The organism is Streptomyces sp. NBC_01537 (assembly GCF_045040445.1).
Lineage (GTDB): Bacteria > Actinomycetota > Actinomycetes > Streptomycetales > Streptomycetaceae > Actinacidiphila.
Genome location: NZ_CP109392.1, coordinates 1472646 through 1528591, shown reverse-complemented (window position 1 = coordinate 1528591; position 55946 = coordinate 1472646). Strand labels below are relative to the sequence as shown.

General features: G+C 72.0%; 50 protein-coding genes and 3 pseudogenes (2 of these 53 cut by a window edge). 16 read left to right on the top strand and 37 right to left on the bottom strand.

Going from position 1 to position 55946, the window contains the following annotated elements:
• On the top strand, nucleotides 1-729 hold the 3' portion of the coding sequence (locus tag OG607_RS07155) for an acyl-CoA dehydrogenase family protein (RefSeq protein ID WP_405720143.1). Its footprint begins 300 nt before the window's first position; the window shows 729 of its 1029 coding nt (coding positions 301-1029); its start codon lies beyond the left edge, outside the window; its stop codon occupies nucleotides 727-729.
• On the opposite strand, the gene OG607_RS07150 is transcribed toward OG607_RS07155, so the two are convergent.
• The gene (locus OG607_RS07150) at nucleotides 650-955 is read right to left on the bottom strand and encodes a GNAT family N-acetyltransferase (protein WP_405720141.1); all 306 of its coding nucleotides are present in this window, start codon (nucleotides 953-955) and stop codon (nucleotides 650-652) included. The genes OG607_RS07155 and OG607_RS07150 overlap by 80 nt on opposite strands.
• Nucleotides 956-1056: 101 nt before the next feature.
• On the opposite strand from OG607_RS07150, the gene OG607_RS07145 reads away from it, so the two are divergent.
• On the top strand, nucleotides 1057-2211 hold the full coding sequence (locus tag OG607_RS07145; protein ID WP_405720139.1) for an acyl-CoA dehydrogenase family protein: 1155 nt from the start codon (nucleotides 1057-1059) through the stop codon (nucleotides 2209-2211).
• A 207-nt stretch (nucleotides 2212-2418) separates the two neighbouring features.
• Here the strand turns inward: OG607_RS07145 and OG607_RS07140 are convergent, their stop codons facing one another.
• The 4 genes from OG607_RS07140 to OG607_RS07125 all read right to left on the bottom strand — a co-directional run bounded on the left by OG607_RS07140 (nucleotide 2419) and on the right by OG607_RS07125 (nucleotide 8626).
• Entirely contained in the window at nucleotides 2419-5268 is a 2850-nt protein-coding gene (locus OG607_RS07140) for an NHLP bacteriocin export ABC transporter permease/ATPase subunit (protein ID WP_405720137.1), read from the bottom strand.
• 2 nt (nucleotides 5269-5270) lie between these two features.
• On the bottom strand, nucleotides 5271-7388 hold the full coding sequence (locus OG607_RS07135) for an NHLP family bacteriocin export ABC transporter peptidase/permease/ATPase subunit (protein WP_405736594.1): 2118 nt from the start codon (nucleotides 7386-7388) through the stop codon (nucleotides 5271-5273).
• Between the two features lie 140 nt (nucleotides 7389-7528).
• Nucleotides 7529-8305, bottom strand: a complete 777-nt coding sequence (locus OG607_RS07130; protein ID WP_405720135.1) for an HlyD family efflux transporter periplasmic adaptor subunit — start codon at nucleotides 8303-8305, stop codon at nucleotides 7529-7531.
• A gap of 105 nt (nucleotides 8306-8410) precedes the next feature.
• A complete protein-coding gene (locus OG607_RS07125; protein ID WP_405720133.1) occupies nucleotides 8411-8626 on the bottom strand; it encodes a type A2 lantipeptide in 216 nt (71 codons plus the stop codon).
• A gap of 572 nt (nucleotides 8627-9198) precedes the next feature.
• On the opposite strand from OG607_RS07125, the gene OG607_RS07120 reads away from it, so the two are divergent.
• The gene (locus tag OG607_RS07120) at nucleotides 9199-9978 is read left to right on the top strand and encodes an SDR family NAD(P)-dependent oxidoreductase (RefSeq protein ID WP_405720131.1); all 780 of its coding nucleotides are present in this window, start codon (nucleotides 9199-9201) and stop codon (nucleotides 9976-9978) included.
• A 28-nt stretch (nucleotides 9979-10006) separates the two neighbouring features.
• Here the strand turns inward: OG607_RS07120 and OG607_RS07115 are convergent, their stop codons facing one another.
• Complete coding sequence (locus OG607_RS07115) at nucleotides 10007-10747, bottom strand: GntR family transcriptional regulator (protein WP_405720129.1); 741 nt, start codon at nucleotides 10745-10747, stop codon at nucleotides 10007-10009.
• 108 nt (nucleotides 10748-10855) lie between these two features.
• Between OG607_RS07115 and OG607_RS07110 the strand changes: the two genes are divergently transcribed.
• Nucleotides 10856-11815, top strand: coding sequence for an alpha/beta fold hydrolase (locus OG607_RS07110; RefSeq protein ID WP_405720127.1), 960 nt, complete (start codon nucleotides 10856-10858; stop codon nucleotides 11813-11815).
• Here the strand turns inward: OG607_RS07110 and OG607_RS07105 are convergent.
• From OG607_RS07105 to OG607_RS07085, 5 genes are all read right to left on the bottom strand, one after another.
• Nucleotides 11812-12315: a carboxymuconolactone decarboxylase family protein gene (locus tag OG607_RS07105; RefSeq protein WP_405720125.1), complete on the bottom strand. Its 504-nt coding sequence runs from the start codon at nucleotides 12313-12315 to the stop codon at nucleotides 11812-11814. The genes OG607_RS07110 and OG607_RS07105 overlap by 4 nt on opposite strands.
• Nucleotides 12316-12329: 14 nt before the next feature.
• Nucleotides 12330-13646 carry a carboxylesterase/lipase family protein gene (locus tag OG607_RS07100; protein WP_405720123.1) on the bottom strand — a complete coding sequence of 439 codons (1317 nt, stop codon included), beginning with the start codon at nucleotides 13644-13646 and terminating at the stop codon, nucleotides 12330-12332.
• A gap of 1075 nt (nucleotides 13647-14721) precedes the next feature.
• Nucleotides 14722-15933, bottom strand: a complete 1212-nt coding sequence (locus tag OG607_RS07095) for an amidohydrolase family protein (RefSeq protein ID WP_405720121.1) — start codon at nucleotides 15931-15933, stop codon at nucleotides 14722-14724.
• On the bottom strand, nucleotides 15934-16782 hold the full coding sequence (locus OG607_RS07090) for a fumarylacetoacetate hydrolase family protein (RefSeq protein WP_405720119.1): 849 nt from the start codon (nucleotides 16780-16782) through the stop codon (nucleotides 15934-15936).
• Nucleotides 16783-16786: 4 nt separating this feature from the next.
• A complete protein-coding gene (locus OG607_RS07085; protein WP_405720117.1) occupies nucleotides 16787-17659 on the bottom strand; it encodes a fumarylacetoacetate hydrolase family protein in 873 nt (290 codons plus the stop codon).
• A gap of 106 nt (nucleotides 17660-17765) precedes the next feature.
• Between OG607_RS07085 and OG607_RS07080 the strand changes: the two genes are divergently transcribed.
• From OG607_RS07080 to OG607_RS07070, 3 genes are all read left to right on the top strand, one after another.
• On the top strand, nucleotides 17766-18506 hold the full coding sequence (locus tag OG607_RS07080) for an SDR family NAD(P)-dependent oxidoreductase (protein WP_405720115.1): 741 nt from the start codon (nucleotides 17766-17768) through the stop codon (nucleotides 18504-18506).
• A 30-nt stretch (nucleotides 18507-18536) separates the two neighbouring features.
• Nucleotides 18537-19313, top strand: coding sequence for an SDR family NAD(P)-dependent oxidoreductase (locus OG607_RS07075; RefSeq protein ID WP_405720113.1), 777 nt, complete (start codon nucleotides 18537-18539; stop codon nucleotides 19311-19313).
• Between the two features lie 76 nt (nucleotides 19314-19389).
• Nucleotides 19390-20307: a DUF6891 domain-containing protein gene (locus OG607_RS07070; RefSeq protein ID WP_405720111.1), complete on the top strand. Its 918-nt coding sequence runs from the start codon at nucleotides 19390-19392 to the stop codon at nucleotides 20305-20307.
• 87 nt (nucleotides 20308-20394) lie between these two features.
• Here the strand turns inward: OG607_RS07070 and OG607_RS07065 are convergent, their stop codons facing one another.
• From OG607_RS07065 to OG607_RS07025, 9 genes and pseudogenes are all read right to left on the bottom strand, one after another.
• A complete protein-coding gene (locus OG607_RS07065) occupies nucleotides 20395-22398 on the bottom strand; it encodes a hypothetical protein (RefSeq protein WP_405720109.1) in 2004 nt (667 codons plus the stop codon).
• Nucleotides 22399-22494: 96 nt separating this feature from the next.
• On the bottom strand, nucleotides 22495-22908 hold the full coding sequence (locus OG607_RS07060) for a VOC family protein (protein WP_405720107.1): 414 nt from the start codon (nucleotides 22906-22908) through the stop codon (nucleotides 22495-22497).
• A gap of 2 nt (nucleotides 22909-22910) precedes the next feature.
• Nucleotides 22911-23636: pseudogene (locus OG607_RS07055) on the bottom strand (ABC transporter ATP-binding protein); the annotation flags it as partial.
• An 83-nt stretch (nucleotides 23637-23719) separates the two neighbouring features.
• Nucleotides 23720-24544, bottom strand: coding sequence for an ABC transporter permease (locus tag OG607_RS07050; protein WP_405720105.1), 825 nt, complete (start codon nucleotides 24542-24544; stop codon nucleotides 23720-23722).
• 21 nt (nucleotides 24545-24565) lie between these two features.
• A complete protein-coding gene (locus OG607_RS07045) occupies nucleotides 24566-25363 on the bottom strand; it encodes an ABC transporter permease (protein ID WP_405720103.1) in 798 nt (265 codons plus the stop codon).
• An 11-nt stretch (nucleotides 25364-25374) separates the two neighbouring features.
• Nucleotides 25375-26394 (bottom strand): ABC transporter substrate-binding protein, encoded by a 1020-nt coding sequence (locus OG607_RS07040; RefSeq protein ID WP_405720101.1) that lies wholly within the window; start codon nucleotides 26392-26394, stop codon nucleotides 25375-25377.
• Nucleotides 26395-26426: 32 nt separating this feature from the next.
• On the bottom strand, nucleotides 26427-27776 hold the full coding sequence (locus tag OG607_RS07035; protein WP_405720099.1) for an FAD-binding oxidoreductase: 1350 nt from the start codon (nucleotides 27774-27776) through the stop codon (nucleotides 26427-26429).
• Between the two features lie 113 nt (nucleotides 27777-27889).
• Nucleotides 27890-28831: an amidohydrolase family protein gene (locus OG607_RS07030; RefSeq protein WP_405720097.1), complete on the bottom strand. Its 942-nt coding sequence runs from the start codon at nucleotides 28829-28831 to the stop codon at nucleotides 27890-27892.
• Nucleotides 28824-29648 carry an SDR family NAD(P)-dependent oxidoreductase gene (locus OG607_RS07025; RefSeq protein ID WP_405720095.1) on the bottom strand — a complete coding sequence of 275 codons (825 nt, stop codon included), beginning with the start codon at nucleotides 29646-29648 and terminating at the stop codon, nucleotides 28824-28826. The genes OG607_RS07030 and OG607_RS07025 overlap by 8 nt, the downstream gene beginning before the upstream one ends.
• Nucleotides 29649-29810: 162 nt before the next feature.
• Here OG607_RS07025 and OG607_RS07020 point away from each other — a divergent pair, with 162 nt between their 5' ends.
• The 3 genes from OG607_RS07020 to OG607_RS07010 are packed head-to-tail and all read left to right on the top strand — an operon-like array spanning nucleotide 29811 to nucleotide 33266.
• A complete protein-coding gene (locus tag OG607_RS07020; RefSeq protein WP_405720093.1) occupies nucleotides 29811-31145 on the top strand; it encodes a hypothetical protein in 1335 nt (444 codons plus the stop codon).
• Nucleotides 31142-31741: a carboxymuconolactone decarboxylase family protein gene (locus tag OG607_RS07015; protein ID WP_405720091.1), complete on the top strand. Its 600-nt coding sequence runs from the start codon at nucleotides 31142-31144 to the stop codon at nucleotides 31739-31741. Before OG607_RS07020 ends, OG607_RS07015 begins: the two co-directional genes overlap by 4 nt.
• A gap of 43 nt (nucleotides 31742-31784) precedes the next feature.
• Nucleotides 31785-33266 (top strand): serine/threonine-protein kinase, encoded by a 1482-nt coding sequence (locus OG607_RS07010; RefSeq protein ID WP_405720089.1) that lies wholly within the window; start codon nucleotides 31785-31787, stop codon nucleotides 33264-33266.
• 22 nt (nucleotides 33267-33288) lie between these two features.
• Here OG607_RS07010 and OG607_RS07005 read toward each other — a convergent pair whose 3' ends face one another.
• Nucleotides 33289-34074, bottom strand: coding sequence for an alpha/beta fold hydrolase (locus OG607_RS07005; RefSeq protein ID WP_405720087.1), 786 nt, complete (start codon nucleotides 34072-34074; stop codon nucleotides 33289-33291).
• A 121-nt stretch (nucleotides 34075-34195) separates the two neighbouring features.
• On the opposite strand from OG607_RS07005, the gene OG607_RS07000 reads away from it, so the two are divergent.
• A complete protein-coding gene (locus OG607_RS07000; protein ID WP_405720085.1) occupies nucleotides 34196-35566 on the top strand; it encodes a diacylglycerol/lipid kinase family protein in 1371 nt (456 codons plus the stop codon).
• A gap of 62 nt (nucleotides 35567-35628) precedes the next feature.
• On the opposite strand, the gene OG607_RS06995 is transcribed toward OG607_RS07000, so the two are convergent.
• From OG607_RS06995 to modA, 3 genes are read right to left on the bottom strand one after another with little or no spacing between them, the layout of a single operon-like run.
• On the bottom strand, nucleotides 35629-36672 hold the full coding sequence (locus tag OG607_RS06995) for an ABC transporter ATP-binding protein (RefSeq protein WP_405720083.1): 1044 nt from the start codon (nucleotides 36670-36672) through the stop codon (nucleotides 35629-35631).
• Nucleotides 36669-37499 (bottom strand): ABC transporter permease, encoded by an 831-nt coding sequence (locus OG607_RS06990; RefSeq protein WP_405720081.1) that lies wholly within the window; start codon nucleotides 37497-37499, stop codon nucleotides 36669-36671. Before OG607_RS06990 ends, OG607_RS06995 begins: the two co-directional genes overlap by 4 nt.
• The gene (gene modA / locus OG607_RS06985; RefSeq protein ID WP_405720079.1) at nucleotides 37496-38308 is read right to left on the bottom strand and encodes a molybdate ABC transporter substrate-binding protein; all 813 of its coding nucleotides are present in this window, start codon (nucleotides 38306-38308) and stop codon (nucleotides 37496-37498) included. The genes OG607_RS06990 and modA overlap by 4 nt, the downstream gene beginning before the upstream one ends.
• 158 nt (nucleotides 38309-38466) lie before the next feature.
• On the opposite strand from modA, the gene OG607_RS06980 reads away from it, so the two are divergent.
• Both OG607_RS06980 and OG607_RS06975 read left to right on the top strand, forming a co-directional pair.
• Nucleotides 38467-39114 (top strand): DUF2461 domain-containing protein, encoded by a 648-nt coding sequence (locus OG607_RS06980; RefSeq protein ID WP_405720077.1) that lies wholly within the window; start codon nucleotides 38467-38469, stop codon nucleotides 39112-39114.
• A 430-nt stretch (nucleotides 39115-39544) separates the two neighbouring features.
• On the top strand, nucleotides 39545-40342 hold the full coding sequence (locus OG607_RS06975) for a putative protein N(5)-glutamine methyltransferase (RefSeq protein ID WP_405720075.1): 798 nt from the start codon (nucleotides 39545-39547) through the stop codon (nucleotides 40340-40342).
• On the opposite strand, the gene OG607_RS06970 is transcribed toward OG607_RS06975, so the two are convergent.
• Genes OG607_RS06970 through OG607_RS06930 form a run of 9 tightly spaced genes read right to left on the bottom strand, consistent with a single transcriptional unit; the run spans nucleotide 40320 to nucleotide 48679 of the window.
• On the bottom strand, nucleotides 40320-41426 hold the full coding sequence (locus tag OG607_RS06970; RefSeq protein ID WP_405720073.1) for an MSMEG_0565 family glycosyltransferase: 1107 nt from the start codon (nucleotides 41424-41426) through the stop codon (nucleotides 40320-40322). The genes OG607_RS06975 and OG607_RS06970 overlap by 23 nt on opposite strands.
• Nucleotides 41423-42259, bottom strand: a complete 837-nt coding sequence (locus OG607_RS06965; protein ID WP_405720071.1) for a carbon-nitrogen hydrolase family protein — start codon at nucleotides 42257-42259, stop codon at nucleotides 41423-41425. The genes OG607_RS06970 and OG607_RS06965 overlap by 4 nt, the downstream gene beginning before the upstream one ends.
• Nucleotides 42256-43122 carry a carbon-nitrogen hydrolase family protein gene (locus tag OG607_RS06960; RefSeq protein ID WP_405720069.1) on the bottom strand — a complete coding sequence of 289 codons (867 nt, stop codon included), beginning with the start codon at nucleotides 43120-43122 and terminating at the stop codon, nucleotides 42256-42258. The genes OG607_RS06965 and OG607_RS06960 overlap by 4 nt, the downstream gene beginning before the upstream one ends.
• Entirely contained in the window at nucleotides 43119-44540 is a 1422-nt protein-coding gene (locus tag OG607_RS06955; RefSeq protein WP_405720067.1) for an MSMEG_0567/sll0787 family protein, read from the bottom strand. Before OG607_RS06955 ends, OG607_RS06960 begins: the two co-directional genes overlap by 4 nt.
• A gap of 5 nt (nucleotides 44541-44545) precedes the next feature.
• Nucleotides 44546-45664 (bottom strand): MSMEG_0568 family radical SAM protein, encoded by a 1119-nt coding sequence (locus OG607_RS06950; RefSeq protein ID WP_405720065.1) that lies wholly within the window; start codon nucleotides 45662-45664, stop codon nucleotides 44546-44548.
• 11 nt (nucleotides 45665-45675) lie between these two features.
• A complete protein-coding gene (locus tag OG607_RS06945; RefSeq protein WP_405720063.1) occupies nucleotides 45676-46206 on the bottom strand; it encodes an MSMEG_0572/Sll0783 family nitrogen starvation response protein in 531 nt (176 codons plus the stop codon).
• A gap of 21 nt (nucleotides 46207-46227) precedes the next feature.
• Nucleotides 46228-47043 (bottom strand): amidohydrolase family protein, encoded by an 816-nt coding sequence (locus tag OG607_RS06940; RefSeq protein WP_405720061.1) that lies wholly within the window; start codon nucleotides 47041-47043, stop codon nucleotides 46228-46230.
• A gap of 17 nt (nucleotides 47044-47060) precedes the next feature.
• Entirely contained in the window at nucleotides 47061-48377 is a 1317-nt protein-coding gene (locus tag OG607_RS06935) for an MSMEG_0569 family flavin-dependent oxidoreductase (RefSeq protein ID WP_405720059.1), read from the bottom strand.
• On the bottom strand, nucleotides 48374-48679 hold the full coding sequence (locus OG607_RS06930) for an MSMEG_0570 family nitrogen starvation response protein (protein ID WP_405720057.1): 306 nt from the start codon (nucleotides 48677-48679) through the stop codon (nucleotides 48374-48376). Before OG607_RS06930 ends, OG607_RS06935 begins: the two co-directional genes overlap by 4 nt.
• A 223-nt stretch (nucleotides 48680-48902) precedes the next feature.
• Between OG607_RS06930 and OG607_RS06925 the strand changes: the two genes are divergently transcribed.
• The 3 genes from OG607_RS06925 to OG607_RS06915 are packed head-to-tail and all read left to right on the top strand — an operon-like array spanning nucleotide 48903 to nucleotide 52819.
• Nucleotides 48903-51107 (top strand): CHAT domain-containing protein, encoded by a 2205-nt coding sequence (locus tag OG607_RS06925; protein WP_405720055.1) that lies wholly within the window; start codon nucleotides 48903-48905, stop codon nucleotides 51105-51107.
• On the top strand, nucleotides 51104-52264 hold the full coding sequence (locus OG607_RS06920) for a hypothetical protein (RefSeq protein WP_405720053.1): 1161 nt from the start codon (nucleotides 51104-51106) through the stop codon (nucleotides 52262-52264). The genes OG607_RS06925 and OG607_RS06920 overlap by 4 nt, the downstream gene beginning before the upstream one ends.
• 48 nt (nucleotides 52265-52312) lie before the next feature.
• A complete protein-coding gene (locus tag OG607_RS06915) occupies nucleotides 52313-52819 on the top strand; it encodes a DinB family protein (RefSeq protein ID WP_405720051.1) in 507 nt (168 codons plus the stop codon).
• Between the two features lie 173 nt (nucleotides 52820-52992).
• On the opposite strand, the gene OG607_RS06910 is transcribed toward OG607_RS06915, so the two are convergent.
• The 4 genes and pseudogenes from OG607_RS06910 to OG607_RS06895 form a co-directional block, all read right to left on the bottom strand.
• The gene (locus OG607_RS06910; protein ID WP_405737499.1) at nucleotides 52993-53847 is read right to left on the bottom strand and encodes a hypothetical protein; all 855 of its coding nucleotides are present in this window, start codon (nucleotides 53845-53847) and stop codon (nucleotides 52993-52995) included.
• 193 nt (nucleotides 53848-54040) lie between these two features.
• Nucleotides 54041-54376: pseudogene (locus OG607_RS06905) on the bottom strand (DUF5682 family protein); the annotation flags it as partial.
• A gap of 125 nt (nucleotides 54377-54501) precedes the next feature.
• Nucleotides 54502-55561: pseudogene (locus OG607_RS06900) on the bottom strand (AAA family ATPase).
• On the bottom strand, nucleotides 55558-55946 hold the 3' portion of the coding sequence (locus OG607_RS06895; protein ID WP_405720049.1) for a DUF4132 domain-containing protein. Its footprint extends 2950 nt past the window's final position; 389 of the gene's 3339 nt are visible here — the last part of the coding sequence; the start codon falls outside the window, past its right edge; it ends in the stop codon at nucleotides 55558-55560. Before OG607_RS06895 ends, OG607_RS06900 begins: the two are co-directional and overlap by 4 nt.

Sequence of the window (55946 nt, the reverse complement as noted above, 5' to 3'; positions counted from 1 at the left end):
GGCGGGGCCCTGGCCAAGGACTGGCTGCCGCGCATCGCCGCCGGCCAGGCCATGGTGACGCTCACGATGCCCTTGGGCGGACCGTACGCCCTGGACGCCGACGCCGCCGACGCGGTGTTCGTGGCGGAGGGGGGCCGGCTGGCCCTGGCCACCAGCCATGGCCCGTTCCGCGCCTCCCTGGACCCCGCCCGACGCCTGTTCCGGCCGAACACTGCCCTAGCCGGCGAGCCGCTCGCGCAGGCGGATGCCGCGTACGCCGCCGACCGGGCCGCCTTCCTGACGGCCGCCCAGTCCCTCGGCGTCGGCCTGGCCCTGCTGCGGCGCAGCGTCGAATACGCCAGGCAGCGCCGCCAGTTCGGCGCCGCCATCGGATCCTTCCAGGCCGTGAAGCACCGGCTCGCCGACACCTTCACCGCCCTGGAATTCGCCCGCCCGCTCCTCCACGGCGCGGCCGTCACCCAGTCCCCTGCGGACATCGCCGCGGCCAAGCTGGCCTGCGGCGAGGCCGCGTACGCCGCCGCGCGGACCGCGCTCCAGGTGCACGGCGCCATCGGCTACAGCGCCGAGTACGACCTGTCCCTGTGGATCACCAAGGCCCGGGCCCTGCGGACGGCCTGGGGAAGTCCGTCCGCCTGCCGCGCCGGTGTCCTCAGAAACCGAAGCGAGGGCGCTCGGACTCCGGTACCAGGTCCACGTACTCCGGGTGCTTGGCGATCCAGCCGCGGATGAACGGGCAGAAGGGAAGGACGGAGAGCTTGTGCTCGCGGGAGGCGTCGAGGGCGGCGCGCGCGAGGCGGCCGCCCAGCCCCCGGCCTTCGTGGCGCGGGTCGATCTCGGTGTGGATGAAGGCGATCTCGTCGCCGAAGAGGTGGTACTCGGCGAAACCGGCCACCTCGTCGCCGTCGAGGATCTCGAAGCGGGACCGCTCGGGGTTGTCCGCGACGCGGGGTTCCATGGGGGCTCTCCTCCTGCTCACCGTGGTTCGGGCGCCGGCGGCACCGGCGCACCGACCGTAACAGCGTTGACAGTGCGGGCATTCCGCGTCACGGTGCGTCCATGGAATCCGGGACTGACATCGTGGACCGGGTGCGGGGGGTGCTGCCGCTCTTACGCGAGCACGCGCTGCGCGCCGAGCGGGAGCGGCGGGTGACGTCCGAGGTCGTGTCGGCGCTCACCGACGCCGGGATCTACCGGATGAACGTGCCCCGGCGCTACGGCGGCTACCAGACCCCGCTGCGGACACAGGTGGACGCGCTGGGCGAGATCGCGTCGGCGTGCGGCTCGGCCGGCTTCATGGCCCTGCTCCAGGCCGGGTGCTCCTTCATCGCGGCGCTGTTCCCGGACGAGGCCCAGGACGAGATCTTCGCCAGTCCCGACGTCCGGGTCAGCGGCACACTGATCCCGGACGCGACGGCGGTCGCCCAGGAGGGCGGCGGATACCTGGTCAACGGCACCTCCGGGTTCGCCACCGGCTGCCAGGACGCCGACTGGCACCTGCTGACGGTGCGCGCCGGGACCGAGCCGCTGTGGACCGCGATACCGATGGCCGAGCTGGAGGTCCTGGACGACTGGCATGTGTCGGGCCTGGCGGGCAGCGGCAGCAACAGTGTCGTCGCCCGGGACGTGTTCGTGCCCGCGCATCGCGTGCTGCCGGTGGGGCCGCTGCTGGGCGGCAGCTTCCCGTCGAAGACCAACGCGGACGATCCCTTCTACGGCATGCCGGTGCTGCTGCTGTTCTGCGCCTGGGCGGCGCCGGAGGCGCTGGGCCTGGCGCGGGCAGCGCTGGCGGAGTTCACCGGCCGGATGACACGGCGGGGGATCACCTACACCTTCTACGAGCGGCAGAACGAGGCGGCGGTCACGCATCTCCAGGCGGCCGAAGCGGCGCTGAAGCTGAACTGCGCGGAGCTGCTGGCCGGTGAGATGGTCGCGCTGATCGAGTCCAAGGCCGCCACCGGCGATCCGTACACGCAGCTGGAACGCGCCAGGATCCGGGGACAGGGCGGCTATCTGACGCGGCTGTGCAAGGAGGCCGTCGACCTGATCGGCTCCGCCTCCGGCGCGTCCTCCCTGCGTGAGGAGGTGCCGATCCAGCGGATCATCCGCGATGTGCACGCCCTGAGCCTGCACTCGTTCATCAACCCATCCACCAACCTGGAGGTCTACGGCAGGGTCCTGTCCGGGCTCGACCCGGGCACGCCGTTCCTTTAGGGCCTGTCCGGCGGATCTCCTCGGCGTCGCGTGCCCTGGCACCAGCGCTCGCGGCGTTGTCGTCGGTCAACGACGTCCCCCAGCTAGACGCTGGGAGGTGCCCCCACCGCGTCGCTTCCCTCCTCCGCCTTGCGATCGCAGGCGCCAGACCCCGCTCCTTCTCCCACGGAGATCCGCCGGACAGGCCCTAGCCCGGAAAGGCTCGCGTCAGCTCATCTGACGGCGTACGAGCTCGTGCAGCCGTCCACCCGTGTCCGCGAGCAGATCCGCCGGGGGCCCCTGCTGGACGACGCGGCCCTCGTGCATGACGAACACGCGGTCGGCGTCCATCACCGTGGACAGCCGGTGGGCGATGACGACGCGGCTGGCGCGCAGGGCGCGCGTGCTGGCGATGACGACGCGCTGGGTCTCGTTGTCGAGGGCGCTGGTGGCCTCGTCGAAGAAGAGGATGCGGGGGCGCCGGATGAGGGCCTGGGCGATCATCAGGCGCTGGCGCTGGCCGCCGGAGATGGTGGAGCCGCCGGAGATCATGGTGTGCAGGCCCATGGGCATCCGCTTGATGTCCTCGGCGAGCCCGGCCATGGCGGCGGCTTCCCAGGCCTCGTCCTGGGTGAAGGTCTCGGTGCCGCAGATGCAGTCGAGGATGGAGCCGGTGAAGGGCTGGGCGTTCTGCAGGACGACGCCGCACTGGCGGCGGACGGCGGCCTGGTCGAGGGCGGCGAGGTCCTGGCCGTCGTAGAGGACGCTTCCGGAGACGGGCCGGTCGAAGCCGATGAGGAGCCGCAGCAGGGTGGACTTGCCGCAGCCGCTGGGTCCGACGATGGCCACGAACTCGCCCGGCCGGACCTCCAGGGAGACATCGTCGAGGACCAGCGGGCCGTCGTCCGTGTAGCGGAAGGAGAGCTTGCGGGCCTCGATGCCGCCGGAGAGCACGCCGGGCTGGGTGCTGGCCACGCGCACTTCGGGGGCCTCCTCCAGCACCGGCTTGATGTGCTCGTACATCGGCAGGGCGGCGACGGCCGAGACGAGGGCGCCGGTGAGCTGGGTGACGGAGGTCAGCAGCATGGTGACGGCGGTGCTGAAGGTGAGGAAGCCGCTGGCGGACAGCGAGCCACGGGCCGGGCCGGCCAGCAGCATGAACATGATGAGCGAGCAGAGCGGCAGGTAGACCGCGTTGAGCACACCCGTCAGGTTCTTGATCCGGCCGGTGCGCTGCTGGAGCTCGCGGCTGCGGGCGAACTCCCGTGCCCAGGCGGCGTACGCAAAGCTCTCGGCGGCCGCGACGCGCAGCTTGGGGAGTCCGCGCAGGGTCTGGAAGGCCTGGTTGTTGAGCTTGTTGCCGAGCTCGACGAGCCGGCGCTGCCAGCGCACCTGCCACAGGCCGAGCCCGAGGAAGACCGCGCCGATGACGACCAGCATGCCGATCGCCGCGAGTGCCAGCGGGACGCTGTAGAGCAGCAGCAGTACGAGATTCATGGCGCCGACCGTCACCGACTGGACGGCGACCGGGCCGATCCCGGCCAGCACGCGGCGGATCGCGCTGATGCCCATGGCGGCGCTGGCCAGTTCACCGGTGGAGCGGTCGGCGAAGAAGGCGGTGGGCAGGCGGAGCAGCCGGTCCCAGACGGCCGGCTGGAGAGTGGCCTCGATGCGGCCCTCCATGCGCAGGATGGTGAGGTTCTGCAGCAGCATGAAGGCGGCCGAGACGACGCTGGTGACGATGATGGCCAGCGAGAACTGGACGATGAGCCCGGTGTCGCCGGCGGGCACGTACGTGCCGAGCACCTGCCCGGTCGCGATCGGGACCAGTGAGCCGAGCAGGACGGTGACCAGGCCGCTGAGGATCAGGTTGCGCAGGTCCGGGCCCGTGCCGCGCATCGTGAAGCGCAGCAGCCGCAGCGGGCTCAACGGCTCGTCGGGAAGCGGCCGGTAGAACATGACGGCGCGCTCCGCGAACTCCCGCGCGTTGTCCGCACTGACGCGGATCCGGCTGCCGCTCACCGGGTTGATCGCCTCGTACCCGCCCTTTCGCCACAGCAGCGCGACCCGTACTCCGGTGGCCGCCCGGTGGCCGACCAGGGGGCCGGTGTTCTCCCGCCACCAGCGGCCGTCCAGCCGCACCGGCCGGACGCGGACCCGCGAGGTGACGGCGATGCGCTCGACCGCGTCCATCCGGTCGCTCGTGGCGCCGCTCTCGGAGGGGGACGCGAGGGTGATCCCGGAGGCCTGGGCGACCAGTCTGCACACGGCGTACGTGGTGTCGTCCGAAGCTCCCGCCGTACGCGAGGAGGGCTTGCGGGACTTGGCGATGGAGGCCAGCAGCGCCTGGTCGGCCTGCTCGCGCACCGCCTCCCCGGCCTTGATGCCGGCGGCGGTGCGGTCCTCGTGGGCGCGCTCCAGCCGCTCGATCCAGCGGTCCAGGGTGGACAGCAGGCGGTGCTGCTGGTTGACCATGCTCTGCCACATCGCGGCGTCGACCAGCAGATCGCCCGCCGCCTGCGCCGAGTACGCGGCCCCGTACTGCACACTGCCCGGCAGCACCGGCAGCCACAGGATGTCGTCGTCGGCCACCGCTTCCTCGGCGGCCGTGCCGGCCGTGCGCCCGTCGATCGGGGCCTCGTACAGCACGCGCTGGCCCCGGCCCACGCCGAGCGCGAAGGCGTGCTCCAGCAGGCTGAGGGCCTGGTCCTGGGTGTCGTAGGAGTACGCGTTCGCGTACTCGGGCCGGTACAGCTCCCGCAGCGGGACGCGGTGCACGACGCAGCCCTGCAGCGGGCGGCCGACGAGAGTGTGCTGCGGCCCCTCCACCGGGCCGAGGAGCAGAGCGCCCGGCTCGAGGCGGCCGAGGAAGTGCCAGTGCCCCTGCTGGGCGGCGTCGACCGCGAACAGGTCGAGGGCGCCGGCGACGACCAGCCACAGGACGTACGGGCCTTCGAGCGGCAGGTTGCGCAGGCCTGTGCAGTCCACCCGGGTGCCGAGGCCGCCGAGGGCGGCGAGCACGGGGTCGGCCGGGGCCTCGAAGGCGGTGCCGGTGCCCTGGTCGTAGGCGGGAATCACGGTCAGTGCTCCTTGACCAGGTCGGCGTAAGCGCCCCCGGCGGCGACCAGTTGCTCGTGCCGTCCGCGCTCCACCACCGAGCCGTGGTCCAGGACCACGATCTCGTCGCTGTCGCGGACCGTGGAGAGCCGGTGGGCGATGACGACGCACGCGCAGCCGCGCCGCCGCAGGTTGTCGATGATGATCTGCTCGGTCTCCGCGTCCAGCGCGCTGGTCACCTCGTCGAGCACCAGCACACTGGGCCGCCGGACCAGCGCCCGGGCGATCTCCAGCCGCTGCCGCTGGCCCCCGGAGAAATTGCGGCCGTCCTGCTCGACATGGCTGTGGATGCCGCCTGGGCGGCGGAGGATGACCTCGTACAGGGCGGCGTCCTGCAGCGCGCTCACGACCGCGTCGTCGGGGATCGACGGGTCCCACAGCGCCACGTTGTCGCGCACGGTGCCCTCGAAGAGGAAGACATCCTGGTCGACGAAGGAGACGGAGGCGGCCAGTGCGCTGCGGGAGATCTCGTCGAGCCGCGTCCCGTCGATCCGTATCGTGCCCTCCCAGGGGCTGTAGAGCCCTGAAATGAGCCGGGAGACGGTCGATTTGCCGCTGCCGGAGCCGCCGACGAGCGCGACCTGCTGCCCGGGGGCGACGGACAGCGAGAACTCCGAGAGCAGTGGCTTGTCCAGCGGGCTGTAGCCGAAGGTGATGTTCTCCAGCGTGACATGGCCCTTGAGTCGCCGGGTGCTCGCCTCGGGCTCGGGCCGCGAATAGAGCGTGTCCACCGGGAAGTTCTCGACGTCCTTGAGGCGCGCCACGTCCGCCGCGAAGTCCTGGATCCGGCCCGCGACCCCGTTGAGCCTGGTCACCGGCGCGGTGAAGCGGGTGACCAGCGCCTGGAAGGCCACCAGCAGACCGATCGAGATATGGCCCTCCACCGCCCGCAGCCCGCCGATCCACAGGATCAGCGCGCTGTTGAGGGCGGCCAGCGTGGGCGCGACCACCGACAGCCAGGCGCTCGGCACACCGAGCCGCTGCTGCTCCTCCAGCGTGCTCGCGTGCTGGCCCGCCCAGCGGCGGAAGTAGCCGTTCTCGCCGCCGGTGGCCTTCATGGTCTCGATCAGCTGCAGACCGGTGTACGCGGTGTTGGTGAGCCGGGCGTTGTCGGCCCGCAGCTTCTGCGTACGGGTGGCCCGCAGCCGTACGACCACCCGCATCGCGACCACGTTCAGCAGGGCGATCCCGATGCCGAGGACGGTCAGCTGGGGGTCGTACGTCCACAGCAGCACCGCGTAGAGGATGACGACGACCCCGTCCACCGCCGCCGCGGCCAGGTCCCGGGCCAGGGTCTCGGCTACGGCGTCGTTGGACTGCAGGCGCTGGACCAGGTCGGCGGGGCTGCGCTGGGTGAAGAAGGTGACCGGCAGCCTGAGCAGATGCTGAAGGAAGCGGGCGCTGCCGAGGGTGGAGGAGATGATGCGGCCGCGCAGCAGGTTGGCCTGCTGGAGGCCGGTCAGTACGGCGGTGAGCGCCACCATCGTGGCCATCGACGCGAACAGCACGCCGAGCAGCGAGGTCTGCTCGCCGATCAGGAACATGTCGATGTACGTACGGCTCAGCGCCGGCAGCGCCGCGCCGACCGCGACCAGCAGCAGGCTCGCGACCAGCGCCGCCAGCATCGTGCCGGTCGTACCGCGCAGCCGGGCGGGCAGCGCCCCCAGGACCCCGGGCTTGCGGCCGCCCCGCTTGAAGCCCGAGCCGGGTTCGAAGGTCAGGACGACGCCGGTGAAGCTGGTGTCGAAGTCCTCGGCGGGCACGAACCGGCGGCCCTTGTCCGGGTCGTTGATGTGCACGCCGCGCCGGCCGAGGCGCCGCCCCATGCCGTCGTAGACGACGTAGTGGTTGAACTCCCAGAACAGGACGGCGGGCGCCCGCACTTCGGCCAGGGCCGCCGTCTCCATCTGCATGCCCCGGGCCTGGAGGCCGTAACTGCGCGCGGCCTTGAGGAGGTTGCTGGCCCGTGAGCCGTCGCGGGAGACACCGCAGGCGATCCGCAGCTCCTCCAGGGGGACATGGCGGCCGTAGTGGCCGAGCACCATCGCCAGCGAGGCCGCGCCGCACTCCACGGCCTCCATCTGGAGCACGGTGGGGGTGCGTACGGTCCGGGGCCTGCGCGCCTTCGGCTTCGACCGCCGCTGCGGCTGCGGCTGCCGGTGTGGCTGTCGATGCGGCTGCGGGCGTGCGGCGCGGCGGCCTGAGGACGGTGCGGGCGCGGTCACGGGAGCAGCCAATCGATCGGGTGCTGGGCGGCCAGCTGGACGGCGCCGGTGGCCTGGGTCATGGAGCCGATCGCCTTCGCGGCGGCCGCCGCCCGGCTGTCCAGCCGCACCAGGACCGGGACCGGCCGCCCCTGCTGCGAGAAAGCCTCGGCGAGCTGGCTGTCGCCCAGGAAGGCGGCGATCTGCGCCTGCGTCTGGGCGGCGGGGCCCACGGACGTCACATGGCCGCGCAGACTGCCGTAGCGGCTACCTGCCACCGACTCGGCCGTCAGATCCACCGAGGTGCCCACCGGCACCGACGCGGCGCCGGCGGCCGGCAGGTACAGGACCGCCACCATCGGATCGTCGGCCCGGGCGACGCGCTCGACGGCTGCCACATCCGCGCCTGTGGTGACGACCGTGCCGATCGTGGCCACCAGCGTGGTCACCCGGCCGGCTGCCAGGGTGCGGACGACGGTGGTGGTTCCCTGCTGCGTACGCAGCTTGAGCAGGGGGGTGTCGGCTGCGAGCTGCTGGCCCTGTTCGGCGAGGACCTGGGTGACCTGGCCGGCGACGGGGCTCTGCAGGATGTAACTGCCCTGCCCGTGGGTGAGAATTCCGGGGGCGCTCAATTTCGAGGAAATCGAACCTGTGAACGCCCAAAAGGCCGCGCCGGCCATGACCGCAATGGTTATGGACAGCACGAGCCAGCCCTGCGGGCGTGCGAAGCGCACCGGCAGGTCGAGTTCTTCGGGGGATTGCAGCTTGGCGAGGGCCTTTTGGCGAAACTGCACGGAATTCTTCCCTCGACTGCATTCTGCGCTATTCGGACACAACGCCGCAAGGGCGGCCGTGGGCCCCGGAAACGGACGGTTCCGGGGCCCACGGCGCAATCCGTCTCAGAGACCGGAGACGAGACCGGTGGCCACCGAGGTGTTGATGCCGGTGGCACCCTCGACGGTGCCGACCAGGCCGGCGACAACGCCGCTGACCGGGGCGACCGAGTCGACGGTGCCGGTCACGGTGCCGACCAGCTGGCCGAGGATGCCACCGGAGACGTTGTCGAGGTCGGCGTCGGAGATCTCGCGGGTCTCAACCTGGGGGGTGACGTTCATGATGGGGCTTCCCTTCATAAGGACAGATATCGAGTGGCGAATCGCTCGGGGGGCGAGCTCTCCGCCACTGCGCAGGATCAAAGCATGTGCACAGTTCGGACGGCCAATTGGCCAACGCGCTGTTCGAATTCGATGCTGACTTTGCGGCTTCACCGGTGTGGGGTTGCGTCCACATGTTGCTGGCACTTTCTTCACATCCCTCGACCGGCTCCGCGGCGCGGAATTTGGGCACTCCGGGCCAAAGGCCCCGGCGGCGGCCGGCTCCGGGTTGTCGCACGGCCGTCCGGGTGTCGTGCGGATGCGCGATGTGCAGATTTACCGCAGGTAATGTTCGGCCGGCCGGATGGCGTGGATTCACTCGTCCGGGTGAATCTGCGCTGTCCGGGGTTTGAGATGCCCCGGAGGGGAGGGTTGGGGGTCTTTCCGTGATCGCCGCCTCGTACGGCCATTGTGTCGACAGATATCAACCATCAAGTGGTACATAACTCTTGACGCGGCGATAGTGTCGACACTAAGAAGGTTCACGCGAGGTCGCCCGGCGACCCGCACACCGGCTCGACGAGGAGAACGATGTGCTTGGTTCCGCAAGGCTGTCCGGCAAAGTCGCCCTCGTCACCGGCGCGGGGGCCGGTATCGGCCAGGGGTGCGCGCTGCTGTTCGCGGCGCAGGGCGCGGCCGTCGTCGGCTGCGATATCGACTCGGCCGCCGCAGAACGGACGCAGGAGCTGGCGCGGGAGCGCGGGCTGAGCGTCGCGATGGTGCATCCGTGCGACATGACGGATCCGGCGGGGGCCCAGCGGTTCGTGGCCGAGGCCATGGCGCTGCACGACCGGATCGATGTGCTGGTGACGGCGGGCGCGATACCGCCGCACATGGTCCCGGCGGCGGACATGGACTTCGACAAGCAGTGGACCCCGACGATCCGGGGAGAGATCGATGTCGCCTTCCTGCCGTGCCAGGCGGCGTGGCCGCACATGGCGGCCACCGGCGGCGGCTCGATCGTCAACTTCGCCTCGGTGAACGCCTTCCGGGGCAGCAAGAACTTCGGGATGATCGCGCACTGCGCCGGCAAGTCGGCCGTGCTCGGGCTGACCCGGCAGCTCGCGGTCGAGGGCGGCCCGCTGGGCATCCGGGCCAACACCATCTCGCCCGGCATGGTGCGCACCCCCGCGACCGAGTCCGCCGGGGCCCACCAGGGCGGTACCCGCGACGCCCTGCTGGCCCGCATCCCGCTGGGCCGCGTCGGCACGCCCGAGGACATCGCCTGGTGCGCGGTCTACCTGGCCTCCGACGAGGCGGCCTGGGTGACGGGCGGCAACTTCCCGGTCGACGGCGGCGTGATGGCCGGCTGAGCCGCCCGTGTCACGACACCCGCCCGCGTCACGACGCCGCGCGGCGCCTCCGGGCCGGCTTGGCGGTGCCCGGGGCATCGCGTTCCAACTGCTCCTCCACCGCGCGCAGGGCGCGCACCGTGGCACCCGCGATCAGCGCGGAGGCGAGATCCGCATCCCGCTCCTCGCAGGCCTGGATCAGCCGCTCCTGGTCGTCGATGCTGTACGCGAGCCGGCCGGGGCGGGTCAGGCTCAGGTGACGCAGCATCAGGGTGCGCAGGGCCAGGGAGTCCAGGATCTGCTTCAGGGTGGCGTTGCCGACGATCTCGGTCATCCGCTCCTGCAGGTGGACATGGCTCCAGAAGTACGCGTCCACGTCACCGTCGTCGGCCAGTTTCCGCATCCGTACGACCTGGGTGCGCAGCTCGGTCATCTCGTCGTCCGTGGCGTCCTTGACCAGCAGGGCGGCGAGCATCGACAGCAACTGGCGCCGCACCTGGTAGATGTCCCGGATGTCCTGCAGGGAAGGAGCGGCGACGCGCGGGCGGCGGCGGGCCTTCATCTCCACCAGGCCCTCCTGCTCCAGCAGCATCAGGGCCTCGCGCACCGGGGTGCGGCTGGTCTCGAACTCCCGGGACAGATCGACGCTGTTGAGGTCCTGGCCGGGCTGCAGCCGGCCCTCGATGATCCCGGCCCCGACCCACTCGGCGATCTGCGCGACCAGCGGCTCGCGCCGGTCCCGCAGCCGCAGCAGCCGTTCCAGTACCAGGTGCGTGTCCTGATCGGTCATGCGGCGATTCTCCATTCGTCAGTGTCGACACTATCTCAAGTTTCCCGTGCACTTCACAGCGGTTCCCGGGTGGGCTGTCGACAGGCAACGCTAAACACAGGAGGCGTAATGAGCGGAAAGCGTACGACACCAGGACGTGGCCGGGGACCCGGCCGACGGGCCCTCGTCGGCGGCGGCGCAGCCGCCCTGGCCGCGCTCGCGGCAGGCACCGGCGGCGGAATCGCGCATGCGCAGGCAGCGCACGAACAGGGCTCATGGGAGCCCGTACCCGTGCCCGCGCAGGCAGCGGTGACCGAGTACCGGATCCCGGTCGCCGGGGGCGGCAGCCTGTGGTGCTGGGACACCGGGGGCAAGGGCCGGCCCGTCATCCTGCTGCACCCCGGTTCCGGGAGCGGCGAGAGCTGGCCCTACCAGCAGCCCGTGCTCGCCGAAGCCGGCTTCCGCGTCATCGGCTACTCCCGGCGCGGCGCCTACGGCTCCGTGGCCGGTACCAGAGCGGCGGCCGACACCGTCTCCGGCGACCTGAACACCCTGGCCGATTACCTCGGCCTCGACCGCTTCCACGTCTCCGGCTCGGCGGCCGGCGGCCCCGTCGCCGTCGACTACGCCCTGTCCCACCCCGACCGGCTGCTCAGCCTCACCGTCTCCGGCAGCGTCGTCGGCATCAGCGACCCGGAGTACGCCGCCCTCACCGCGGCCCTGCGCCCCGACCCCTTCGGCGACATGCCCGTCGACTTCCAGGAACTGGGCCCCTCCTACCGCGCCGGCGACCCCGACGGCGTCGCCGCCTGGCTCGCCATCCACGAACGGGCCAGAACCGCCGACTCCTTCCCCCAGTCCCTTGCCAACACCATCACCTGGGCCGCCCTGGAGACCATCGACCTCCCCGTCCAGCTCATCACCGGCGACGCCGACCTCTACAGCCCGCCCTCCGTGATGCGGCTCAACGCCGGGCACCTCCGGGACGGCGAGACGCACGTGATCCGCGAAGCGGGCCACAACCCGCACTGGGAGCAGCCGCACGCCTGGAACGGCGTCCTGCTGCGCTTCCTGCGCAGGCACCGCTAGACATCGAGGGCCACCAGGAAGCGCGAGACCATGTTGTACGCGGCAATGGTGGCCGTCAGCTCCACCAGCTCCGCCGTGCCGAACTCGGCGCGCACGGCGTCGAAGACCTCGGCCGGGACCTGGATCTCCCGGGTGATCGCGTCCGCGTACGCGATCACCCTGCGCTGCCGTCCGTCGAGATCCGGGTGCGACGCGGCGTCCTCGTCGCGGAGCGCGGCCAGCTGGGCATCGCCGAGACCGGCCTCGCGGGCGGGCTTCTCGTGTGCCTGCCACTCGTACTCCGCACGGTTGAGCACCGCGACGCGGAGCACGACCAGCTCCCGGATCCCGCCCGGCAGGGAGATGCGCTGCCGCACGGCCCCGAGCAGGCTGTTCCAGCCGTCGGCGAGTTCGGGGCTGTGCAGCAGCATCCGGTCCAGGGGGCGCAGCGCGCCGCCGCGTCGCGCGCGGATGCGGTCGGCGATCTCGCCGTCGCCGTCGGTGCCGGGCAGTCGTGCCATGGGCCGTAGTCCTTTCAGAAGACCATCGCGTGTTCGTCCGCGTGTTCGTCGCCGACGCCCTTGAAAACGTCCCAGCGCGGCAGCGCACCGCCGTTCGGATCGCCGGTCGCCACGAAGCGCGCCCAGGCGTCCGCCATGGTTGCTGCCAGCTGCCGGTCGGCGTCCCGCCAGGGCCAGTCCGGGCGCCGGTCCATGGTGTCGAGCACGTAAGGGAGTTCGGCTGTGTGATAGACGCCGACATCCGGGAGGCCCGGCGGCATCGGGGGCTTGCGGGTGAAGCGGTACATCCACGTGGGCGCGCCCGTGGTGACGTGATGGACGCGGGCCCAGTGCCGTACCGGGCGTACGAACCGGGCGTCCCCGACCTCCCGCGCGCTGTCGGCGGGCGCGTAGACCGTGCCCTCGTCGAGGTTGCTGCCGGTCAGCAGGGGCACGGGATGCTGGCGGCCGCAGCCGAACACGTCATCGGTCGGCTCCGTCAGCACCCGGCCGTCCACCACCGGGCCGAAGTGGCCCCGCACGATCAGCTCCACGCCCGAGATCCGGAGCAGCCCGGCGGCATCGCGTCCACCGAACCCCTCCGCATACGCCACGCCCTGCCTCCGCGCCTCCTCCAGGCCCGGCAGCGGCCCCTCCGCCCGGCCGACGCCGCTCGCGCTCTGGCCGATGGCCGCCCGGAACAGCGGGCGCGCCACGGCCGACGCCATGAGGTGGCAGACATGTGCGGCCCCCGCGGAGTTCCCCGCCAGCGTCACCCGGTCGGCGTCTCCGCCGAAGGCGCCGATGTTCTCCCGCACCCACGTGAGCGCCGCGACGATGTCCAGCAGCCCGTAGTTCCCCGACGCCTCACCCAGCCCCGGATGCGCCAGGAAACCCAGTGCCCCGAGGCGGTAGTTGAGCGTGACCACGACCACGCCCCGCGCGGCCATCGACCGCCCGTTGTGGATGTCCTGCGAGCCGTGGCCGTACCGGTTGCCCCCGCCGTGCACCCACACCATCACCGGCAGCCCGGCGGTGGCGGGGGAGGGCTCCGGAGTCCACACATTCAGGTACAGGCAGTCCTCGCTCATCACCAGCGGGCGGCTGTCCGCGAAGTTGCTGCGGTACATCACCGAGTCCGCCGGCGGCTGCGGCTGCAGCGGCGCCGGCCCGAACGCGTACGCTTGCCGCTCGCCTTCCCATGCGGGCGCCCGCTCCGGCGGTCGCCAGCGCAGCTCCCCAACGGGAGGTGCGGCGAAGGGGATGCCCCGGAAGACCGCGACCTCGCGGTCTTCCCAGCCGCCGATCACGCGGCCGCCGCGGGCGGTGGCCCTGGGCGTGGACTCAGTCATGACCTCTCCGTTCGAAACCGGGCTACGCCCGGACCCGCCGGGGGCTTCGCCCCCGGACCCCCTGAACGCCCTTCGGGCGTGTCCTCAAGCGCCGGACGGGCTGGGTTGGCCGTTGTGCGCCTGCTGTTGTCGTGCGGTCGGGGCCGCCTGCCGGGACTGCGTCCTCAGCGCTCGCGACTTGGGTCGGCCTGGTTCTTGCCCGGGATCCTCGCTCGTCGTTTCCGGGCGCATCCCTCCACCGTCCCCTTCGGCCGGTTGGCGGCCACCGGCCGGTGGGGGTACGGGTCCTCAGGCCCGGACGGGCTGAAGCTTGCCTTCCGGCCGGGCGGGGGCGGTGGAGGGGTTCTCCCGCAGGCGACGAGCGAGGGCCCCTATCCTCCTGCGCGGTCCTCGCGGGCGCTTCGCTGGCTTCGGACCGCTGCGCCGGCCTCCGGCCGCCGACCCGGGGGCACCGCCCACCTCCCCTGGGCGGGGCGGGGGCGGTGGAGGGGTTCTCCCGCAGGCGACGAGCGAGGGCCCCTATCCTCCTGCGCGGCCCTCGCGGGCGCTTCGCTGGCTTCGGACCGCTGCGCCGGCCTCCGGCCGCCGACCCGGGGGCACCGCCCACCTCCCCTGGGCCGGGCGGGGGCGGTGGAGGGGTTCTCCCGCAGGCGACGAGCGAGGATCCCGGGCACGGACTGAAGGTGCCCGAGTCGCGAGCGCCGAGGAGAGAGACCCCGGCAGGCGCCCCCGACCCCACGGCCAACCCAGCCCGTCCGGCGCTTGAGGACGGAACCGGCAACCATGGCCGACGGCACCGCAGCGACACCGGGTTCAGGCGGCACCGTCCGCGACGCCCGTCCGGCGTTTGAGGACGGAACCGGCAACCATGGCCGACGGCACCGCAGCGACACCGGGTTCAGGCGGCACCGTCCGCGACGCCCGTCCGGCGTTTGAGGACGGAACCAGCAACCATGGCCGACGGCACCGCAGCGACACCGGGTTCAGGCGACACCGTCCGCGACGCCCGTCCGGCGATTGAGGACGGAACCGTCGACCATGGCAGACGGCACCGCAACCGCAGCGGCATCCACGGTCAAGCCTTGTGCAGCAGACCGTCCTTCATGATCACCGCGAGCCGGTCCCGGTCCTGGAGGATGCGGATGTCGTCCAAGGGGTCACCGTCAAGAAGGACCAGGTCCGCCAACCAGCCCACCCTCACAAGCCCCAACTCCTCAGCCATGCCCATGACCTGACCGCCGTACTGCGTGGCGGAGCGCAGCGACTCCGCAGGGGTGAAGCCGAACCAGTCCACGAACAGCTCCAGGTCGCGGGCGTTGCGCCCGACGGGATTCCAGGGGAAGCCGTAGTCGCCGCCGGGGAGGACGCGGATGCCGCGCCGGACGAGCTCGGGGACGACTTCCCGGACGGCCTTGGCCGTGGCTTCGACTTCCATGCCAGGCTCGGGCTCGCTGCCCGCTTCGTGGAGGTTGGCGTGGATGATGCCGGGGGTGGGGGCGACGAAGAGCCGGTCGCGGGCGGCCTGGAGGAGGTCGAGGGCTTCCTCGTCGGCGAAGGTGCAGTGGTAGACGGCACGGATGCCGTGCCGGACGGCCATCTTGACCGACTCGGCGGCATGGGCGTGTGCCGTGAGCCAGACGCCGTGTGCGTGCGCGGTGGCGGAGGCCGCGGCGACCTCCTCGTCCGTGAACTGGACGATGCGCGAGGTGCCGGCCACGACCGCGCTCTCGCCGGACAGGGAGAGCTTGACGATGTCGACGCCGAGCGCGGCCATGTCACCCACGAAGCGGCTCACGGACTCCGGGTCGGAGGCCCGGCCGTCGGTGCCGGGGAAGTCGTAGACCCCCGGTTCGACCATGCCGGCGCTGCCCTCCCAGGAGGCGGCTTTGAGGCGGGGCCCGGGCATCCAGCCTTCGGCGAAGGCCTTGCGGGCGGCGGTTTCCGTACGGGGGAGCCGGTTGCCGCCGGAGTAGGCGCTGGTGATGCCGTGGTCGAGGAGGACCCGGCCGGCGTGGGCGACGAGGAGGGCCTTCTCCTCCTCGGGCTCGTCGCGGCGGGGGGAGCGGTGCTCGACGGTGGAGCCGAAGCCGAGGTGGGCGTGGGCGTCGACGAGCCCGGGGATGAGGGTGCCGCCGTGTCCGTCGATCACCAGGGCGTCGGCGCGCAGGTCCGCCGGGATGCGGGCGGCGACGGCGGTGATGCGGTTGCCCTGGACCAGGACCTCGGCCGGGAAGGGGTCGCGTCCGGTGCCGTCGAAGACCCGTACGTCGGCGAAGAGAACCGCCATTTACTCTCCTCCCCTCGAACGGAACCGGTGCCGCATCTCGCCGAGCCCCTCGATGCGGCTGACCAGGATGTCGGCGGGGGTCAGGAAGCGCTGCGGCGTACGGCGGTTGCCTACGCCCGCCGGGGTGCCGGTGAAGATCAGGTCGCCGGGCCGGAGCGGGCAGACGGCGCTGATGTGCGAGACCAGCCGGGGCACCGGGAAGATCATGCCGGAGGTGCGGTCGTGCTGAACGACCTGGCCGTTGAGCTCGCAGACCAGCTCCAGGTCGTCCCGGTCCGGGACCTCGTCCACGCTGACCAGGGCGGGGCCGACCGGCCCGAAGCCCGGGTAGGACTTGCCGAGCGAGAACTGCGCGGGCCGGCCGGCGAGCTGGCTGACCCGCTCGGACAGGTCCTGGCCGACGGCCAGCGCCACGACGGGGTCCCAGCCCTTCTCCTCGGGCACCCGGTAGGCCTCGCGGCCGATGACCGCGACCAACTCCAGCTCCCAGTCGACATGGCCGGCGGGCAGTCCGATGGTGCTGTGCGGCCCGGTCAGGCAGGTCGGGAACTTGGTGAAGACCAGCGGCTGTTCGGGCTCCTCGTACCCCGCCTCGGCCGTGTGCGGGCGGTAGTTGAGGGCCACCGCGAAGATCTGGCGCGGCTCGGGCACCGGTGTGAGCAGCGTGGCGTCCTCGTACGGCTGGGCCAGCTCCGGATCTACGGTCATCGACCACTTGAGCAGCTTGTCCCACTGCCGGAAGACCGCCCGGGGGTCGGCCAGGAAGCGTCCGCCGCTGCCGAGTGCCACATCGATGGCGCCGTCGTCGGTCAGCAGGGTCGCGCGCCCCGCGAGATTGGCGATGCGCATGCCGTCACACCCACTGCTCGGCGGGCGGCGCCGGGGTACCGTACGCCTCCTGCCAGGAGATGACGCGATTGCGCAGGACGCCCAGTCCCTCGATCTCGGCCTCGACGACATCGCCGGGCTTGAGGTAGTTGGCGAAAGGGTCCGCGGTGCTCGCGGCGACGCCCGCGATCGTGCCGGTGGTGATGATGTCGCCTGCGCTGTAGACCTGCGGCGAGTGGTAGGCGACGAGTTGCGGTATCGAGACCGACATGCGGGAGGTGTTGGACTTCTGCCGTACGTCGCCGTTGACGCGCAGCTCCATGCCGAGGTCGTGCGGATCCCCGATCTCGTCGGCGGTGACGATGTAGGGGCCGATGGGGCAGAAGGTGTCGATGGCCTTGGAGAAGGAGAAGACCCCGGACTCCATCTCCTTGCGCTGGATGTCGCGCGCGGTGATGTCGTTGAAGACCAGATAGCCCGCGATGTGCTCGGCGGCCTGCTCGGCGGAGAAGAACTTGCCGGGCCTGCCGACGATGACGGCCAGTTCGAGCTCGTAGTCCAGTTCCCGGGTCAGATGCTCCGGGTACACGATCGCGTCCTCCGGGCCGATGATCGCGTCGACGTTCTGGAAGAACACGATGCCCTTGTTGACCGGATGCGACCAGTCGACGCGGACCAGATCCTCGTGATGCTCACGGAAGTTGCCCGCCGTGTGGAAGAACTTCTTCGGGACGATGGGCGCCCGCAGCCGCACGCCGGCGAGCGGGAAGGTCCGGCCGGTCTCGCCGGCCTGCCCTCCCCGCTCGAAGAACGCGCGGGTGGAGGGGAGATCGAGCTCGACGACCGTGTCGCCGTCGATCCGCCCCACAAGCCCGTTGTTGAAGGTTGCCAGCTTCATCAAGCCTCCTTAAACTGTCGACACTCACCCTGCATGGAGCCGGGATTTACGTCAAGAGGTGATGAAGTGTGGACACCTTGTGGCGGGGTCGATTACGGTCCAGCTCATGAAAACGACCTGGGACCACCGGGGCACGCGCGCGCTGATCGCCGGTGCCGGAGGCATCGGAGCGGCCGTCGCAAGGGCGTTGGCCGACGCGGGAGCCGCAGTGACCGTACTCGACATAGATAGGGAACAGCTGGCAAAACTCGCGGGCCCCGGCATCACCGTCACAGCCGCCGATCTGACCTCCGCCGGCGCCTGCCGCGCCGCCGTCACCGAAGCCGCCGAACGACTCGGCGGGCTGGACGTGTTCGTGCACGCCGTCGGCGCCAACGACCGCCGCCCCGTCCTCGACACCACCGACGAGGTCTGGGAGCGGATCGTCGCCGTGAACCTCAACAGCGCCTTCTGGCTCGGCCGGGCCGCCGGCGCGTTCATGGTCGCCCAGGGTCACGGCCGCATCGTCTACCTGTCCTCGGTCTCCGGGCTCCTCGCCCACAAGGACCACTCCCCGTACGCCGCCACCAAGGGCGGTGTCAACCAGCTGATGCGCGTCATGGCCCGCGAATGGGCCCCCTCCGGCGTCACCGTCAACGCCGTCGCACCCGGCTACACCGAGACCGCCCTCACCCGCGACTACCTCGCCCGCCCCGGCATGCGCGCCGCCATGGAAGCGCTCGTCCCGGCCGGCCGCCTCGGCCGCCCCGAGGACCTCGTCGGGCCTGTCCTCTTCCTCGCCTCCGAGCAGGCCTCCTTCGTCACCGGCCACGTCCTCTACGCCGACGGCGGCCGAACCCTCGTATAGCTCGCCCGGATACCCATGTTGGGAGCCCGCATGTCCTTCCCCCAGCGCTTCACCGGCAAGACCGTCCTCGTCACCGGCGCCGGCACCGGCTTCGGCGCCGAGATCGCCGTCCGCGCCGCCCAGGAGGGCGCCGACGTCGCCATCCACTACCGCAACTCCCGCGCCGGCGCCGACGCCACCGCCGAACGGGTCACCGCCCTCGGCCGCAAGGCCCTCGTCGTCCAGGCCGACATCGCCGAACACGCCCAGATCCAGCGCCTGGCCGAGGAGGTCTGGTCGTACTTCGGCCGCCTCGACGTCGCCGTCAACAACGTCGGCGACGTCGCCCGTGAGCAGATGTCCTGGCGCGACATCACCGAGGAGTCCATCGACCACGTCCTCGCCGTCGACATCAAGGGCACCCTGTTGTGCACCCACGAATTCGGCGCGCGCATGCTCGACCAGGGCGGCGGCGCCATCGTCAACGTCGGCTCCACCGTGGTCGTGCGCGGCAGCGCCCGAGCCCCCCAGTACGCCGCCGCCAAGTACGGCATCATCGGGCTCACCAAGTCCTACGCCCAGGCCTTCGCACCACTCGTACGCGTCAATGTCTTCGCCCCCGGCTTCATCGAGACGGCCGCCACGCTCGGCCGCGAGGACTGGAAGAGCGGACGCGGCGACCAACTGCGGGCCGCGACGCCGATGGGCCGCATCCCCGGTCCCGAGGAACTGGCGGGGACGGCGCTGTTCCTGGCCACGGAGGACGCGCAGCACATCACGGGGGGGTTCCTGATCGCGGACGGCGGCTACAACATGGTCGGCGCCTGAGCTTGCGGCCGTCGCAGTGAGCTGCGTCGCGGGTCCCGGGAGGTCTGCTGTCAGGGGGGTGTGTCAGAGTCTGCGCATGCTCGAGATCGTGGTGAATACGGAGAACGGGGAGCGGCACGTTCGTGTGTCTGCCGAGGAGTTGGCTGGGCTGATCCGGCGAATCGGTGGTGATGGTGACCGGTTTCTGGTGCTCCATCGGATACCTGACCTCCCCGACGTCTTCGCCCAGGTCTGGCACGAGGCCGGCGGGGACTACACACTGGAACACCGCGACGGTGCCGCCGACCGGCACTTCCAGGCGATGGCCGACGGTTCCGAGGCCGTGATTGAGGCGATGACCGGCTGGGCCGGGCAAGGCTCCGGTTGGAGCACTGATCTGGCCTGGTCGCTGCTGGATATGGGCCCCACCCGTGAGGTGCCGCCGCTCGACCTGGACGAAGGCGAGCGCGAGGAGTTGGAGAAGCGCGTCCGTGAGGTGCTGGTGGGCGGCTACGCCGACCGCGCCGAACTGGCGGAACTCGCCGAGGAGTACCTGGTCACCGCGGACCGTCGGCCCGTATCGCGCGAGCAGGCGGAGGTGCTGGCCGACCGGATGTGGCTGGAGCGCGTCACGGAGCAGGCCGAATGGCAGGGCGAGACCGACCCGGAACGGCTCACCCGCGCGTTCACCGCCCTGCAGGAGGCCGGTATCACCGCCCGCGAGAACTTCACCTGCTGCCGCAGTTGCGGCCAGTCCGAGATCGGCGGCGAAGGCGGGACCGACGCCCGTGGCTTCGTCTATTTCCACTCCCAGTGCACGGACTCCGCCGCTGCCGGCCACGGACTGATGCTCCTCTACGGAGGCTTTGACGGCTCGCCCGAGACCACCGCAGCCATCGGCCACGAGGTCGTGGCCGCCCTGGATACAGCCGGTCTCCAGGCCGATTGGGACCGTGCCCCCGACCGGGCCATCACCGTCACCCCCCTGGAGTGGCGCCGCCGCCTGGTCGGCTAGAGATCGACTCCGGAGCACTGACGGACGGACCCACGAACCTCGGGCGAGGTTCGTGGGTCCGGTCTGCGGCGGTCCGGTCCGCGGCGGCTAAGCCACGGTCAGCGTGATCGCCCCCGTGTAGCTGCTGCCCGGCGTGAGGCTCTGCGCCACGCCCCCGACCGTCAGCGACACCGTCTTTCCGCTCGGGGCCACCACCGACGCGTCACTCCCGATCGACAGCGCGCTCAGATACGACGTGCCGGTCACGGTCCACCGCGCCCCGTTCTTCAGCGTCACGATGACGCCGTTGTTCACCACGGCCTGCGCCGTGTTCATGACCTCGCTGATCTCCCGGTACTCCGCTGACGTGATCGTCGAGACGTTGTGCACGGCCGAGGTCGCCGAGATGACGCCCTCGACGCCGGAGCCGTCGAAGGTGAGCGCCAGGTTCTTGCCCTGCAGGTTCGCGTTGCCGCCGCCCCGGACGGAGTTGTAGAAGTCACCCGCCAGGGCGATGTCGGTGAAAGTGGCCGTCGCGTCCCCGGTCTGGACGCTGGCGACGGTCCAGGTGCTGGACTTGGTCGCGGTGCCGGTGGGCTCGGTGTAGGTGCCGATGGTCTCGGTCGACCAGGGCTTGCCGGAGACGGCGACGCTGCTGGGGCGGTCGGTGTCCATGAGCTGGTAGATGACGCCGTTGCCGGCGGTGATGGAGGCCCCCTGGGAGCCGTCGACGTTGAGGACGCCTGCCACCGCCTTGTTCATGAAGGCGGTCTCGCCGGTGGTGACCTGGGTGCCGCCGTCGATGGTGACGGAGCCGGCGGCGTACCAGAGCACCATGAAGCGGCCGGCGTTGATGACAGTGGCCTGCTCGGGGAGGGCGGCCAGTTCGGCGGCGGTGAGGCCGATCTCCAGCGAGGTGTTGAGCGCGGCGACCACGGAGGCCGTGCTGTCGCCGTAGTGGGCGGACGCGCCCCAGTGGATGAGCGCGTAGTCCCCGACGTCGAAGGTGCAGCCGAGGAAGTGTTCGGTGACGTTGCCGATCGCGTACGAGCCGTAGCCCTGGCCGCCGGTGTTGGCGATGGTGCTGTTGATGGCGGTCAGCGTGCAGTAGCTGCCGCCGTCGACCGAAAGCGCGCCCCACTTCTCCGACGAGATCGAGGAGTTGACGTAGGAGGCTCTGGTGCTGGCGCCCAGCAGGTTGGTGGCGCGGACGTTGCCCGACAGGCCGAGCATCCAGGGGACGTCCATCATGTACTTGGTGTCGCCGGTGGGGACGTACTCGGCGGGCAGTTCGCCGTCCGCGCAGTGGATCGAGGAGTTCTTCACGATGACGTTGGCGGTCGCGTCGGCGATGACCGCCGTGCGGACGACTCCGGTGTTGCTGATCGTGGCGCCGTCCAGGACCAGGGTGGTGCCCGAGCCGGTGCCGACGACGGCGGCGCCGTAGCCGATGAAGTCGCAGCGGCCGTTGCCGTTGAAGGCGATCCTGGGCGAGGTGAGGGTGTAGGTGCCGCCGCCGGCGACGTAGACGCCGTTGAAGGCCTCGCCGGTGGAGCTGAGCCGGATGTTCCTGGCCGCGGTGCTGGTGGCGGAGCCGCCGCGTACGTCCGACAGGACGGACTTGGCCGAGTCGACGCCGTCCGCGTCCACGTAGATGGCCTGGCGGAAGGGGAAGGTGAGGGTGCTGTACGCGACATCCGTCGCCTCGGCGACGGTGAGCACGATGGCGCCCCGGTAGGTGCCGGCGGCGATGGCGGTCGCCGCTCCGCCGTAGCCGTCGGTGAGGGCGGCGAGCGTGCTGCCGGTCTCCACGCCGTTGACGGTCAGGGTGAGGCTGTAGCCGTCGGGGGCGGCTATCGCGCCGCCCTCCGCGATGGTCAGGACGGACGCCGTCGTGGTCGCGGTGAGCTCCAGGGTCTCCCCGGACGCCACCGTGATCCGGGTGGCGGCCGCAGTGGTCCTCTCCTTGCACGCGGCGGCGTTCGCGACGGTGGGCACGGCCAGCGCAGGCGCGAACGCCGCGGCGACCGCGATCAGCAGGGCGCGGGGCCGGGCGCGCATCGCGACCTGGCGGTCCGTGAGATCTGTCGACACTGTCTTGTTGCCTGTCACTGTGAACTCCTTTGTCGTCCAGTGATTTCGGGCATGACGAATCGCGTCGTGCGCAAAGGGACTCAGCCACGACTGTCGACACGACGCGAGGTGTGGCTAGTGGCGGTCGATCAGCTCGATGAGATTGCCGTACAGGTCCGCCACGAACGCCATCCGCGCCCCCGCACGCGGAGCCGCCTGAGGCCGCATCCGTACGCCGGCCCCGGCGGCGACCAGCCGCCGGAACTCGGTGTCGACCTCCTCGGGGGAGTCCACGCGCAGGCACATGTGGCCGTAGCCGAGCGTGCCCGCCGCCTCCGGCGCGCTGCCGGTGGGAAGGCCCGGCAGCGCGCCGGGGCGGTGCAGCAGTTCTACGCGCCAGCCGCTCGCGTGCAGGAGCATGGCGCCGCGCATATCTGTGCCGGGCACCGCGAACACCGGTCCGGCCGCGAGGTTCAGGGTCTCGCGGTACCAGGTGATCGCGGCGTCCAGATCAGGTACCGAGATCCCGACGTGGTCGAAGCGGACCAACGTCAGATCACCGCCTTCGGCACCTGCTCCGGAGCCTTCTCGCCACGGATCAGGGTGAGGACGCGCGTGCGCAGCTCGGCGAAGCGCGGGTCGGCGCGCGTGCCGATCTGGTCGCGGCCGGTGCCGAGGTCGATGGTGAGGTTGTCGATGACGGTGGTCGGCCTGCCGCCCAGGACGATCACCCGGTCGCCCAGGTACACGGCCTCGTCGATGTCATGCGTGACGACGATGACCGTGATGCCGAGCTTCCTGCGCAGGCTGAGCGTCAGATCCTCCAGGTCGAAGCGGGACTGGGCGTCCACCGACCCGAAGGGCTCGTCCATGAGCAGCACCGGCGCCTCGTACGCCAGCCCGCGCGCGATCGCGACCCGCTGCTGCATGCCGCCGGACAGCTGCCAGGGGTGCTTGTCGCCCACCTCGGCCGGTGACAGCCCGACGGCGGCCAGGCACTCCTCGGCACGCCGCTTGCGCACGGCGCGTTTCACGCCCATGCCCTCCAGGGGGAAGGCGACGTTGTCCCAGACCTTCAGCCAGGGCATGAGCGAGCCCCGGTAGTCCTGGAAGACCACGGCGATGTCGGCGACCGGCTTGGTGACGGGCCTGTCCCCGTAGCGGACCGTGCCCGAGGTGGGGCGGGTGAGCCCGGACAGACAGCGCAGCAGAGTGGTCTTGCCGGCACCGGAGGGGCCCACGACGCAGAGGAACTCGCCGGGGTCGACCCGCAGGGACAGCCCGTCGATGACCCGGTGCTCGTCCGGGCCCTCGCCGAAGGACTTGCGGACGTCCTCGACGATCAGACTGGATCCGCGTTTCATGGGGATAGGACCTCGTTCCGGTTTTCGCGAATGCGCAGGGGGCGCAGCGTTCGCCGCGCCCGGGGCGGACGCTGGTGGTACCAGCCGAGCAGCAGGTGTTCGGCCGCCAGGAGCAGCACGCTGAGGGCGTAGCCGAGGATGCCGATCAGGATCGTGCCGGCCCAGGTGTCGGCGACCTTGAAGCTCGATCCGCTCTGCAGGATGAAGTTGCCGAGGCCGACCGGGGATCCGTAGATCTCGCTGACGACCATCAGGACCACGGCCACCGACAGGGCGACCCGGATGCCCGCGAAGATCTGCGGCAGGGCGCCGGGGAGGACCACCTTGAGCAGCCGCAGCCGCCACGGGATGAGGTAGCTGTGGGCGGTCTCGTGGACGGCGGGGTTGATGCCGTGCACACCGCTGACCGTGTTGAGCAGGATGGGCCACACCGAGCCCAGGAAGATCAGGAAGACCTTCGGCCCGGAACCGATGCCCAGCGTCAGGATGATGACGGGCACGAAGGCCACCGTCGGGGTTGCCCGGGCGAAGTCCAGCAGCGGGGCGGTGGCCTGCCGCAGCAGCCTGACCTCGCCGATCACCAGACCCGCCCCCACCCCGGCCACCGTGGCGAGCGTCAGCCCGAACGCGATGTTGCGCAGCGAGAAGAGCAGGTCGCCGACCAGCCCGCCCCCGGTGAGCTCGGTCCACAGGGTGCTGAGCACCTGCGTCAGCGGCGGGAAGTAGAAGCTGGTGCTCCCGGCCGTCGCGACCAGCAGAGCCGCGAACACCAGGACCGGCAGCCAGAGCTGCTTGAGCAGGGATTTGCAGAAGGCGCTCATGCGCATGGTCTCTTTCCCGCCTCAGTCCGTGTGCGCCGGCGGACGCCAGCGCAGCAGCCGGGATTCGGCCAGCTGTGACAGCAGGTTGATCGAGTAGCCGATCGCCCCGGCGGTCAGGATGTACGCGTACGCCTCCGCCGAAGCCCCGCCCTGCTGGTCCTGTACGACCATGTGGCCGATGCCCGGGAGCGTGGTGAGTACCTCGACCCCGATGGCCACCAGTACGGAGGTCGTCGCGGCCAGCCGCAGCCCGGTCATGATCGACGGGGTGGCGCTCGGCAGCACGACCCGGCGGAAGCGCAGCAGGCGGGGGATGCGGTAACTGACCGCCGTCTCCTGGATGGTGGGCGTCACGCCCCGCGCCCCGTACTGGGCCTGCAGGAAGACCGGGAACACGCAGGCGATGAAGACGACCGTGGCCTTCATCGACGGCGTCGACCCCAGCACCAGCAGGAACACCGGGAGCAGCGCGATGACCGGGAACGACCGCAGGATGTCCACCAGCAGCCGTGACGACTGCTCGGCGGCGGCATACGTACCGGTCACCAGCCCCAGCGGCACTCCGATCACGACCGCCGCCCCGAACCCGGTCACCGCCCCGCGCAGCGTGTCGCTCACCGCCTGCCAGTACTCCCCGCTCCCCGCCAGGTCCGGGAAGCGGGCGGCCACGGCCGCCGGGCCGGGCAGCGCGGTGGCGCTCACCAGCCCGGCCGCGCCGATCAGCGCCCAGAGCGCGAGGACGGCGAGCACGGCGGACAGCTGGAGCAGAAGGATCCGGCCGCGGATCCTGCCGCGGATCCTGCCGTGAACTGTGGACATCGCCGCCGCCCTCAGCTGCCGGTGGTGACGGGCGCCTGGTCCCAGTACAGGGCGGAGTCCTCCGGGGCGGCGTCCAGCAGCTTGAACTCGTTCATCTTGGTGATCACCGTCCGCATGACCGTGGTGTTGATGGTCTTGTCGAGGGTCGCCGGGGTCGACGACTCGATGAAGTCGGCGGGCAGCTGGGTGTACTTCTTGTCGATCGCCCGGACGGCGTCGGGGTGGGCGTTTGCGTAGGTGAGGGCCTTGGCGACGGCGTCGATGAACTTCTTGGCCGTGTCGGCGTTGGACGACAGGTACTTCTGGCTCGCGAAGAGCAGTCCCTGGGGTATGCCTGGCAGCTCGTTCATGCCATTACCAACGCTTCGCAGCCCGGCGGCCTTGCCGGCCGCGTAGAAGGCGCCGAAGGAGAAGACGGCATCGGTCTTGCCGGAGGTGACCGCGTCGTTGAGCGAAGTGGTGGGCAGGGCCACGAACTTCACCTTGGACGGGTCGCCGCCGTCCTTCTGCACCAGGTACTCGGTGATGAACTGGATGGTGCCGCCCAGCGCCGCCAGGCCGACGGTCTTGCCCTCCAGGTCGGCGAAGGAGGTGATGGGGCTGCTCTTCTTGACCAGCAGTCCGTCGGTGGGGTTGCCGCCCGACTGGGCGGACTGCAGGCCGGTGACGATCCGGACCGGCAGGCCGGCGGCCGCGCCCTTGAGGAAGCCCGAGCTGTCCGTCATCGCGAACTGGGCCTCGCCGTTGATGATCGACGGGGCGTTCTGCGAGGTGTCCTGGGCGCCCGCCTTGATGGTGACCTTCAGCCCGGCCTCCTTGAAGTAGCCCTGGTCCTCGGCGATGAAGAGCGACTCGAAGATCGCGCCGTTGGACCGCAGCACGGTGACCGGGACCAGCCCGTCCTTGCCGGCCCCCACCGACGAGCTGCCGCTGTCACTGCCGCACGCGGTGAGGGGCACGGTGACGGCGAGTGCCACGACGGCGAGGGCCAGGCGGCCCCGCAGGGATCTCGCGGAGTTCGGAATGAGCATGAGGGTTGTGCTCCTTTGCACAGGGGGTGGCGCTACGGGCGGGTGGCGAGGGCGTATGCGGTGGTGGACTCCTCCGGGGCCATGTAGGTACGGAAGAGCCCGTCGGGGTCGTACGCGGCCCGGAGCTTCTCCAGGCGCTCGGCATTGCCGGCGCTGAGTCCGAGGTCGAAGCGGTCCGCGAGGTTGTTGTCGGAGAACTGCAGCCCCTTCGACAGGTGCTGTACGGAGCCGAGCGAGCCGTGCACCCAGCTCTCGTGCTCCAGGTCCCGTGCTGGGTCGGTCCAGCCGGAGTTGGGGGAGAGATAGGCCTTGGCCTGGGCGGACCAGCAGGCGTTCGGGCGGGGTGGGTAGTGGCCCCACAGCATCCACAGCACGAAGCTGGTGCCGCCGGGGATCGCGTCCAGGACCGGCCGGGCGGCGGTGAGTATCTCCTCGACGGGGCCGTCCGCCCAGACGCCGTCCACGGCCCAGCGCAGACCGGCAGGGGTGAGGCGGTCGGCGATGTCGTACAACTGGCCCATGGTCGTGTCCTGGTTGACCAGGGCCCGTACGGCCCGGTCGCGGAAGGGCGCGTTCTCCAGCGGGGCGAGGAGGTCGTAGCCGGTGCCGGGGGTGCAGAAGGCGGTGGCGGTCAGGGAGACGGCCGGGGTGTCCTGTCCAGGAGTGAAGCCCACTTTGGCGGAGAACTCGACGGCGGGGGAGAGGTCCTCCAGCGTGTTGTACGCCCAGGCCAGCACCTCGTCGCGGAGTTCCGGCGGGTAACTGTGCACCGTACGCAGGATCTTGCTCGGCCGGGGGTGGACGTCGAGGTGGAAGCGGGTGACGACGCCGAAGAAGCCGGGGCCGCTGCCTCGGGCCGCCCACAGGAGGTCGGGGTGCGTGGCGTCGGTGGCGTGGACGAGGGTGCCGTCGGCCAGGACGACGTCGATGGCGCGGATGCTGAGGCAGGCGGGGCCGAGGGCGCGGGAGTTCCAGCCGTAGCCGCCGCCGAGGAGGAAGCCGCCGAGGCCGACGGTGGGGGCGTGGCCGGTGGGGAAGAACAGCCCGTGCGGGGCGAGGAGTTCGTTGAAGGCCGGGCCCTTGGCGGCGGGCTGGGCGGTGGCGGTGCGGGTCGCCGGGTCGACGGTGGTCTCCGTCAGCCGTGAGAGGTCGAGCAGCAGCCCGCCGTCGCGCACCCCGTTGCCCACCCAGCTGTGGCCGCCGGAGCGCACGCCGACCGCGAGTCCTTCGGCGCGGGCGAGGCGTACGGCCCGGACCACGTCCTGCTCGTCCTCGGCGATGACGATGACATCGGGGAAGCGGGCCGGCTTGCGCTCGTTCCACACCGCGTCGAGGCGGGCTGCCTCATACCGGCCGTCGCCGCGGCGGATGATCTCTGTCAACTCTGACTCCTCACGCGTTGTGCGGGCATCGCGAACGTTAATGTCGACACTAAGTGATGGTCAATAGGTTTTGCGCTGAGAATCGGGCCCCTCTGTCGACACTTCTGGCGACACTACTGCCCCTCGGGTTCCTTCGGGAAGTCGAAGAACTCGGCCGGATTGTCGACCAGCAGCCTGTGCAATTGATCGGAATCCGGCGCGATGTCGGCCAGCAGGTCCACCAGCAGGCCGTCGTCGGGCGTCCCGCCCTCGATGTTCACGTGGGGGTAGTCGGTTCCCCAGAGCGCCCGTTCGGGTGCGTACGCCACGAGGGACGCGGCCAGCGCGACGGCGTCGGCGTACGGCGGGCCCTGCCGGGAGACCCGGTCCACCCCGCTGACTTTGACCCAGACGTCGCCGGTGTCGAGCAGCGCGAGCAGGGCCCGCAGGGCGCGGCTGTCCGGACCCTCGGTGATGTCGACCCGGGCGAGGTGGTCGATCACCACCCGGCCGGGGAGGGACCGGATGAGGCGGGCGAAGTCGGCGACCTCCTGGCCGGTGACGTGGAGTTCGGCGCCCCAGCCGAGGCCGTCCACCCGTTCCAGTACGGAGTCGATCTCCTCGCGGGTCGGGGCGGCCCGCAGGTGCGGCAGGAAGTTCAGCCGGAAGGCGCGTACGCCGGCCCGGTGCAGTTCCTCGATCTCGCCGCGGGTGGTGGCCTCGCCGATCAGGGCGACGCCGCGCAGCCGGCCGTCGGCCGCCGTCAGGGCGTCCAGCAGGACGCGGTGGTCGGAGCCGTTGGCGGAGGACTGCACGACCACGGCCCGGGTCAGGCCGAGATGGCTGTGCAGGGCGGCGAGTTGCTCCTTGGGGGCATCGAGGGGGGTGAAGGTCCGGTCGGGGGCGTAGGGGAAGACGGCGGCCGGGCCGAAGATGTGGCAGTGCGCGTCGCAACTGCCGGGCGGCAGCGCGAGGGCGGGCTTGCGGGGGGCCGGGTGCGGGGGCGGGCAGCCGGGCGAGGGAGCCGTTCTCGCGGTGTCGGTCGCGGCGGCCTCGGTAACGGCGGGCTCAGTCACAGCGGGCCGTCATTCCGCCGTCGACCACGATCTCGGTGCCGGTGACGAACCGGGCCTCGTCCGAGGCCAGGAACAGCGCGGCGTACGCGGTGTCGCGGCCGTCCCCCATGAACCCCAGCGGGATCCGCGCCTGACGCTGCGCCAGCAGCTTTTCCACGTCGCCGTCCGCCCGCTGGCCCGCGAGCCTGGCCTCGACCATCGGGGTGTGCAGCTGCCCGGGGACCACGGTGTTGACCCGGATGCCGTGCGGGGCGTGCTCCACGGCGGTCACCCGCGAGAACTGGATGACGGCCGCCTTGGCCGCCGCGTAGCCCACCTGGGCCGCGCCGGTCCAGCGCAGCCCGGAGGCGGAGGCGGTGTTGACGATCGAGCCGCGGCCGCCGCGCCGCATGACCGGGATGGCGTGCTTGCAGGCCAGGAAGGCGCTGGTGAGGTTGGTACGGAGCTGGCTCTCCCAGTCCTCCAGGCTCAGCTCGACCGCGCCGCCGGCCCGGGAGCCGCCCACGTTGTTGACCAGGATGTCGATCCGCCCGGCCTGCCGTTCCGTCTCCTCGAAGAAGGCCTGGACGGCTGCCGGTTCGGTCACGTCCAGCAGGTGTGTGTGGGCGGCGCCGCCCTCCTCGCGGATCCGCTCGGCGGTGACTTTCAACGAGCCTTCGTCGCGGTCCGTCAGGAACACGGTCGCGCCCTCACGGGCGAAGATCACGGCGGTGGCACGGCCGTTGCCCCAGCCGGGGCCGACGCTGCCGGCGCCGCTGATGACGGCGATCCGGCCCGCCAGCCGGCCATGCCCCGGATCGGGCACGTCTTGGGTCACGGTGGTCTCCCTCGGTCGGATCCGATGTGTCGACAGTCTTGCCGAGTGTCGACACAAAGTAAACATCCCTTGGAGATGGCAGGGGTTGCGGCAAGGTTCTTGCTGTGAGTGTCGACAGAATGCTTGGATGGATACCTTGCTTCGAAACCCGGAGGGCTGCTCATGGACAAGCCGGCAGTGTTCACCGCCGAGGAGATCGCCCGCTTCCGGGCCGAGTTGGCCGACCGGCGCACCCCCGGCGCCTACGAGCCCGGCCGCTGGTCGGTCAGCCCGCTCAACCGCCGCCCGGACGTGGCCGGGGATCTGCCGGAATCCGTGACGCTGCGCGACGCGACCCTGCGGTCGGTCGAGACGCTGCCCGGGGTGGTCGCCACCGGCGAGGCCAAGGAGGCGTATCTGCGGCAGCTCGTCGGCGCGGGCGTCGGCGAAGTGGTCACCGCGGGCCTCGCCGGACGGGACGACAAGGCGCTGCGCGCCGAGGTCGAGATCATCAGGAGCGCGGACTCCCGCTGCCGGGCGGTGTGTCCGCTGCTGCGCACCGCGCAGGACATCGACCGGGCGGCCGACGCGGGCTACGACGCCGTACAGATCTGGGTCCAGGGCTTCGGCGAGACCTCGCTGATCTACCAGCCGGCCGCCTACCAGCAGGCCTGGCGCGGCGAGGACTGGCGCACCCCGCACACCCCGCGCAGCCGCGCCGACGTGCTCGCCCGGGCCGTCCCGCTCATCCGGCACGCCCGGTCCCGGGGCCTGGACGCCGTCGTCCCGCTGCTGATGGTCTCCTACCTCACCGACGCCGTCCTGGCGGAGTCGGTTGCCGCCCTCACCGGCGCGGGCGCCACCGAGCTCACCCTCTTCGACGGCCCCGGCGCCATGAGCCCCGAGGCCTACGCCCACCTGGTGCGCCGTACGAAGGAACTGGCCCCGGCCGTCCGGATCGGCCTCCACCCGCACAACACCTTCGGCCTGGCCGTCGGCTGCGCGGTCGCCGCGGCCCGCGCCGGGGCCGATGTCGTCGAGCTGTCCGTCAACGGCTACTGCGGCGGCCCCGGCAACGCCGACCTGGCCGCCACAGCGCTGGCCTTCGAGGCGCTCTACGGAGTCCGCACCGGCATCCGCACCGAACGGCTCACCGCCCTCGCCCGCGCCGGCGAGGCGCTGACCGGCTACCACCTCGCCTGGAACCACCCGGTGACCGGCGCCAACGCCTTCTCCTGGGGCGGCATGGACATCGTCACCCAGGAGACGACGGTGGACCCGCTCCTCCACAACTGCCTCGAACCCACCCTCGTCGGCAACGAGCGCCGGATCCCCTTCACCCCCGACAGCGGCCCGTACACCCTCGCCGACAAGCTCGAACACCTCGGCATCGACGACCTCACCCCGGACCAGGTCGGGGAAGTCCTCCTCAGAGCCCGCGACATGATGTCCCGCGAAGGCCGCCTCCTCACCGACGCCGACCTGGCGGCCCTCGCCGGGGAAGTGGCCGCGCGATGAGCCGTCTCCCCCTCCTCGGCCCCGGCGAGCTGAACGCCGAACAACAGGCCCTCTACGAGGCGATCACCGGCGGCCCCCGCTCCACCGGCCCCCAGCTCTTCGCCCTCACCGACCCCGAGGGCCGACTCAACGGCCCCTTCAACGCGATGCTGTTCAGCCCCCGGCTCGGCCATGCCCTGCAGGCCCTCGGCTCCGCAATCCGTTACGCCACCGAACTGCCGCCCCGCGTCCGCGAGATGGCCGTCCTCGTCGTCGCCACCGCCTGGGACTGCGACTTCGAGCGCTACGCCCACGAACCCCTCGCCCGCGCCGCCGGCCTCACCGACCCCGAGATCCGGGCCCTCCGCGAAGGCGCCGACCCCCGCCTCGCCGACCCCGCCGAACGTGCCGCCTGGTCCGCCGCCCGCGCCCTGGCCGCCCCGGCCGCCCCGGACATCCTTGACGAGGCCTGGTACGCGGCCGCCCGCGACGCCCTCGGCGAGCGCACCCTCTTCGACCTCTCCACCCTGGTCGGCTACTACGCCACGCTGGCCCTGCAGTTGCGCCTGTTCGCCATCGGGCTGCCCGAGACTGCGGCAGAGCCTGCCAAAGGCTGATCTGTCCGGGCAGACTGTCCGAGCTCTGGGCTAAAGTCGCGCGATGCGGATCGAACATCTGGAACTGCCCGGCTACGAGGTCCTCGAAGTCCTCGGCCGGGGAGGCTTCGCCACCGTCTACCGCGCGCGCCAGCTCGCCGTGGGCCGGGAGGTCGCGCTCAAGATCGACAGCAGGACGCTGTCCTCGGACCGCGACCGGCAGCGATTCATGCGGGAGGTCACCGCCGCCGGGCAGCTGTCCGGCCATCCGCACGTGGTCGCGGTGTACGACGCCGGGGTGCTCCCCGACGGCCGCCCCTACATGGTGCTGGAGCTGTGCCCCGGCGGATCCCTCAGCGACCGGCTGCACAAGGACGGTCCGCTCCCGGCGAACGAGGCGCGGGACATCGGCGTGCGCATCGCCGACGCGCTGGCCGCCGCGCACGCGGCGGGCGTGCTGCACCGCGACATCAAGCCCGGCAACATCATGATCGACCAGTACGGCGCCGTCGCCCTCGCCGACTTCGGGCTGGCCGCGATGCCCCGGCCCGGACACGAACTGTCCGTGACCCGGGAGGCACTGACCCCCGCCTACGCCCCGCCCGAGGCCTTCCGGATGGCCGAACCCACCCCCGCCGGGGACGTCTACTCACTCGGCGCGACCGTCTACGCCCTGCTGCAGGGCCGCCCGCCGCACTTCCCCGAAGAGGGCAGTCTCAGCATCGCGGAGATCATCACCCGCCACGACCAGCCCATACCCGACCTGCCCGGTGTGAGCCCCGCCCTCACCGAGGTCCTCCGGCACTCCATGGCCCCCGACCCCGCCCGCCGGCTCCCCGGCGCCGCCGCGCTGCGCGACGCCCTCGCCGCCCTCGCGGGCACCGAAACCGTGCCCATCGTGCCGGGGCGCCCCGCTCGCCAGGCCCGGCGGCGTCCCCGGCTGGCCGTCCCGGCCGTGGTCATGGCCACCGTCGTCGTCGGCACGGGCGGAGTGCTGGCCTACCAGCAGTGGACGCCGGACGGAACGCCCTCGGTGTCCTCGTCCTCATCCTCTTCCACTTCTTCTGCTTCCACGGATTCCAAGGCCTCCGCCACTGCAGCGGCCGGCGCCGGCTTCGGGGTCGCCACGACCACCGAGAACTGCCCGGCGGCATCCGTCGCCGGCCTGCATGCCGCCTGCACCACGACCGCCGAGTGCTGGGGCGGCATGGTCGTCATCGCCGGAAACGTCACCGTCACCCGCTCGGACTGCCTGGTGGAGCACCGGTGGGAGACCTTCGCCATCGCTCCGCTCCCCTCGGACGGGATGACCGTCGATCAGCAGGAGCTGGAGAAGCATCCCGGCATCCGCAAGCTCTGCTCGCGCGAGGTCATGGCGAAGTCCAGACGCGGCAGCGCGGCACTGGCCATTGACCCCGCCGACTGGACCACCGACGTACTCCCGCCCACCCCGACCCAGTACGCCGACGGGCTCCGCGTCTTCCGCTGCGTCGCCACGGTCACCGGAACAGAGCCAGCCATCGCCTACTTCCGGCCCCGGTCCTGAGCCGGCGGTCGGCGGTCAGTGGTCAGCGGGCGAGGAACGGGCGTAGTGCCGCGGTGAGTTCGGTGGGCGCGTCCAGGGCGATGAGGTGGGCGGCGGTGGCGAACTCGACCAGGGTGGCGCCGGGGATCGCGGTGGCGTAGCGGCGGGCGATGTCCTGGAAGTCGGCGACGTCGAGCTTGCCGATCCCGACCAGGGTGGGGACGGCGATCGTGGTGAGGTCGCCATCGCCGACGCCCTGGGAAAGCTCCCCCACGATCTCCTGGTTCTCCAGCGAGGTCCGCATCGGGCCCAGGAGCCCTTCGGCGAGTCCCGCGCCGACGTCCTCCCACTTGCGGGCCGGTCCGCGCAGCCACATGTCCAGGTTGACGCGGACGGCGGAGTCCAGGTCGCCTGCGGCCAGGGCCGCGGTTTCCGCCTCGTCGTACGCGATCATTTCCGCCGACCAGTCGTATCCGGGCCACGGTGGGGCGAGCAGGACGAGGGAGTGCACCCGGCCCGGGTGGGCGAGAGCGAAGTCCAGGGTGACGCGGCCGCCCCAGGAGGCGCCGACGAGCCGGACCCGCTCGTGGCCGAGGTGGTCCAGGAGGCGGCGCAGGTCGTCGGCCTCGTCGAACGGGCCGGCAGGGGGCGGGGACTCGCCGAAGCCGCGCAGGTCGTACCGGATGACGGTGTGCGTTTCCGCGAGGGCGGGCACGACCGCGTCCCACATGCGGTGGTCGGCGACGCCGGCGTGCGCGAGCACGACGGGTGGTCCTTGTCCGGTGACGGTGTAGGAAAGGTGGCCGAGTTCGTCGGCGAGTATGAGCATCTGCAGATGCTGACAGAGAGTCACCGCGCGCGCCACCGAATTCGGGCGGACCGCCGTTCAGGGAAGTACGGGGTCACGGCACGTAGGATCGCAGCCCCCTGGCTTTGGACCTGGAGGGCTGATGGGCGGCGTTCCCGCGGCACGTACGCATGCGCATGCGGCGCAGCGCTGGTCGGCACGGCTGGCACTGGCCGCCGTGGCGGCGGCCGTGCTGCTGTTGCCCTTGTCGGCCGGGCTGTTCGGGAGCCTGGCGCTGATCGTGGTCGGACTGGTCGGCATAACGGTGACGGTGGCGGCCGTGTGGTGGGTGCTGACCCGGCGCGGTGCGGCGAGGGTGCTCGCGGCCGTACTGGCCGTCGCGGCGCCGCTCGCCGTGCTCGCGCTGTACGCGGCGGCGAAGCTGCTGTGGGAGGTGCTCCTGGTCGCCGCGCTGTGGGGCGTGGCGGTGTGGGCGGGCCGGGCCGCGCTGCGCGGGACGGGTCCGCGTTCCGGACGGCGTGCGGAGCCATCGGCTGCGCGGCCCGCGCATGCGTTCTTCATCATGAATCCCCGCTCGGGCGGCGGGAAGGTGGAGCGGTTCGCGCTGAGGGAGAAGGCCGAAGCGCTCGGTGCGCGTGTCGTGCTGCTCGATCCGGCCCGGCCTCAGGATGTCGCCGAGCTCGCCCGTACGGCGGTCGACGACGGCGCCGACCTGCTCGGCGTGGCCGCCGGGGACGGCACCCAGGCCCTGGTGGCCGGGGTGGCCGCCGAGCGGGACATCCCCTTCCTGGTCGTCTCGGCCGGTACCCGCAACCACTTCGCCATGGACCTCGGCCTGGACCGTGACGACCCGTCGGCCTGCCTGGACGCCCTCACCGACGGCGTCGAACTCCGCATCGACCTGGGCTTCGTCTCGGGCCCCGCCACCGACCGTCCGTTCGTCAACAACGCCTCGTTCGGCGCCTACGCCGCCGTCGTGCAGAGCCCGGCCTACCGCGACGACAAGGTCCGTACGATCCTCGAACTCCTCCCCGACCTCCTCACCCACCGGCGCGGCCCCCGCCTCACCGCCCGGGCCGCGGGCACCACCGTCGACGAGCCCCAGGCCGTGCTCGTCAGCAACAACCCCTACCGCACCGGCGACCCCGCCGGGCTCGGCCTGCGCGAACGCCTCGACTCCGGCGTCCTCGGCGTCCTCGCCGTCAAGGTCGAGAACGCCGCCGAGGCCGCCGGGCTGCTCCGGGGCCCGCAAGCCGCCGGGCTCACCGTCGTCACCGCCCCCGAAGTGGTCGTCGACGCCGACGCCGACGAGATCGAAGTGGGTGTCGACGGCGAGGCCCTCGTCCTGCCGACGCCCGTACGCTGCCGGATCCAGCCGCGCGCCCTGCGCGTACGGGTCCCCCGGGAGCGCCCCGGCGTGCCCCCACCGCAGCCCCGCATGGCCTGGCACCGGCTGCGGGAGCTGGCGGCGGAGGTGGGGCACATCGCGGTTTCCCGGCCGGCCCGGGGCTAGGGTCTGTCCGGGGGGTCTCCGTGGCGACGCCACGGAGACCCCCCGGACAGACCCTAGGCAGATCAGGCGGGGTAGGCGCGGACCTGGGCGGCCTTGACGGTGGCCCAGACCGGGGCGCCGGGGTGGAGGCCGAGCTCGGCGGTGGCGGCGGTGGTGAGGTCGGCGGTGAGGGGGAGTTCGCCGGTGAGGGAGACCCGGATCTGGTCGCCGTGGGACTCCAGGCCGGCGACCTCGGCGGGCCACAGGTTGCGGGCGCTGGAGCCGGTGGGGCGGTCGCGGTGGAGGGTGACGGCGCTGGGCGGGAAGGCGGCGAAGGCCGGTCCGGTGAGGGCGTCGGCGGCCGTGATCTCGGGCCCGCCGCCGGCGACCCGGACGGTGTGGCCGACGGCCTCGCCCCGGTAGAGGTTGAGGCCGACCAGGTGGGCGATGTAGTCCGTACGCGGGTGGCGGGCTATCGAGGCCGGGGAGCCCTCCTGGACCGTGCGGCCGTCCTCGATGACGACGAGCCGGTCGGCCAGCACCATGGCGTCCAGCGGGTCATGGGTGACCAGGACCGCCACGGCCTCGAAGTCGGCGAGGTGGCGGCGCAGCTGGGCGCGTACGTCGAGCCGGGTGCGGGCGTCCAGGGCGGCGAGCGGCTCGTCCAGGAGCAGCAGCCGGGGGTGCGTGGCCAGGGCCCTGGCCAGCGCGACGCGCTGGGCCTGGCCGCCGGACAGCTTGCGCGGCTTGGCGGCGGCGTGGTCGTCCAGGCCCATGCGCTTGAGCCAGCCGGCGGCCTCGGCGCGGGCCCGGTCCTTGGGCACGCCGTGGCAGCGGGGCCCGAAGGCGACGTTGTCCAGCGCGCTGAGGTGCGGGAACAGCAGATAGTCCTGGAAGACGACACCGACCGGCCGGGTCTCGGGCGGGGTGCCGTCCAGCGAGAGGCCGTCCAGCACCAGATGGCCGCCGGTGAGCGGGGTGAGCCCGGCCAGGGCGCGCAGGGCGGTGGTCTTGCCGGCGCCGTTGGGGCCCAGCAGGGCGACGACCTCGCCGGGGGCGGCGGTGAGGCGTACGTCGAGCCGGAAGGCCTCGCGCTCGACGATCAGGTGTGCGTCCAGGCCCGTCATGGCGCGGCCATCCAGCGGTCGCGCAGCCCGGCCAGCACCGCGATGGACACCGCCAGCAGCACCAGGCTCAGCGCGATCGCGGCGGCCGGGTCGCTCTGCAGCGCCAGGTACACGGCCAGCGGCATGGTCTGCGTACGCCCCGGGAAGTTGCCTGCGAAGGTGATGGTCGCCCCGAACTCGCCCAGCGCCCGCGCCCAGGCCAGCACTGCCCCGGCCGCGATGCCCGGTGCGATCAGCGGCAGCGTCACCCGGCGGAAGGCGGTGAAGCGCGAGGCCCCCAGCGTCATGGCGGCCTCCTCGTAGCGCGGGTCGGCGGCCCGCAGGGTGCCCTCGACGCTGATCACCAGGAACGGCATCGCCACGAAGGCCTCCGCCACGACCACCCCCGCCGTCGTGAACGGCAGTGTCACCCCGAACGCCTCGTCCAGCCACCGCCCGACGATGCCGTTGCGGCCCAGCGCCAGCAGCAGCGCCACGCCGCCCACCACGGGCGGCAGCACCAGCGGCAGCGTGACCAGCGCCCGTACGAGACCGCGCCCGGGGAACTCGGTGCGCGCCAGCAGCCAGGCCAGCGGCACGCCCAGCACCAGGGAGACCACGGTGGCGCTGGTCGCGGCGATGAGCGACAGCCGCAGCGCCTGCCAGACGCCGGGGCTGGTCAGCTGGTGCGGCAGATCGCTCCAGGGCGTACGGATCAGCAGCCCGGCCAGCGGCAGTAGCAGGAAGGCCAGCCCGAGCAGGGCCGGCAGCAGCAGCGGCAGCGGCACCGGGGAGCGGCGGCGCTGCCGGGGCTGCTTGCGGCCCGCTACGAGAACGGGCTCCGTCACGGGTTGAGGAAGCCCGCCGCCGTCAGGACCTTCTTGCCCTCGGCGGACTCCACCAGGGCGATGAAGGCCTTGGCCGCGGCCGCGTTCGGCGCGTCCTTGAGCAGGGCGATCGGGTACTCGTTGATGGCCTTGGCCGACTCGGGGAATTCCACACCGTCCACCTTGCCACCCGCGGCCTTCACATCGGTCTTGTAGACCACGGCGGCGTCGGCCTCCTTCAACTCGACCTTCGTCAGGGCGCTCTTGACGTCCTGCTCGTACGACACCGGGGTGAGCTTCAGGCTGCCGGCGGTCAGGGCCTTCTGCGCGGCGGCGCCGCACGGCACCGTCTTGTCGCACAGCACGACCTTCAGGCCGGACTTGGTGAGGTCCTTCAAGGAGGTGATCTTGTCGGGGTTGCCCGGCAGGGTCGCGATCTCCAGCTGGTTGCGCACAAAGGTGACGGGGGTGCCGACGGCGTCCTTCGCGTCCGTGACGATCGCCATCGTCTTGGCGCTGGCCGAGGCGAAGACATCGGCCGGCGCGCCCGAGGTGATGCTCGCCGCGAGGGTGTCGCTGCCCCCGAAGTTGAAGGTCACCCTGGTGCCGGGGTGAGCGGCCTCGAAGGTCTTGCCCAGGCTGGTGAAGCTCTCCTTCAGGGACGCGGCGGCGAAGACCGTCACCGTGCCCGACAGCTTCGCCGACGAGGACGCCGACGGCGACGAGGAGGCGGAAGAGCTGTCCGAGGAGGAGCAGGCGCTGAGGGCCAGCAGAGCCGCAGTGGCTGTGCCGGCCAGCTGCAGGGTCCGGCGGCGCGCGGTACGGGTCATCACTGGGTCTACTCCCTCATCTGGTGAATGTCCTGATCATAGTGCCGCAAATGCGAGGTGTAGGTCTCCTGTCGCATTGCATGAGCGCAACGATCACCCCAAGGGGCCTGGTATGTGCGTTTCTACGATCTTCCGCGCGACCGGCGTACGCTGCGAGTGTGACCTTCCGAGGCTGGCCCGCCGAGGCGCTGGAGTTCTACGAGGGACTCCGGGCCGACAACTCGAAGCTCTACTGGACCGCGCACAAGGACGTGTACGACGCCCAGGTGCTCGCCCCGATGGAGCAGCTGCTCGCCGAGCTGGAGGACGAGTTCGGCACGGGGAAGATCTTCCGCCCCTACCGTGACGTCCGCTTCAGCTCCGACAAGTCCCCGTACAAGACCGCCATCGGCGCCACGCTGAGCGGCGGAGGCTACGTCCAGCTGTCGGCGGAGGGACTGGCCGCCGGCAGCGGCTACTACGTGATGGCCTCCGACCAGCTGCGCCGCTATCGCGAAGCGGTGGCCGAGGAGGCGGCCGGGGCCGAGCTGGAGGCCCTCATCGCCCAGGTCGTCAAGCAGGGCATCGAGGTCCGCTCGCGGGAGCGGCTGAAGGGCGCGCCGCGCGGCTGGCCCAAGGACCATCCCCGGCTGGAACTGCTGCGGAACAAGGACCTGTTCGCCTGGCGGCAGTGGCCCGTCGGGCCGTGGCTGGGCACCGCCGCCGCCAAGCGGCGCGTGGTGGAGTTCCTGCGCGCCACCGGCCCGTTCGACGAGTGGCTGGACCGCAACGTCGGACCCTCGGAACAGCCCGGCTCACGCAGCTGAAATCCCCTAGGTCCTGTCCGGGCGATCATGAACGGCCCCTTCGCCGCCGCCGTGACATCAGCCGCTGGCGCGGCGGGTGGCACCTCGCCGCGTTGCCGGAATGCCCACAGGAAACCACCCTGCGGGCATTCCGGCGCCTTGCGATGCACCGCACCAGACGACGCCGCTGTGACATCAGCCGCTGGCGCGGCGGGCGCCCATGATCGCCCGGACAGGACCTGGCTGAAATACCGGAGCCGCTGGACATCCACCCCGCCGGTCGATCAGAATCAGCACGGAAACGAGGATCCGCCAGGGATCCCGCGCACCGAGGAGGTGAGACCCATTACCGCTTTGTCAGGTCGGGTGCTCTCACCTCACGGTCACGCCCAGCCGGTCCACCCGGCGTAGGGGACCGAGAGAGCGCCCTTCGACAGCTCGAAAGGCTCTCGTGTCGCTTTCTCTCGCAACGTCCGTCAGCTCGTTCACCACCATCGTCACCAAGCTCCGTGCCTCCGGCTGCGTCTTCGCCGAGGACGAGGCGCGGCTGATCCTCTCCACCGCCCGAACACCCGCCGAAGTCATCTCCATGGTGGACCGGCGAGTCGATGGTCTTCCCCTCGAACACGTCCTCGGCTGGGCCGAGTTCTGCGATCTGCGGATCGCCGTCGACCCCGGCGTCTTCGTGCCCCGCCGCCGCTCAGAGTTCCTCGCCCGCCAGGCCCTCTCCCTCGCCGCGCCGCGAGCCGTCGTCGTCGACCTGTGCTGCGGCTCCGGCGCCCTCGGCGCGGTACTGGCCGAGGCCTTCGGCCAACTCGAGCTGCACGCGGCCGACATCGACCCCGCCGCCGTACGCTGCGCCCGCCGCAACCTCGGCCCCGCCGGTGGCCAGGTCCATGAGGGCGACCTCTATGAGCCGCTGCCCGCCGCCCTGCGCGGCCGCGTCGGCATCCTCCTCGCCAATGTGCCCTACGTGCCCTCCGGCGCGGTCGCCCTGCTGCCCGCCGAAGCCCGCGTCCACGAGGCGCGCGTCGCGCTCGACGGCGGTGCGGACGGGCTCGATGTCCTGCGCCGGGTGACCGCCCTGGCGCCGCGATGGCTGGCGCCGGGCGGCCACCTGCTGTTCGAGACCAGCGAGCGCCAGGCCCCGCAGGCCATCGAGACCGTCGCCCGCGACGGCCTGATCCCACGGGTGGCGACGTGCGACGACCTGGAGGCGACAGTCGTCATCGCGACGAGGCCGAACTGACGGCTCCCTGGCGGTTGTAGAAGGCCAGATGCCGCTCGGCCGCGGCCTCCCACGTGTGCCGGGCGGCAAGCTCGCGGCCGGCCGTGCGCCGGGCGGGGTCGGGGACGGTGAGGGCGGCGGAGAGTTCGCCGGCGAGGGCGGCGGGGGTGGTGGCGAAGCGGGCGGCCGGGCCGAAGACCTCCCGCAGGACGGGGAGGTCGCGGACGACGAGGGGGACGCCGGCGGCGAGGGCCTCCATGGCGGCGAGGCCGAAGCCCTCCTTGGCGGAGGGGAAGGCGAAGGCGTCGGCCGCGGCGACGAGCGACGGGAGGTCGGGTTCGGGGACGGGCCCGAGGACGACGGGCTCGATGCTGAGCTCGGCGGCGCGGGCCTCCCAGCGGGCTCGGTAGTCGCGGTAGTCGAAGAGGGTCTCGCCGCCGCCGATGACCAGCCTCACGTCAGGATGAGGGCCGCGCAGCAGGGCGTACGCCTCCAGCAGGTCCAGCGAGCCTTTGCGGGGCTCGATGCCGCCGACGGTGAGGACGTACCGGCCCAGGCGCTGCCGCCAGGCGTCCCGGGCCGCCGGGTCGGTGGTGGAGAAGCGGTCGTACGCGACGCCGTTGGGGATGACGTCGGCCTTGATGCCCCAGCCGTCGGCGAGTTCGGTGGCGACGGCGCCGGAAACGCAGACATGCGCATGCGGCTCGACGATCGCCCGCTCGTGGCAGGCCGCCAGTTCAGGGGTCGTGAAGTGGTCGATGTGGTGGACCGTGCGGATGCAGGGGCCGGCCGCGTTGGCGCTGATGCAGTCCTGCGCGTGCACGATGTCGTACGAGGACGCGGACTGCGAAAACGCCTTGCGCAGGACGGCTATCGAGCGCAGCACGCGCGCGCCCACGGTCTCGTCGGCCGGCCCGTCGGGGAACGGGACGACGCGCAGGGCGACGGCGGGGGAGACCTCGCGGAAGAAGCCGGTGTCGCCGCCCCTGCCGAGCGACCACACGGTGACCTGCTGCCCGGCCGCTGCCAGGGCCTCGGCCAGCGCCAGGGTGTGGACGACGCCGCCGCGCGGCTTGGTGGAGTAGGTCAGCAGGGCGATCTTCACGAAGGGCTCTCCCGGTAGGCGGCGGGCCGGCGTTCGTCGAGGTGGCGCAGGATGCGGCGGGCGCGCTCGACCTCGGCGGAGACATCGACCTCGGCGACCGCCAGCCCGGCCTTCGCCCAGGTGCGGGCGAGGATGTCGCCGCCGGGGCCGACGACCTTGGCCTGGCCGAGGAAGCGCATGCCGCCCATGGCGCCGGTCTGGTTGGAGGAGGCCAGGACGACCTGGTTCTCCGCGGCGCGGGCCTGGTCGTACAGGTCGAACAGGCGTGCCTGGCGGTCCTGGGCCATGCGCGGGGCGCGGTTGGTGATGCTGGTGGGCCAGGCGGACAGGCAGGCGAGGATCTCGGCGCCGTCCAGGGCGAGGCTGCGGGCGGACTCGGGGAAGGTCTTGTCGTAGTCGATGAGCATGCCGATCCGGCCGACCGGGGTGTCGAAGGCGTCGAAGCGGTCACCGGCCGCGTACGCGGCGACCTCCCCGGCCGGCAGGTGGACCTTGCGGTGGCGGCCCAGGACGCCGTCGCCGCTGACGCACACGGCGGCGTTGTAGCGCTCGTCGCCGCCGTCCTCGCAGTAGCCGACGCACACCACCATCTCGGCGGCGAGCCGGGCCACTTGCAGGATCAGCGGGTCGTCCGGCTTGAGGGCGGGCGGGAGCGCCTCGGGGTCGGGGTGCCGCAGATCGGCCAGATAGCCGCCGAGGGCGGCATCGGGCAGCACCAGCAGCCCGGCGCCCTCCTTGCGGGCGTCGTCGATCAGCTTGGCGATGCGGGCCAGGTCGAACTCCAGGTCGCGGCCGAAGTGTGCGGCCGCGGCCGCGATCCGGATGGTGGTCATGCGCTTGGTGCTCCCGGGGTGGACAGTGCGTAGGTCTCGGGCCGCCGGTCCCGCAGATGGCCCATGGAACGGCGGGCGGTCTCCAGTGCCTGGGCCACGTCGAGTTCGGCGACGGCGATTCCGGCGCCGACACCGGTGTCGGCGAGGATCTCGCCGCCCGGGTCGACGACCTTGGCGCTGCCGACGAATCGTAGCGACCCGAAGGTGCCCGCCTGGTTCGCCGACAGCCACACCATCTGATTCTCCAGCGCCCTGGCCCGGTCGAACAGGTCGAAGCGCCGCTTCCAGCGGTCCTCGGCGAGGTCGGTGGCGGCGTTGGTACGCGACCCGGGCCAGGCGGACACGCACACGCCGATCTGGGCGCCGTCCAGGGCCAGGGCGCGGGCGGACTCCGGGAACGCCTTGTCGTAGCAGATCATCATGCCGAGCCGGCCGACCGGAGTGTCGAAGGCGCGGAAGCGGTCGCCCGACGCGTAGCTCGCGTCCTCGCTGAGCGGCTGGTGGACCTTGCGGTGGTTGCCGAGCACTCCGTCGCCGGTGACGCAGACGACGCTGTTGTAGCGCTGGTCCCCGGCTGCCTCGCAGTAGCCCGCGATCACGGTCATCTCACCCGCGAGGGCTGAGAGCCGGCGGATCTCCGGACCGTCGACGGCGAGCGGGGGCGGGCCCGGGTCGTCCCCGGCGTCGTCGCCGTCCAGGCTGAGGAGATAGCCGCCGAGAGCGGCCTCGGGGAGCGCGAGGAGGCGTACGCCCTCGGCGCGGGCCTCCTTGATCAGCCGCTCGGCGACGGCGAAGTCCTCTTCGAGATCGCGGCCGAACCCGGCGGAGACGGCGGCCATGCGCAGCGTACGAAGGGTGGTCATGCTGTCCCCATTCCGGTCACCGGTCCGGTGACCGCTTGCGTGATCTCTCCGTCGGGCCAGCGCAGCCCGACGCCTTGTCCCCCGGTCAGTTCCCCGCACCGTGCGCCGACCGCCGGACCGGCGTCCAGGGCCGCAGCGCCCGCGGTCAGCATCGCGAAGCCGGGGAAGCAGGTCAGCCAGTCGCCCATGGACGCGTCCTGGACAGGGCGCGGCACGGCGGCGACGTCGAGCACCGCACCGCAGCCGCTCGCCTCGGCCAGCATCCCCAGTGTCCCGGCGATCCCGGCCATCGACACGTCCTTGGCGGCGGCGGGCCGGGCGGCGGCCACCGCCCCCGTCATCGCCCGCAGTTCGTCCGCACGGCGCCGGGTCGTGGAGTCCCACTGCCGGCCCCGGTAGCCCGGCCGCCACCCGCCGCCCAGGTCGGCGGTCAGCCGGACCGCCTGGCCCGGCCTGCCCCCGCCGCCGGGCACGGGGTGCGCGGTGCGGCCCAGCGCGGTCACCGACAGCGCGGCCGGCACGCCGAGTTGCGTGTGCCCGCCCAGGACGGGGACGCCGTACGCCTGTGCCGCCGCGCGCAGTCCGGCCAGCACGCGGGCGGCGTGCGAGGCGTCGCGCGCACCGAGTGCGTCCAGCAGGCCGACCGGGGCGGCGCCCATCGCCGCGAGGTCGTTGATGTTGACCAGCACCGAGCACCAGCCGGCCCACTCCGGGTCGCGCTCCACCATGGACGGCACGATCGCGTCGCACGCCGCCACGATGTCCGTGCCCGGCACGGGGGCGCCGTCGTCCCCGACGAACCCGTGGCCGCCGGGCGCGAGCCCGGCGAGGAGCGGGCCGAGGGCGGCTTTGGCGGCCGTCGCCTGGGCGTCGATCCGGCCGATCGGGTGGCGCATGAGCGTGTGCGGCGCGCCCGCGACCGTCGTCTGCCGTACGGCTGTCCAGCCGAGCCGCCGGAACAGCACCTCGTTGCGGGCCTGCACGGTGGCCTCGAAGCGCAGCACGCCCTCCGCCTCCGCGCGGGCGCAGGCCGCCCGCACCAGCGCCGCGCCGACGCCGCCCGCGCCCCGGGCGGCGGGCGCGACGGCCAGGCGTCCGCCGTACCACCAGCCGATGTCCGGGCCGTCGTCGGCGGGACCCAGGCGGACGCCGCCGATCACCGTGCCGGTGCGGTCGCGGGCGACGAGGACGAGGGTGCGGGGATCGGCGTCGTGGTCGTCGGTGTCATGGGTGTGGAAGAGGCCCTGTTCGTGGACGAAGACCTCCCGGCGGAGGTGGTGGTAGGCGGCGAGGGCGGCGGCGTCCTCGGCCTGTTCGATGCGGTAGGACGGTTGCCGGTGCCGCTCGATGGTGCTGCGGTCGCCGAGGAGGAGCAGGATGTCGCCGTCCGGGCCGCCGGGCAGCAGGTCGTCAGCCATTGCCGTCACCCGCCTGCCGTGCTGAGCACACTGCAGGCGCCGCAGGCGGCGCAACCGGCCTTCTGGTCGGCGCCTGTCATGCCTGCCGTGCGGAGCTGCGCGGCGACGCCCTCGGTGACGTACCGGAGGAGCTCGGCATCGGGCGCGGGGATGCCGTCCTGAGCGGCGAGCGTGCCGCGCATCGGGCGAAAGGGGACGACGAAGGGATACACGCCTCGGTCGATCAACGCACCGGCGCCCGCGATCAGTTCGTCGGGATCCTCGCCGAGGCCGACTAGGAGGTAGGTGGAGACACGGTTGGGGCCGAAGACGCGGACGGCCTCGTCCCAGGCGGCTTCGTACTCGGCCATCGGGACGGTGGACTTGCCGGGCATCCAGCGCTGCCGTACCGCGTCGTCCAGGGCTTCGACGTGGATGCCGATGGCGGTGGCGCCGGCGTCGTGGAGTTCGCGGATCCAGGCGAGGTCGCCGGGGGGCTCGCACTGGACCTGGATCGGGAGGCCGGGGACGGCGGCCAGGACCGCGCGGACGGAGCGGGCGAGGTTGCGGGCGCCGCGGTCGGGGCCGGTGGTGGTGCCGGTGGTCATGACCATCTGGCGTACGCCGTCGAGGCGGACGGCCGCCTCGGCGACCTCGGCGAGCTGGGCGGGGGTCTTGGCGGCGACGGTGGCGCCGGAGCGCAGCGACTCCTCGATGGTGCAGAAGCGGCAGCGGTCGGGCTCGGCGTAGCGGATGCAGGTCTGGACGACGGTCGTGGCGAGGACGTCGGAGCCGTGGAGGCGGGCGATCTGCTCGTAGCTCGTGCCGTCGGCGGTCGTCAGGTCGTAGAACTTCGGGCGCCGCACGGTCCGCAGGGTCAGGCCGGTGTCTTTGAACGTTCCGGCCTCGTCGCCGAGCCAGACCTTGCCGTCGCGTACGGAGTAGGGGCTGTCGGGGTTCCGGGGGAGCGCGGCGTTGGCACCGTCGACGAGACCGTGCCCCATCACAAAGTGGCCGTCGTCGCTGGGCCCCGCGCCGTCCGGCCGGCATACGGGGGCGGCCAGCGCCACGCCGTGCAGGGCCAGTTCGGCGCGGGTCATGATCCGCACATCCACCGTCGTCGAGGTATCGGTGCCAACGCTCACGGTGCGGCCCCTTAGAGCTGGTAGGTGGAGTTGATGATGGCGCCCTTGCGCGCGTAGTGGATCAGCGCGTCCTGGACGTCCAGGGGGTGGGTGGGGATGACGCCTTCGATGAGGTCCTCCTCGCGGGCGCCGTGCAGGGAGAGGCCGAAGCGGCAGCAGTAGACCTTGCCGCCCTCGGCGATGAAAGTTTTGAGCTGGTTGTTGATGTTGTGCTCGCCGGGGAAGGCGGAATTGCCGACGGTGGGGAAGCCGCGGGTGGCAAGGCAGTTGAGGGAGCCGGGGCCGTAGAAGTAGATGGCGGTCTCGAAGCCCTTGCGCAGGGCGCGGGTGGCCTGGAGGACGGCGACGAAGGAGACCGAGGACTCGTGGGCGATGCCGTGGACCAGGGTGAAGTAGGTCTCGCCGTTCTCGGCCTGGTAGTCGGGGAAGACCTTGGTGGAGCCGTAGATGCTGGAGCCCTCGGGGAGGGAGGGGTGCGGGATCTCGCTCAGGGACTTCTTCTCGATGTCGCTGAGTTCGGGGACGGTGGTGGTGTCGGTCATGGCTGTCTCCTCTGGTCGTTGCTAGCCGTAGAGCGTGGTGAAGGTGTCGCGGAAGACGAGTCCGCCGAGTTCGCCGCCGCCGGTCGCGGCGGTCATACGGGCGTACTCGCCGGTGAAGTCGCCCCATGGCTGGTCGCTGGCGAAGAGCACGCGGTCGTGGCCGATGCCGCGCTGCTCGATCTCCCGGGCCAGCCAGTGGGGCGCGAAGCCGATGGCCCAGGAGAGGTCGGTGTAGACGCGCTTGCCGCTCTCGATCCAGTCGAAGAAGCGGGAGCCGATGAGCTTGATGTGTCCGCTCATCCCGCCGCCGAAGTGGACGAGGTGGACGGGCACGCGGTCGGCGTACCACTCCACCAGGTGGCCGACCTCGTCGATGTCGGAGGCGGCGCCGGGGGAGGTGTGGACATGGACGACCAGGCCGAGGCGCTCGGCCTCGTGGAAGATCCGGTCCAGCTGGGGACGGCAGGCGGGGTCGGTGGCGCGGCCGCCGAGCAGGAAGCTCAGCTTCAGCGCCCGTACGCCGTCCTCGCGGGCCAGAGCGAGGGCGTGGGCGGTGCGGGCCTCGTCCTCGGGGCGGGGGGAGACCCACAGGCCGGCGCGGATGCGATCGTCGGTCTGGGCGGCCTCGACGGCGAGCTCGTTGAAGGAGAAGGCGATCGCGGGGTCGGGTACGCCGTAGTTGGGGAGGACGAGGGCGCGTTCGGTGCCCTCGGCGTCGAGGTCGGCGAGGAGCTGCTTGACGGTGGCGCGGGCTGTGGTGTCGGGGTTGACGGGCGGGCCGCCGTAGAAGGGGTAGGCGGGGAGTACGCCGATGTGGCGGTGTGCGTCGAAGACCATGGCTCGTTCTGGCCCTTTCAGCCGACGGGGAGGGCCGAGGTCAGTTCGGTGGGAGCACCGGTGAGGGTGCCGCAGACGTCGGCGAGGCGGCGGGAGGCGTCGATGTGCCCGGCCAGGAACTCCGCGTCCCGGCCGACCGCCTCGAAGCGGCCGGAGCCCCAGCTGTACTGCCAGGGCAGGCCCAGGAAGTACAGGCCGGGGCAGCTGGTGGCGCCGCGCCAGTGCATCGGGTAGCCGCGGCCGTCGAAGACCGGGACCTCCATCCAGCGGTGGTCGCGGGTGAAGCCGGTCGCCCAGACGACCGAGGTGATGCCCGCCGACGCCAGGTCGAGGGTGTCCGGCTGCCCGTCCGGCTCCCATACGGGTACGTAGCGGGGCTCGTCGGGGGCGTCGGTTCCGCGTGCGGTGATGTGGGCGTCGATGGCGTCCTTGATGCCCTCGGCCACGGCGTCCGCCCGGTCGAGGTTGACCTTGAGGTCGTCGGCGAATTCGAGCTTGCCGCCGTCGATGCCGGTCAGCCGTCCGTGCAGCCGCATCCCGTCGCGGGCGAAGGCCCGCAGGTCGATGTCGCGGCCGCCGTCGCGCCCGGTGACGTAGTGGTTGACCCGCATCCGTACGGCCCCGGCGTCGCCGAACTCGTCGATCCCCTTGCCGTAGTGGCCCATCTCGTCCAGCCACGCCACGCAGTCCCGGCCCCGGTAGAACCGGGCCACCCGGGGCGCGCTGCCGACGGCCAGGTGGACCTGGCGGCCCGCCAGATGCAGGTCCTCGGCTATCTGCGCGCCGGACTGGCCGGAGCCGACCACCAGGACCGCGCCGCCGGGCAGTTGGTCCGCGTTGCGGTAGGCGGAGGAGTGCAGCTGGGTCAGGCCGGCGGGCAGCCGCTCGGCCGACCTGGGCACCGAGGGGGTGTGGTAGGGGCCGGTGGCCAGGACGACTTGATCTGCCGTCAGGTCGCCTTCGGAGGTGGCCAGTTCGAACACACCGGAGGCGCCCCGCCGCAGCCTGGTGACGCGTACGCCCTCCACCAGAGGCGGGCGGAAGAAGGCCACGTACTCCTCCAGATACCGCACGATCTCGTCCCGCACCATGAAGCCGTCCGGAGCCGGGCCCCGGTACGGGAAACCGGGCAGCCGGCACTGCCAGTTGGGCGTGACCAGGCAGAAGGAGTCCCAGCGGCGGGTGCGCCACTCGTGGCCGACCCGGTCCGCCTCGATCACGACATGCTCGATGCCGCGCTCGCGCAGGCAGTAGCTCACCGACAGCCCGGCCTGCCCGCCGCCGACGACCGCCACCGGATAGTGCGCCCCGTCCAGTCGCCGCAGCGGGCTCATCGTGCGCTCCCGTCGGCGTTGCGCAGCGCTTCCACGGTGACGGTCGCGCCGGGGACGGCGGCGTACGCGGCGGCGGTGCGCTCGATCGCGGCGAGCTGGTCGGAGGCTCCGGTGCAGTAGAAGCCGAACTTCTCACGCACACGTTCGCTCGCGATGCCGAGTGAAGTCCGGCTGCGCTCGACGAAGTCGGCGACGCCGTACACGCCACCGGGAGCGAAATAGTCTTCGACCACCGTGGAGGGGGAATAGCAACGCTGGGTCTCGCCATCGGGCCAGCGCACATGGAAATACAGCTCAGGCATGAAGACCTCCATGCGATGCGCCGAGGTTCTGCCACCTCGCCGCTGCTTGTGAGGACTACTTCAGCCAGCGTGGATTACCGATCCGATTCATCCGGAATAAAGACGGGTTACCGAATCCTCACCCTCCGTCGCCGTTTCCCTCGCAGGTCCTGCCCCTGACGAGAGGGCCGTGATCCCGGTACCGTGGCGCTGTCACCAGGCCGCCGGGCGGGGGAGGTCAGCCGTGATCGAGGAGACCGCCCCGCATCCGGTGATCCTGGGCGTCCGGCGGGCGCCGTTCCGCCACGCGGAGCCGGACACGGCGCAACCCGGGGTCGCGGTGGTGCTGGCCACCAGGAGCGGTGAGCTGATCCTCCAAGAGCCCGGACGCCGGCGGCCGTTATGGCCCGGCCGGAAGGTGCGCCTTCGGTACGAGGTGGATGTGCGGGAACACCACCTCACCTTTCGCCTGCTGGTGCCTTCCGCGGACCACCCGGCGGCCTTCCGGGTCACCGTGGAGGTCCGGCTGCGCGTGCACGATCCCGTCGCGCTGGTGCGTCGCGGTGTCGAGGACGCGGCCGACGCGGTGGCATTACCGTTACGGTTCTTCGTCAGCCGTGTCACCCGCGATTTCGCCATCGAGCAGAGCAGGCAAGCCGAACGGGCGTTGCACGACTGGTTCGACTCGGAGTCGCACAGCGAGGCTCTGGATGAGGGGATGGGCCTTACGGTCCGGGCCACCGGGTTCGTGGTCCGGCTGACCGAGGAGGCGGAGCAGGAGCTGCGCCCTCGCCGGGGCAGGCCTGAGCCCACGACGTACATCGATGTCGGATTCCCGCCGGAGGCCCTGGGGCGGGCCCGACCGGTACGCGAGGAGCGGACACCGACGGGCTTCGGAATTCCGCTGGGCGACACCGACTTCGGTTCCCTGTACGGCGGGTCCCAGGGCTCGCCCGTCCCCGAAGACCCCTCCCTCGAAGTCCCCCAGCCCTGGCGCCTCGTGGCGGAGCTGGTGGACCAGACCTCCCCGGGCCGGATCCTCCCGCTGCACGTACAACTCGCCCCCGGGGCCGAGGGAGCGGGAGTGCCGCTACGGGCCTTCCTGGTGCCGCCGGGCGGCACGCGGCTGACCGTCACGATCCACGCGCCCGGGCTGGCGAACCTCGGACCGTTGCAGCAGGAGGTGACCCTCACGCCCGGCCGCGACTCCGATGTGCTGTTGTTCCGCCTCAAGGCCGCGTCACCCGGACTGCACACCGTGACCGTACGCGCCTTTCGGGAAGGCACCTACCTGGGCGAGGTCCGCTGCCAGGTGTCCGTCGAGCCGGGCAGTCCCACCAGGGACGGGCAGCCGAGGGCGGCGGTGCTGTCGAGCCTGGCCGCGAACGACGGTGAGGTCACTCTGCAGGTGCTGAGGGGCGACAGCCCGGGCACGTACAGCTTCCAGCTGCTCGGATCGACGCCGTACGCGCCCGAGCTGATCCGGATGCGGGCAGGGGACCCGAGCGGTCCGACGGAGCGCATCTACCAGGAGCTGCGCGCGATGGCATCGAGGTCGCAGGCGGGCGAGCGGGCGGACGCGGCGCGGGCGCGGGACCGGCTGCGCAATCTGGGCGTGCAGTTGTGGGCGACGGCGGTGCCGGAGGAGGTGCGGCGGCAGTTCTGGACGGAGGCGGGGAGGGTCGGGGCGGTGACGATTCTGGGTGAGCACGACGCCGTGCCGTGGGAGTTGATGTATCCGCTGGACGGATCGCAGGAGGGCGACGGCTTCCTGGCCGAGTGGCTGCCGATCGTGCGGCAGACGTTCGGCCAGCAGCGGGTGCCGGAACTGTCGCTGGACCGGGCCACGTTCGTCGTGCCGCCCGGGTCCCCGGCAGAGGCGGCCCAGGAGGTGGCGGCGCTGCGGGCCCGGCTGGGGGCGGCGGTCCTGGACGGGGGAGTGCTGAGCCACCGGACGGCGCTGACCTCGTTGATCAACGACGGCCTCAGCGGGCTGCTGCACTTCGCCTGTCACAACGCGTTCGGCGGCGCGGGATCCAGGGTCGAGATGGGCGACGGTCCCTTCGATCCGCTCGACCTCGCGTACGCGTCCCAGGCCCGGGCCCTGGGCGACACGCAGCCCCTGGTCTTCTTCAACGCCTGCCGCAGCGCGGGCGAGATCGACTGGTTCTCCCAGCATCTCGGCTGGGCCCAGCAGTTCCTGCAGGCCGGGGCCGGGGCGTTCGTCGGCACGCTGTGGGCGGTGCGGTCGGACTCGGCGCTGGAGTTCGCCGACGCCTTCTACGGGAACCTCGTCGGCGCCGGCGAACCGCTGGGCCGGGCTTCGCTGCGGGCACGCCAGGCGATCCGTGACCGCGACGGGGACCCGACCTGGCTCGCGTACGCCGTCTACGGCAGCCCGGGGACCCGCGCCACGACCACCACCAGCGCACAGGGGGACTTCGCGTGAACGATCCGGTGTTCGTCATCCACGGCGTCGGCAACCGCGACGAGCCGGGCTTCGAGACGAGCGTCGAGCGGCTCCGGCGCGCCACCGGCCTGGACCTGGTGCCCGTCTTCTGGGGCGATCTCGGAGCCGATGACCGGTACGTGGACCTCGCGTTGCCGCCGTCCGGCGCCCTCGGGGAAGGCGGCCCCGGGGAAGGCGCCCCGGCGGACAGCGATCCGGTCATCGACGCCCTGTTCGCGCCCCCGCCCTCCGGCCCCGGCGGCCTGCGCTCCTCCGACGGGCTGCCGGAGGCCGTGGCCGAGGAGATCCGGCGCCGCCTGAGCGAGGCATCCGACGGCTCCGGGCTGCGCGAGGGCCCCGATGAGGTGCTGTCGCTGGTGGCCGACGCCTGGCCGGAGACCCGCTGGCTGTCCCGAACCGACGACACGGCGCTGCTCACCGAGACCGCCGCGGCCCTGGCCGACGCCGTCGCCGAACTCCACGACACCGAGGACGGGTTCGGCACCTGGGACGGTCTGCGCGGCGGCCCCGGCGACGGCGAAGGACGCCTCAAAGCCCTGGTCCACCGCCGACTCCGCGAACTGGACCGCATCGCCGGCGCCGCCATCAAAGCGGTGGCCGGCCGCGTCAACCACAACCTCCGCACCCGCTGCGCACCTGGCGCCACCCGCTTCCTCGGCGACGTGCTGGTCTACCAGCGCCACCGCGAGCTGATCCACACCCGGGTACGCGAGCGGATCGCCGCCGTGGACCCCGCCCTCGGCCGCGGCCCCGACCGGCCCGTGCGCCTCGTTGCCCACAGCCTCGGCGGCGTGATCTCCGTCGACATGGCGACGGCCGCCGAACCCCTCTGGACCTCCGCTCTGGTCACCTTCGGCTCGCAGCCCGCGTACTTCCACCTCTGCGACCCGCGCGGCGGCCAACTCCCGCCGTACACCGGGCCAGTGACCCTGCCCCCCTCGCTGGGCGGCTGGACCAACCTGTGGGAGCCGCTGGACCTGCTGGCCTTCGCCACCTCCCGGGTCTTCCGGCTGCACGACGGCAGCGCCCCGGTGGACCTGCGGCTGCGCCACGCGGCCAGCAGCGGCCTGTGGACGCACTCGGCCTACTGGGAGCTGCCCGAAGTGGCCGAGTCCATCGCGCGGGTAATGGCGTAGCCGGTATTCGAGGGCACGCGAAATCGATCAGTGCTACACCTTGCACTCGTGACTACCGAACGAATCGACACACCCACGCTCGCGGATGAGCGCGAAACCCTCCGCGCCTACCTGGACTTCCACCGCTCGACCCTCGCCATGAAGTGCGACGGCCTCTCCGACGAGGATCTGCGCCGCGCGTCCAGCCCGCCGTCCACCCTTTCGCTGCTCGGCCTCGTACGCCACATGGCCGAGGTCGAGCGCACCTGGTTCCGCAAGGTCATCAACGCGGAGGACATCCCCCTGGTCTGGTCGGACGAGGGCGACTACCAGGTGGCGTACGACGCGAGTACGGCCACCCGGGCCGAGGCCTTCGAGGCCTGGCAGACGGAGGTGAAGCATTCCCGCAGGATCGAGGAGGCGGCGGAGTCGCTCGATGTCACCGCCCACGCCGCCCGCTGGGGCGAGGATGTGTCACTGCGGCTCGTGATGATTCACGTTCTGCTCGAATACGCCCGGCACAACGGTCACGCCGATTTCCTGCGCGAGGCCATCGACGGGACCGTGGGCCCCTGAACGGCGGAGCGCCCGGGTGCCCGCCGCATTCCCCGGCGGGCCGCGGCCGTCCTCGCCCTCAGCCAGTCCCCGGCGATCAGCGGGAACGCGAGACGGTCCTCGTGCCGTCGCTGGATCTCCCGCTCGTACCGGTCGGTGATCTCCCGGTCCATGTACAGCCGCCTCCTTGTGGCTCAGGTGGCCACGGCGGGCCACCTGGCTGATTCTGGCGGGGTAATGGACCGGATGGCATGGCCAATCGGGTGGTAGTGGTCTGGTGCGTGCTCCCGGTGAAGCTCGGCGCAGACGACGAGGTGGAGCTGCGCGTCGAGCCAGGCGTCGGCCGTCGCGGGGTCGTCATGGCGGGCGAGCGCGCCGAGGGCGTCGTCCAGGGCGGTGGTTAGGGGGTCGCGGGGTGGAGGGGCCGGGCTGGGGAGGGGGGTTGAGGCGGGGGCGAGGTCGGGGACCGTCAGTCCGTCGGAGGTGAGCACGGCGACCGGGTCGATGACGATATGGCCGCCGGCGCGGTGGAGCGAGCCGCTGAGGTAGCGGGGCCCGCTGTGCAGGGCGTCGGCCGGTGCGTCGAGCGCACCGGGACAGAGGGGATGGTACGCCGCCGAAAGGTGGGCCGGGTTGCCGGCGGCGTCGCGTACGAGGGCCTGGAGGCGTTGCTCCGCCGGGTCGTAGCCGACGCTTTCCACCTGGGAGATCTCGACGACGCGCACCGACTCGGCCTCGACCCGGGGGCGGATCAGGCGGGGCGGCCTGCCCTCCCAGGCGGCCGTGTGGGCGGCCAGATCGCGTACGAGCAGCGAGCCGGGCAGTCCGGTCCAGGCGGCGCCGACCGGGATGACGGTCGTGGCGGCGAGCCGGCCCCGGGCTGAGGACGAGCCTGCGGCCGGCGGTGCGCCGGGCGGTCTCGCTGACGAGGCTGCCCGCCGAAAGCGCGGCCAGGGTGGTGCCGAGGAGACGGCGGCGGCCGGCCGGGCCCTGACCGGCGGAGGGCGTCCACTCCTTGCGCAGGACGAGAACGACGCCCGCGGCGGCATGGGCGAAGTAGACCTCGGCGAAGGGCTCTTCGGCGCTGCCCGGGACGCGGCAGCCGAGGGCGGTGAGCCGTACCCGGCGCAGCGGCGTCTCCCCGGACTCGCGCTCGCCCAGGGCGCCGGGCACGGCATCGGCCGCGCGGTGCCGTGCGTGCACCTCCGCGAGCAGCTCGGCCACGTCGAGCCGCTCGGCCAGCCGGTCGGGCGGCTCGACCTCGAACAGCCGGTCCCACAGGGCGTCGACCGAGTCCACCGCGAAGCGCCGGCTCAGCCGCTCGGTCGCCTCGGCGTAGCGGGCCTCCGCGTCCGCGTACCGGTTGGTGCGCTCCGCGAACGCCGGGTGCCACGCGGGCAGGTCGATGAACCTCACCTGCGCTCCGGCGGCCCGGCCCGCGCAGAGCGCGACCCATTCCGGCGAGTAGTCGCACAGCGGCGCCCACGAGGTGGCGGCGCGCTCCTCGTCGCGGTAGTGGCTGAACACCGCCACCGGCAGGTCATGGCCGAGCAGCAGCTCCTCCAGCCGCCCGTTCATGTCGGCGGGCCCCTCCACCAGGACGTACGCCGGGCGCAGCCGCTCGACGGTGCTTGCCACCAGCCGGGCGCAGGCGGGGGAGTGATGGCGCACGCCCAGGAGGACCGCTTCGGGACGCCGGGGCATCAGCCGTCCAGCAGATGGCGTGCGTCGTGCAGCGCCTGCCACTGCGGGCCCCGGCGGCGGGGCACCCGCTGCTCCAGGTAGCGGCGGAGCCGGGCCAGGTCCTCCGGGCTGTCCTTGGCGGCGGTCCCGGCCAGACACGCGACCACATCGGCGGCGCTGCCCGGCTCACCGCGCAGGAACCAGCCGCGTACGCCGACCGCGTGGGCGACGGACACCGCCTCCGCCGTGCTCATCACCGCCGACGGGCGCTCCGTGGCGGCCCCGTCGTGCGTGGTGCCCTCGCGCAGCTCGCGGAAGGTGCTGACCAGCACCTCCAGCACATCCCGGTCGGGCCGCGCCTCGACACCGGAGCCGCGCAGCAGGGCGCTCGCCTCGGCCTCGACGAGGGCGAGTTCGGTGTCCAGGTCGGGTATCGGGAAGACGGTCTCGAAGTTGAAGCGGCGCTTGAGGGCGGCGCTCATCTCGTTGACGCCCCGGTCCCGGGTGTTGGCGGTGGCGATGACATTGAAGCCCCGCCGCGCGAAGACCATGCTCTCCGGGCCCTCCAGCTCCGGGATCGCCACCACCCGCTCGGACAGCAGTGACAGCAGACAGTCCTGCACCTCCAGCGGACAGCGGGTGATCTCCTCGAACCGTACGATCCGGCCCTCTGCCATGCCGCGCAGCATCGGCGTACGAGGGACCGGGCCGAGGGCCCCTCGGAGACCAGCAGCGCGTAGTTCCAGCCGTACTTGATCTGGTCCTCGGTGGTGGCCGCGCCGCCCTGCACGGTCAGCGTCGAGGTGCCGCTGACGGCGGCCGTGATCAGCTCGTCACCAGGGCGCGGTCGACCAGCGACGGATTCCCGACGAACTTGCGGCTGATCCCGGCGTCCTCGTCACCGATGACGAAACGGCGGGCCGCGCGCAGGCTCAACTGCCAGCCGGGCGGCCGGTGATCGCGGTCGTTCTCACGCAGGACGGCCAGCTCGCCGGCGTAACGGACCTCGGCCGGGGGCCGTTGAAGCAGTTCGAAATCCTGGTCATGCTCCTGGTCCTGGTCCTGGCTCGGTACGCTCATCCGGCCGTCAGCTCCGTCAGGTCGGCGAGCAACTCGGAGGCGGTCACCGGGTCGAGGCTGCCGAACCGCAGGGGGTTCTTGCCCCGGGGCGGGCTCCAGTCGCCGGGCTGGTCGTGCAGCCACACGGCGTCCAGCGCCTGTTCCGGGAAGATGTCCACGGCCCCGACGGCGATCCCGTCGTGCGGATTGACGACGGCGTAGAGATCCGGGCCGAGCCGCTTGGTGATCCAGCACTCGACCCCGGCGTCCTGCGGCTCCCCGCGCTGCCAGCCGCGCCGCTCCAGGCCCAGCAGCCTGCCGGTCGGCACCGTGATCCCCTCGAAGCGGGGCAGCCGCCCGCCCGCCGCCTCCTCGTCGGTCAGACGGAACACCGGCCGCCCCAACT

What these genes read in the sequence shown, in the direction of transcription:
- OG607_RS07135 (WP_405736594.1), bottom strand. Translation starts at nt 7,388, where the DNA reads ATGGAGGCCGTGGAGTGCGGCGCGGCCTCGCTGGCGATGGTGCTCGGC.
- OG607_RS06960 (WP_405720069.1), bottom strand. Translation starts at nt 43,122, where the DNA reads ATGACCACCCTTCGTACGCTGCGCATGGCCGCCGTCTCCGCCGGGTTC.
- OG607_RS06940 (WP_405720061.1), bottom strand. Translation starts at nt 47,043, where the DNA reads ATGGTCTTCGACGCACACCGCCACATCGGCGTACTCCCCGCCTACCCC.
- OG607_RS07000 (WP_405720085.1), top strand. Translation starts at nt 34,196, where the DNA reads ATGGGCGGCGTTCCCGCGGCACGTACGCATGCGCATGCGGCGCAGCGC.
- OG607_RS07075 (WP_405720113.1), top strand. Translation starts at nt 18,537, where the DNA reads ATGTCCTTCCCCCAGCGCTTCACCGGCAAGACCGTCCTCGTCACCGGC.
- OG607_RS07040 (WP_405720101.1), bottom strand. Translation starts at nt 26,394, where the DNA reads ATGCTCATTCCGAACTCCGCGAGATCCCTGCGGGGCCGCCTGGCCCTC.
- OG607_RS06945 (WP_405720063.1), bottom strand. Translation starts at nt 46,206, where the DNA reads ATGACCGACACCACCACCGTCCCCGAACTCAGCGACATCGAGAAGAAG.
- OG607_RS07050 (WP_405720105.1), bottom strand. Translation starts at nt 24,544, where the DNA reads ATGAGCGCCTTCTGCAAATCCCTGCTCAAGCAGCTCTGGCTGCCGGTC.
- OG607_RS07020 (WP_405720093.1), top strand. Translation starts at nt 29,811, where the DNA reads ATGGACAAGCCGGCAGTGTTCACCGCCGAGGAGATCGCCCGCTTCCGG.
- OG607_RS07125 (WP_405720133.1), bottom strand. Translation starts at nt 8,626, where the DNA reads ATGAACGTCACCCCCCAGGTTGAGACCCGCGAGATCTCCGACGCCGAC.
- OG607_RS06995 (WP_405720083.1), bottom strand. Translation starts at nt 36,672, where the DNA reads ATGACGGGCCTGGACGCACACCTGATCGTCGAGCGCGAGGCCTTCCGG.
- OG607_RS06910 (WP_405737499.1), bottom strand. Translation starts at nt 53,847, where the DNA reads ATGCCGCCGCGGGCGTCGTTCTCGTCCTGCGCAAGGAGTGGACGCCCT.
- OG607_RS07110 (WP_405720127.1), top strand. Translation starts at nt 10,856, where the DNA reads ATGAGCGGAAAGCGTACGACACCAGGACGTGGCCGGGGACCCGGCCGA.
- OG607_RS07080 (WP_405720115.1), top strand. Translation starts at nt 17,766, where the DNA reads ATGAAAACGACCTGGGACCACCGGGGCACGCGCGCGCTGATCGCCGGT.
- OG607_RS07100 (WP_405720123.1), bottom strand. Translation starts at nt 13,646, where the DNA reads ATGACTGAGTCCACGCCCAGGGCCACCGCCCGCGGCGGCCGCGTGATC.
- OG607_RS07045 (WP_405720103.1), bottom strand. Translation starts at nt 25,363, where the DNA reads ATGTCCACAGTTCACGGCAGGATCCGCGGCAGGATCCGCGGCCGGATC.
- OG607_RS07105 (WP_405720125.1), bottom strand. Translation starts at nt 12,315, where the DNA reads ATGGCACGACTGCCCGGCACCGACGGCGACGGCGAGATCGCCGACCGC.
- OG607_RS06930 (WP_405720057.1), bottom strand. Translation starts at nt 48,679, where the DNA reads ATGCCTGAGCTGTATTTCCATGTGCGCTGGCCCGATGGCGAGACCCAG.
- OG607_RS07070 (WP_405720111.1), top strand. Translation starts at nt 19,390, where the DNA reads ATGCTCGAGATCGTGGTGAATACGGAGAACGGGGAGCGGCACGTTCGT.
- OG607_RS07085 (WP_405720117.1), bottom strand. Translation starts at nt 17,659, where the DNA reads ATGAAGCTGGCAACCTTCAACAACGGGCTTGTGGGGCGGATCGACGGC.
- OG607_RS07010 (WP_405720089.1), top strand. Translation starts at nt 31,785, where the DNA reads ATGCGGATCGAACATCTGGAACTGCCCGGCTACGAGGTCCTCGAAGTC.
- OG607_RS06935 (WP_405720059.1), bottom strand. Translation starts at nt 48,377, where the DNA reads ATGAGCCCGCTGCGGCGACTGGACGGGGCGCACTATCCGGTGGCGGTC.
- OG607_RS07150 (WP_405720141.1), bottom strand. Translation starts at nt 955, where the DNA reads ATGGAACCCCGCGTCGCGGACAACCCCGAGCGGTCCCGCTTCGAGATC.
- OG607_RS07115 (WP_405720129.1), bottom strand. Translation starts at nt 10,747, where the DNA reads ATGACCGATCAGGACACGCACCTGGTACTGGAACGGCTGCTGCGGCTG.
- OG607_RS07005 (WP_405720087.1), bottom strand. Translation starts at nt 34,074, where the DNA reads ATGCTCATACTCGCCGACGAACTCGGCCACCTTTCCTACACCGTCACC.
- OG607_RS06955 (WP_405720067.1), bottom strand. Translation starts at nt 44,540, where the DNA reads ATGGCTGACGACCTGCTGCCCGGCGGCCCGGACGGCGACATCCTGCTC.
- OG607_RS07015 (WP_405720091.1), top strand. Translation starts at nt 31,142, where the DNA reads ATGAGCCGTCTCCCCCTCCTCGGCCCCGGCGAGCTGAACGCCGAACAA.
- OG607_RS07095 (WP_405720121.1), bottom strand. Translation starts at nt 15,933, where the DNA reads ATGGCGGTTCTCTTCGCCGACGTACGGGTCTTCGACGGCACCGGACGC.
- OG607_RS07145 (WP_405720139.1), top strand. Translation starts at nt 1,057, where the DNA reads ATGGAATCCGGGACTGACATCGTGGACCGGGTGCGGGGGGTGCTGCCG.
- modA (WP_405720079.1), bottom strand. Translation starts at nt 38,308, where the DNA reads ATGACCCGTACCGCGCGCCGCCGGACCCTGCAGCTGGCCGGCACAGCC.
- OG607_RS07090 (WP_405720119.1), bottom strand. Translation starts at nt 16,782, where the DNA reads ATGCGCATCGCCAATCTCGCGGGGCGCGCGACCCTGCTGACCGACGAC.
- OG607_RS06965 (WP_405720071.1), bottom strand. Translation starts at nt 42,259, where the DNA reads ATGACCACCATCCGGATCGCGGCCGCGGCCGCACACTTCGGCCGCGAC.